Genomic DNA, 56703 nt, shown 5'->3' on the forward strand with positions numbered 1-56703 from the left:
CGGTGCGGTCGTAGCCGTCTTCGGCGAAGCGCTGTGCACCGGTGCGGTCGTAGCCATCTTCTGCGTAAGTTGCCGATTGGGTCTGGGCGGCGGCGAAGCTGTGGGCAGTGGTACGGTCGAAACCGTCTTCGGCGAACGCACCGGTAGCCAGTGCCGACAGAGCCAGGGTCAGGATCAGTTTGCTTTTCATGGTCGTTGCTCCAGTGAGATTCGCGGGTTGTTTGTTTCTATGGGTCCAATGCTACGCCGATTAATTTGATTAAAAAGCGCAAAAAATCACGCATAAAAATCGATTTAATCGATGTATTTGGGCGCACGTTCGCCTTTTAAAACGACTGAGAGGCCCGTGAGACAGGCGCTAGGGGCGGTGGCCTATCCACGGTTCAAGGATGCGGGAGGGGAATTAATCCCGAGTTAAATGAAACCTTCGATGAACGAACGCTTTTTTCATACATCCCCAACCGTTTTTTCAAAGACGCTCGCTCAGCATCGCGCCCACTCAACCCTGGAGCGGCAAACAATGAACAAACTTCCGCAAATCACCTTGGCCTTCTGGGTCATGAAGATCTGCGCCACCACTTTGGGCGAGACGGCGGGCGACCTGCTGTCGATGACCCTCAACATCGGCTATGCCATGAGCTCGCTGCTGTTGATCAGTGTGTTTCTGGTGACATTGCTCACCCAGCTTTACTCCCGTTCTTACAACCCCTGGCTCTACTGGCTGGTCATCCTATCCACCAGTACCGCGGGCACCACGATGTCCGACTTCATGGACCGTACCCTGGGCCTGGGCTATGCCGCGGGGTCGGCCATCCTGATCGGCATCCTGCTGCTGACGTTTGCCCTTTGGCGCCTGAGCGGAAACCCGCTGGACGTCACCCGCATCAAGAACCGAGGCGGCGAGCTGTTCTACTGGGTGGCAATCCTGTTTTCCAACACCCTCGGCACCGCACTGGGCGACTTCCTGGCGGACGACTCAGGCCTCGGTTTCGCCGGTGGCGCACTGTTGATCGGCAGCACTATCGGCCTGGTGGTGCTGGCCCGCTACTGGACCCGTATCCCAGGCGTGGTGCTGTTCTGGGTCGCATTCGTCCTGACCCGCCCATTCGGCGCGACCTTGGGCGACTTCCTGACCAAACCGCACGAAAAAGGTGGGATGGACTTCGGCACGGTGGGCTCTTCGGCAGTGCTCGGCGGTATCTTGCTGGTGCTGATCCTGATGGCGTCGTTCTACAACCGTGAACCGCGTCGGGAGTTGGAGGCTTCCTGACGGCTGGTACTGTCAGGGGCGTATGCGGCTCACCGCTCATCCGAACCATGAAAAAGGGGCGCTCCGTCAGCCGGAGCGCCCCTTTTCAATTACTGCGTGAGCAGGATCAGTCGGTGGTGATCCGCGAATGCTTGGCGGTGTCTTTCATGGTCGCGTAGACCAGCAGCGAGCAGGCGATGCAGCCGGTGACGTACCAGTAGAAGCCGGTTTCCATGCCATTGCTCTTGAACCACAGGGCCACGTACTCGGCAGTGCCACCGAAGATCGAGACGGTCAGGGCGTAGGGCAGGCCGACGCCCAGGGCGCGGATCTCGGTGGGGAACAGCTCGGCTTTGACCACGGCGTTGATGGAGGTGTAGCCACTGACGATGATCAGTGCCGCCATGATCAGGAAGAAGGCGCCCCACCAAGTCTGCACGGTGTGCAGGGTGCTGAGGATCGGTACGGTGAACAGGGTTCCGAGCACGCCGAAGGCGATCAGGATCGGACGACGACCGATCTTGTCGGAGAGTCCACCGATCACCGGTTGCAGGCACATGAACAGGAACAGAGTGGCCGCCGAGATGGTGGTCGAGTCGCTGATGCTCATGCCTACGGTGTTGACCAGGTACTTCTGCATGTAGGTGGTGTAGGTATAGAAGGCCAGGGTGCCGCCCATGGTCAGGCCGACCACGGTGAGCAGTTCCTTGGGATGGCGCAGCAGGGTGCGCATCAGGCTTTCCTTGGACTTTTCCTTCTTGGTGAAGGAGCTGGTCTCCTCCATGCCGCGACGCAGGTACAGGGCGACCACCGCGCACAGCGCGCCGATCACGAAGGGTACGCGCCAACCCCAGGCATACAGCTGTTCGGTGGTGAGCGTCTGTTGCAGGATGATCAGCACCGCCAGGGCGATGAGCTGGCCGGAGATCAGGGTCACGTACTGGAAGCTGGAGAAGAAGCCGCGGCGGTCCTTGCTGGCCATCTCGCTGAGGTAGGTGGCCGAGGTACCGTACTCACCGCCGACCGACAGGCCCTGCATCAGGCGCGCCAGGACCAGCAGGATCGGCGCGGCGACGCCGATGGTATCGTAGCCAGGGGTCAGGGCGATGACCAGGGAGCCTGCGCACATCAGCAGGACCGAGGCCATCAGTGCGGCCTTGCGGCCCTTGCGGTCGGCATACAGGCCCATCAGCCAGCCGCCGATAGGACGCATCAGAAAGCCCACGGCGAAGATGGCGGCGGTGTTGAGCAGTTGTGCGGTGGTGTCGCCGGCCGGGAAGAAGGCCTTGGCGAAGTACAGCGAGAATGCCGCATAGACGTACCAGTCGTACCATTCGACCATGTTGCCGATGGAGCCACTGAAGATCGATTTGAGACGGCTTGCGGTGGTTTTTTCCGCGGCGGGCGCAATGGCCGCCCCGGTGGGCAGGGTGCTGGCGTTATCCATCAGGGGATACCTTCTCGTTGTTTTTGTGGAGCGCGCAGGTCAGCGCTTGAGAAGGGTTTTGCAGAAGCTATGCCAAAGGAGTGCACCGCCAGGCCTGAATGCCCCATCGCGGCGCACGACTACCCCACAACCCGCGAATCCAAAGGCGCCTTTAGGCGCAACGTCGCCCGGCGATGGGCTGCGTAGCAGCGTCCTTCAATACACTCGATAAGCGGATTATTGCTCATCGGCCAAAATAGCTAGGCAAAAATCCGCTCACTCGCGCTCGAGAAAATCTTCCCGCACCAGCCCATGACGCTGCATCTTTTCATTGAGTGTCCGCCGAGGCAGTTGCAAGGCCTCCATCACGGCCTTGATCTCGCCTTTGTACTGTCGCAGCGCGGCGCGCAGGCACTGGGCCTCGAACGCCTCCATCTGGCCGGCGAGGGATTGTCCTTCGGCGCTGGCCTCGACGCTCGGCGCGCCCAGTCCCAGGGCGTGGCGCTCGGCAGCATTGGCCAGTTCGCGCACATTGCCTGGCCAGTCATGGGCCAGCAGTTGCGCCAACTGCCCACCGTTCACGGGCGGGGCCTTACGGCCTAGGCGCTCGGCGGCGGTGCGGACAAAGTGATCGAACAACAGGGGGATGTCCTCGCGCCGCTCGCGCAGTGGCGCCAGGCGCAGCTCGGCGACGTTCAGGCGGTACGCCAGGTCTTCGCGAAAGCGTCCGGCTCGGGCTTCTTCGAGCAGATCGGGTTTGGTGGCGGCGATGATGCGCAGGTCGACACTGATGCTCTGGTTGGCGCCCAGGCGCTCCAGCTTCTGCTCCTGGATCACCCGCAGCAGCTTGGCTTGCTGGGCCAGGGGCATGCTCTCGATCTCGTCGAGAAACACCGTCCCCCCATTGGCGTATTCCAGCTTGCCGATACGCTTGCCCTGGGCGCCGGTGAAGGCGCCACTCTCGTGGCCGAACAGCTCGGCCTCGAACAGAGTTTCAGGAATCGCCGCGCAGTTGAGGGCGACGAAGGGCTTGTCGGCGCGCGGGCCGAAGTCGTGCAGGCAGCGCGCCACGCGCTCCTTGCCGCTGCCGGTCTCGCCGCGGATCAGTACGTTGACCGGCAGGCAGGCCAGGTCCAGGACCTGCCGGCGCAGGGTCTGCAAGCCCTGGGACATGCCCAGCAAGGTGCCTTCAAGGCGCGCCTTCAGATCGGCCTGCTGGTGCAGGCGACGGTTCTCCAGCACCAGCTGGCGTTTCTCCAGGGCGCGGCGCAGGCTGCCGAGCAGGGTCTGCGGCGTAAAGGGCTTCTCCAGAAAGTCATAGGCGCCGTTGCGCATGGCCTCGACGGCCATGGGCACGTCGCCATGGCCGGTGAGCAGGATCACCGGCAGGTCAGGGTCCAGTGCTTGCAGCCGTTCGAGCAGTTGCAAGCCATCGAGGCCGGGCATGCGCACATCGCTGACGATCACGCCGGGGAAGTGTTCCGGCAACTGGGCCAGGCACTCTTCGGCGCGGGCGAACAGTTGCACGCTGAAGCCCGAAAGGCTCAGCCACTGCTGCACCGCAGTGCGGATGCTGGCTTCATCGTCGACGACGATTACCGAATTCAACATACAGGCTCCAGGTCGCGGGGCAGGGTAAGGCTCAGGCGGGCACCACCGGGCAGGTTCTCGGCCTGCAACTGGCCGCCGGCCTCGTGGACGATGCCATAGGAGATCGCCAGGCCCAGGCCGAGCCCTTCGCCAACCGGTTTGGTGGTGAAGAACGGATCGAAGATTCTGGCCAGGTCCGCCGGGGGGATACCGCCGCCGGAGTCGAGCACGCTCAGGCGCCAGTGGCCATCATCGGCCTCGATTCGGATCTCCAGGCGTTTGTAACGCTTGTCGGCCATGGCGTCGAGGGCATTGCGCAACAGGTTGATCAACACTTGCTCGAGGCGGATCGCATCGCCCCGGACCCACGCGGGACGTGCCAGGTACAACGCCACTTCGACGCCCTCGCCACGGATGCGGGCATCGAGCAGGTGTAACGCCTGGTCGACCACGGTGGCCAGGTCCAGGCGCTCGCGCAGCCCGCCGGGGCTGTTGCGGGCAAACGTCTTCAGATGGCCGGTCAGCGCCGCCATGCGCGTGAGCATCTGCTCCAGTGGTTCCAGGGCCTGGCGGGCTTCGTCGTAGCGGCCGTGGTCGAGCAGCAGGCGCAGGGTCTCGAGCTGCATGCGCTGGGTGGTCAGGGGCTGGTTGATTTCATGGGCCAGGGCCGCTGACATCTGCCCCAGGGCCGCAAGCTTGGCCGACTGCACCAGGCCCTCCTGGGCGGTGCGCAGCTCGCGGGTGCGCTCTTCGACCAGGCGCTTGAGTTCGTCGCGGCTGCGCTGACGCAGGCGTGCCAGGCGCAGACGCTGGCTGACGAACAGTGCGGCGAACACCAGGCTCAGCCAGATCGCCGCCGCGGTCAGCGCGGCGTTGCGTCCTTCGGCGCTGACCTGAGGCTTACGCAGCAGATGCAAAGTCCAGCCTTCTGCCTCCAGCGGCAGGCTTTCCCACAGGTATTCGGCGCTGCCGTCCGGGCCTTGCACACGGCTCAAGCGGCTGTTGGCGCCGAAGTCGGTCAGCACCTGATGCTGCAGGGGCACCAAGGGTTGCTTGTCGTACTGGCGGGTTTCGGCAAGCTCGGCACGGTCGGCGGAAGAAATCGGCTGTAGCTCGCGGTAGCGCCAGCCGTCCTGATTGGCGATGAAGGTGATGCCACGGGCATCGCTGACCAGCAGGATGTCGCTGCCCTGGCGCCATTCGCGCTCGAGTTCGGGGAACTCCAGCTTGACCACCATGGCGCCGAGGAAGCGTCCCTGTTCGTCGGTGACTGCGTTGGCCAGGAAGTAGCCTGGTACGCCACTGGTGACACCCACCGCGTAGAAGCGGCCGCTGCCGTGGCTGCGGGTCTGCTTGAAATAGGGGCGAAAGCCGTAGTTGGAGCCGACATAGGTGGTCGGCAGGCGCCAGTTGCTGGCCGCGATGGCCAGGCCCGTGCGATCGAGCAACTCCAGGGTGGAGGAGTTGGCGGCGCCGTTGATGCGTTCGAGCTTGCGGTTCAGGGCGTCCTGCACCGGTTCGGTGACCGGGCCACGCAAGGCCGCGATCAGCTCCGGGTCCAGCGCCAGTACGGCTGGCAGGGCACGGTAGCGCTCGATCAGGGTGTGCAGGGCATTGGCGTAGAGGGTCAGTTGCTGGCTGGCCCGGCGCGCGTCGGTCTCCATCGACTGGCGCTTGGCCTGGTGCATCGCCCAGCCAGCGCTGAGCGCGGTGCCGATGACAATCACCAGGACAATCAGCGCCAGGCGCAAGGTTCGGAAGGAAAATAGCATGCGGCTGATCCTTGGCCTGTGCTGTGTGTACGCAACGTTCGGGTTGGCCTTCGCACAGAGCAACACCAAACGAGCTGATTTGCAGGGAACCTGTGGGAGCGGATTTACCCGCGAATACGGCAGTCAGTTCACCTACGTATTTGCGGGGCAACCCGCGCCCACAGGGCTGCGCTCAGAGCGCAGCCCTGTGGGCGAACGTTGTCACAGCAACTCGAAGCTCTGCTGCTGCACGGCCTCGGAGTCGAGGCCGACCTGGACGTTGAACTGCCCAGGCTCTGCGACCCGTTGCAGTTGGCCATTGTAGAACTTCAGATCATCCTCGCTGATGCGGAAGGTCAAGGTGCGCGATTCGCCGGCCTTGAGCATCAGTTTCTGGAAGTTCTTCAGTTCCTTGACCGGGCGGCTCATGGACGCGCTGACATCCTGTACGTAGAGCTGGACCACGGTCTCGCCGTCGCGCTTGCCGGTGTTCTTCACCGTCACCTTGGCCTCCAGCGTGCCGCCACGCTTGAGCTGCTGGCTGCCCAGCGACAGGCCGGACAGTTCGAAGCTGCTGTAGCTCAGGCCATAGCCGAACGGGTAGAGCGGGCCGTTGGGCTCCTCGAAGTACTGCGAGGTGTAGTTGCCTGGCTTGCCCGGTGTGTATGGCCGGCCGATGCGCATGTGGTTGTAGTACATCGGAATCTGCCCGACCGAACGGGGGAAGGTGATGGCCAGTTTGCCGGACGGGTTGTAGTCGCCGAACAGCACATCGGCGATCGCGTTGCCGCCTTCGGTGCCGCTGAACCAGGTTTCCAGCAATGCGTCGGCCTGCTCACGCTCCCAGGCCAGCGACAGTGGGCGGCCGTTCATCAGCACCAGCACCAGCGGCTTGCCGGTGGCTTTCAGCGCCTTGATCAGGTCGCGCTGCACCGCCGGGATTTCCAGGGTGGTACGGCTGGAGGATTCGTGGGACATGCCGCGAGACTCGCCGACCACCGCCACCACCACGTCCGATTGTTTGGCGGCCTTGACCGCTTCGTCGATCAGCACGGCGGCCGGGCGCGGGTCGTCGACGATCTCGGGGGCTGCGAAGTTGAGGAAGTTCAGGTAGTCGAAGATGGCCTTGTCGCCGGTCACGTTCGAGCCTTTGGCGTAAAGCAGCTTGGCCTTGCCCTCCAAGGCGCGGCGCAGGCCTTCGCGCACGGTCACCGAGTGCTCCGGTTTGCCGTCGGCGGCCCAGCTGCCCATCATGTCGATCGGCGCGTCGGCCAGGGGGCCGATCAGGGCGATGGTGCCGGTTTTCTTAAGCGGCAGGGTCTGGTTGCGGTTTTCCAGCAGGACCAGGCTGCGGCGTGCCACGTCACGGGCGGCCTCGCGGTGCAGGCGGCTGTCGGCGTAGTAGTCCTTGACGTCGTTCTCGGCCTTGCCGATACGCACGTAGGGGTCCTTGAACAGGCCCATGTCGTACTTGGCGCCGAGCACTTCGCGCACAGCCTGGTTCAGCTCGGCCTGGGTCACTTCGCCGGACTTGAGCAGGCCGGGCAACTCTTCGCCGTAGAGCGTGTCGTTCATGCTCATGTCGATACCGGCCTTGATCGCCAGCTTGGCGGCCTCGCGGCCGTCCTGGGCCACGCCATGGCGGATCAGTTCCTGGATGGCGCCATGGTCGCTGATGGTCACACCCTTGAAGCCCCACTCTTTGCGCAGCAGGTCGTTCATCAGCCAAGTGTTGGAGGTCGCGGGCACGCCATTGATCGAGTTCAATGCCACCATCACGCCACCGGCGCCGGCCTCCAGGCTGGCGCGGTAGGGCGGCAGGTAGTCGTTGTACATCTTCGGCAGGCTCATATCGACCGTGTTGTAGTCGCGCCCGCCTTCCACCGCGCCGTAAAGGGCGAAGTGCTTGACGATGGCCATGATGCTGTCGGGCTCGGCCGGGCTGGTGCCCTGGAATGCCTTGACCATCACCTGGCCGATCTTCGAGGTGAGGTAGGTGTCCTCACCGAAGCCTTCGCTGGTGCGGCCCCAGCGTGGGTCGCGGGCGATATCGACCATCGGCCCGAAGGTCATGTCCAGGGAGTCGGCGGCCGCTTCGATCGCCGAGGTGCGGCCGACCTTGGCAACGGCGTCCATGTCCCAGGTCGCCGCCAGGCCCAGGCCGATCGGGAAAATGGTGCGCTCGCCATGGATGGTGTCGTAGGCGAAGAACATCGGGATCTTCAGGCGGCTGCGCATGGCGGCGTCCTGCATCGGCCGGTTCTCAGGGGCGGTGCGCGAGTTGAAGGTGCCGCCGATGCGTCCGGCGGCGATTTCTTCACGGATTTTCTCGCGGGGCATTTCCGGGCCGATGCTGATCAGGCGCAGCTGGCCGATCTTCTCGGCCTCGGTCATCTGGCCGATCAGGTGTTCGATGAACGCCTGCTTGTCCTGCAGTGGCGGTGCGGAGGTGGCGGCCAGGGCCGCCTGACTGGCAAGGCCCATGGCCAGGCCCAGCAAAGACAGTTTCATCATGAATTCCAGTGTCGTGGCCCCTGCCGTATCCAGGGGGATACGTGCACGGCCGGAGTTTTCTTGGCGGCTATTGTTGTACAGTTCGCCGGGCTTCACTTGGCTGATCGGCCCTGCCTGGTCCAATGCAGCGGCGGATTATGCCTTATATGGCGGGCATCATGAGATACACTTCCCGCCGACCGGCTGTCGGGACAACAACAATAAGAACGATCGAGAGACCCATGGCATGACTGTCTTCAACGAATACGAGCAGCGCCAGATTGCCGAGGCCATTGCCCGGGCCGAGCAACGTACCGATGCGGAGCTGGTGACCGTGCTGGCGCGCCGCGCGGATGATTACGCCTACCTGCCCCTGCTATGGGCCGCGCTGCTGGCTTTGGCCATACCGGGCCTGGCGCACATGGCCTTGGGGTGGCCGGATTTGCGCAGCCTGTTGGTGGTCCAGGTGTTGACGTTCGTCGGCCTGTGCCTGCTGCTGCGCAACCCGCGTCTGGCCAGCCGCCTGGTTCCCCGCCTGTTGCGTCAGCGCCGCGCCTCGGGCCTGGCGCGGCAACAGTTTCTCGAACTTAACCTGCAACACACTGCCGGTGCTACCGGTGTGCTGATCTTCGTCAGCGAGGCCGAGCGCCATGTGGAGATCCTGGTCGATGAGGGCATTGCCCGGCATCTGCCCGAGCAGCCGTGGGATGCCATCATCGCCCGCTTTACCGAGCAGGTGTGTCAGGGTCAGACCCTGCAGGGCTTCGTCGACTGCATCGAAGCCTGTGGCGAGCTGCTCAGCGAACACGTACCGCCGACCTTCGCGCGCAACGAGCTGCCCAATCGCCTGGTGATCCTGGACTGAGCCGCGTCCATCGATAAAGGCTTCGCGCAGGCCGGGCATCGACGTAAAATGCCGGCCATTGCGCGCTATGCGCCCCCCGCGATTCGAGGCACCCACTCCCCATGTCCGCCACTCCCTCCGCTACCCCCGCGCCGGATGCGCGTGCCCAGTTCCTGGCTTTGCTGGCCGATGCCTTGCAGGCCGGTACCCTGGCCAAGCTGGTGCTGGCGCGCCATGTCGGCGCCGACCAGACCCTTCAGCGGATCATCGCCAAGCCCTTGGTGGTCAAGGGTCAGCCCTGCCTGTCGCTGGTCTATCGCCACCAGACCCGTGACATCACCCGCAACCTGCCGCTGGAGCAAGCCCAGGCACTGGTGGCCGAGCTGTTGCCCGAGAGTTTTCGCAATGCCCACCTGTTCACCGCCGAGGGCGAGGTGCAGCTGGGTTTCAGCAAGAAAGGCAAGCCGATGCTTCAGCGTCATGTCGCCCAGCCTGCCCGTGAACAGGCGGCGGTTGCCCATGATCGGGAGAAGAAGCGCTACCTGGAGCTGTCGCGGCCGTTCTTGCGCGATCTGGGGGTGACCGATGCCCAGGGCGCGTTGATTCCGTCCATGTCGCGCAAGTGGAAGCAGATCAACAAGTTCATCGAAGTCTTCGACCATGCCTTGGCCAGCGCACCCTTGACCCCGGACCAGCCGCTACGGGTGGCGGATTTCGGTTCGGGCAAGGGCTACCTGACCTTCGCGATGCACGACTACCTGCGCAACAGCCTGGCGCGTGAAGCCCTAGTGACCGGTGTCGAGCTGCGCCAGGACATGGTCGACCTGTGCAACGCCGCTGCCACGCGGCTGGAGCACCCTGGCCTTGAGTTCCAGTGCGGCGACGTGCGCAGCGTGGTGCCCGAGGCCATCGAGGTGATGATCGCACTGCACGCCTGCGACATTGCCACCGACTACGCCATCCATACCGGCATCCGCTGCAACGCCGCGATCATCATGTGCTCGCCGTGCTGCCACAAGCAGATTCGCCCGCAACTGCACAGCCCAGGCCTACTCCAGCCGATGTTGCAGTACGGCCTGCACCTCGGCCAGCAGGCCGAGATGCTCACCGACAGCCTGCGCGCCCTGTACCTGGAGGCGTGCGGCTACGAGACCAAGGTGTTCGAGTTCATTTCGCTGGAGCACACCAACAAGAACAAGATGATCCTGGCTGTCAAGCGTCGGCAAGCGGGGGACAACACCGCATTGCTGGAGAAGATCGAGCAGCTCAAGGCGTTCTATGGCGTGAAGGAGCATTGCCTGGAGACGCTGTTGCGTCAGGATGGGTTGATCGCCGCTTGACCTGTTTTGGGCCGTGCAGCAGCCCAAGAACAGGTGGAGCATTCATCTGGGCCGGGCGTGCTCTGCCGGCCCCACGACCGCCAACGTCGGATTACCCAGCGGGTGGCTGGCGGCATCGAAGAAGTGCACGGCCGTTCCTGGCAGGTCGGCGAAGCGCTGCATGAAATGCTGCTTCTGATTGATGATCGACGCCTCGCTCAAGGGGCGGATGGCGATCGACAGGTGCGCGGGGCGGGCCTGGCGAATGGCCTCGAGCAGGTGCTGATCGCTGGCGTCCAGGTGCTGGCCGAACAGGCATAGGCCCTCACGTTCCCCGGCCAGTTGGCCCAACCCCCACGACAGGTAGTCCGAGGCGCGGATGGCGCGCAGTTTTTCTTCGCTGCGGCTCTCGTTGACGAACAGCGGCACTTCCCCCGGAATGTTCACGGCAAAGCCGTCGAGCAGCTCGGCGCATTCGGCGCTGCGCTGGCGGGTGGTGCCGTCGGGAAGTTTGAGCAGGTGCAGCCCGCCGTGCAGGTGAACGACGCGGGTGCCTTCGGTCGCGGTGCGGCGCACATCGAAGAAGCCTTGCTCGTCGAACAGCGGGGCGAAGCCTTCCGGCGCCTGATTGACAGCCCAAGGCAGGAGCAGGTCGTAATTGCTGGTGTAGACGTTGCGGTAGCTGCGCAGAGCCTGGTTGATCGTCGCCAAGGTGTCGCTCGGCACGCGCGTCCAGGGCAGGTGCACGGCGCGCGTGGCGTGGATCAGGGCTTCCTTGATCGAGTAGTAGCGGTTCAGTGGCGCGGTGGAGTTGATGGCCAGCGCGGCATTGGCACGTACCGTGGTGTTCAGGGTGCTGAGCACCGGCTCGAACAGCTCGGTACCCAGGGACTTGAACAGCGCCTGGTCGCTCACGCCCAAGGCTTTGTGACGAACCCGCTGGGCTTCCTCGAACAGCGAGAAATAGCCGAACGGCTTCCACACGGCACGGCTGGCGCCGTTGCCCACCAGCAGGGCGGTGCAAGGATGGCGGTCGTTGAGCGCCTGCCAGGAAGGCAGATGGGCATCGAGAGAGGGCATGGCAGGTCCGTTGGGCAAGGCGAGGAACGCGGGGGACTTTAGCATGCCGCAGCCTTGATGCGGGACGCGCGCCGCTCTTGCCTAGGCCAGACCTCCCAATTGCGCACCTGCACGTGACTGGGCCACGGACTGCTTACGGTTCGAGTGCAGGCTGTCGGTGTGTACGGTTGCGCCACACCCGATACGCCCGAATCCCTGCACGCACCGAGCCGAACAGCAGCTTTTCTTCCATTTCCCGCGCCATGCCTGAGCGCACCAGCATGCGCAGGAAGTTGCCACGGGCGCGGGCGATGGCGAAGTAGATACCTTGGGCTGCGAGGGTGTCGCGCACTTCGCGTAGGGCAGCGACGCCGCTGACGTCGATGCTGGTCACCGCCTCGGCGTCGAACAGTACGGCCTGGGGCTTGCTCTCACCTTGGACGGCGTCGAGCAGGCGCATCTTGAAGTAGTCGGCGTTGAAAAACAGGATCGCGTCGTCGAAGCGATACACCACAAGGCCCGGCACCGTCCGCGCTTCCGGGTGATGGCGAACGTCGACCTGGCCCTCGACGCCGGGCAGCCAGCCAAGGACGGCGTCGGTGGGCTGATAGATGCTGTACAGCAGGCGCAGGATGGCCAGGGTCACGGCGAAGATGATTCCCGGCAACACGCCCAGGCTGAGGACGCCGGCGGTGGTGAGCAGGCATAGCCAGAACTCGAAGCGGCTGAGCTTGTAGATCTTGCCCAGGGACTTCACATCGATCAGCCCCCAGCCGGCCATCAACAACACGGCGCCCAGGGCCGCCTGGGGAATCCACGCCATGGGAGCGGTGAAGAACAGCAGAATCAAGGCGATCACCAGCGCGGCGATGATGCCGACCAGTTGGCTCTTGCCTCCGACCATGTCGTTGACCGCCGTGCGCGAGTCGGCGCCGCTGATGGCAAAGCCCTGGGACATCCCCGCCGCCAGGTTGCTCACGCCGAGGGCGACGAACTCGTGGTTGGCATTGATCGCATAGCCGTGGCGGGCGGCAAAGCTGCGAGCGGTGAGCATCGCGCTGCAGAAACTGACGGTGGCGATGCCCAGGGCGTCGCGCAGCAGGCTCTTGGTTTCCGCCAAGGTGCTTTGCGGCCAGGCCAGCTCCGGAATGCCCGCCGGCACCGGCCCGAGAATGGCGACGCCGTAGCGGTCCAGGCCGAACAGGCCGGCCAGCAATGTAAACACCGCCACGGTCACCAGCGCTGCCGGCAGGCGGGGGTAGCGTTGCGGCAGCCAGACCAGCAGGCCCAGGCCGACCAGGCCGATGGTCAGGGTCAGCCAGTGGATCTCGCCCAGGCGCTGGAGGAAGTTGGCCAGGCTGAGGATGAAACCGTCGCCTTCGATCTTGAACCCCACCACCTTGCTCATCTGCCCGGCGATCAGGCTCAGGCCGATACCGTTGAGGTAGCCGATCAGGATGGGCCGCGAGAAGAAGCTGGCGATAAAGCCCGCCCGCGCAACGCCGGCGGCGATCAGCATTACACCGACCAGCACCGTGACGATCACCGAAAGCTCGGCGATGCGGTGCGGATCGCCCATGGCCAGTGGGGCGACGGCGCCGGCGATCATGGCACAGGTGGCGGCGTCCGGGCCGACCATGAGTTGGCGGGAGCTGCCGACCAGGGCATAGACGATCATCGGCAGCACGCAGGCGTATAGGCCGTACTGGGGTGGCAGGCCGACGATCTGGGCGTAGGCGATGGCAATGGGGATCTGGATCGCGGCCACCGAAAGGCCGGCCTGAAGGTCAGCGTGGAACCACTCACGGCGGTAGTGCAGGAGGTTGGCCAGGCCCGGTAGCCAGCGGGAGAGAAACATGCACGCGTCCTTGGAAATGTTTCGGGGTGCTGATCAGCATAAGTGTCCTGAGGCCGCTTCGCTTGCGAGCGGATTCCCACGGGCAGTATTCAAGCCGATCGGGCCGATGATGGCTATGGGCTAGGTCAAGGAAAGCGGGGGATTGGACAGCGCACGGAATCCCAGGAAGCTTGCGGAACCTGCGATGGGCCGCGTAGCAGTTTCTGGGTTGTCCAGGGGCAACGTAGATACGGACAGGCCAGCCTCGCGATTGGCGATGGGTGCTTGTGCATTGGATAAGGGCTGGATCGGCGCGGGCTGCGCCTGGAGGAAGGTGGAGCGGGTAGAGGGAATCGAACCCTCCTCAATAGCTTGGGAAGCTATAGTTTTACCAATAAACTATACCCGCTTCAGAGGCCGACATTTTTACCAGAACACGCCCGTCATGAGAAGCCCGGCCGTGCAAAAAGGCCTGTCGGCGACGTGTAGCCCGGGGCGCTACAAGGGCTAGACGTCGCCGAACCACTCAGATAGCCAGTGCATGCTGCCCCTGTACGTAGTGACTGCGTTGACGGGGCTGGCGCAGCGTCGGGTTGAGGAAGCCAAGCATCGCGGCCCGGGTGTCCTCGCACGCGCTCTTGTGCTCGATATCCAGGAAGTGACCGGCATCGCGGATCACGCTGAAATGGCTCTGGCCCACGTGCTGGCTGAAATGCCGCGCATCCTCGACGGTGGTGTACTCGTCACGGTCGCCGTTGATGAACAGCACCGGGATGTCGATGTTGCGCGCCGATTTCAGGGCTCGCTCCAGGTCGTGATCCAGCACCTGGTTGATGTGGAAGTGCATCTGCGCGTACTCATGGCTGTCCAGGCTGCTCACATGGCGGTAGTTAAAGCGCTTGAACAACGACGGCAGGTACTTGCCGATGGTGTCGTTGACCAGGTTGCCCACCTGGTAGCGGTCGCAGGCGGCCAGGTACTGGCAACCGCGCGCCAGGTAGTCGCGCATTGGCTCGTTGATGATCGGCGAGAACGAACTGACCACGGCCTTCTTCACCCGGCTCGGCTGGTGCGCCAGCGCCAGCAGGGCACAGGCACCGCCCCAGGAGAACGACATCACATGGTCGGCCTGGAAGTGCTCGATCAGCTCCAGGAGGATGTGCGCCTCGGTCTCCTTGGTGATCAGCCGTTCCTGATGGTTGTGCGGCTTGGACTTGCCGGCATAGGGCTGGTCGTACAGCACAACGTTGAAATGCGGGTGCAAGCTGCGCACCGTCTGGGCGAAAGAGGCCGTGGTGGCCAGCGATCCGTTGATCAGGATGATCGTCTTCTCTGCTGCTTCCGCGCGATAGAACTCCGTGTAAACCCGATACTGACCTTGGATATCAAGCACAGCGATTTCTGGCCTCATGTCATCGACTCCTGGCGCAAAAAGGGTATTCGCGTGACCTAGGGTGCACGTTGTTTATGACAGGTAGGCATACGCCTGGAAGAGAAACCGGGAGCCCTTGTGTCGATCCATGGCACGGTCGTCGACGGTATTTGTTCTAGGTGGGCGGTTTGCCGTGCCCCGGGGCATCGAGACCCTGGGTGACCGGCAAAAGGCGTCTTGGACTGCAATCGTGACTGGTAAGTCACATGCGGACCGACGAGTTTGATTCAAGCAGCAGGGTGGCGATCCCGCAAGTGCCTTTCAGGGGATGTCACGAGAAAAACAACGAGGTGAACCTGTCTATACCGCTCTATGCAGGGCCCCACCTATCGTGACGCTTCGAGGTTCAGACCGAGGCGATTTCTTCGGCCGTCAGTTCACGAAACTCACCCGGTGCCAAAGCAGGATCCAGGCCAATGCAGCCCATCCGCTCCCGGTGCAGCCCCACCACCTTGTTGTCGAAGTGCCCGAACATGCGCTTGACCTGGTGATAGCGGCCTTCGACGATTGCCAGCCGCGCCTGGCGCGGTCCGAGAATGTCCAGTTGCGCGGGGAGGGTGGTGAGGTCTTCGAAGGCGAAGTAGAAGCCTTCGCGGAACTTGGCCACGTAATGCTCGCCGATCTCGTCTTCAGTCTGGACGTGGTAGATCTTCGGCAGTTTGGTCTTGGGCTGGGTCAGACGACGCGACCATTGGCCGTCGTTGGTCAGGATCATCAGCCCGGTGGTGTTGTAGTCCAGGCGGCCGGCGATGTGTAGGTCTTCACGCAGTTCGGCCGGCAGCAGGTCGAGCACGGTAGGGTGTTGCGGATCCTGGGTGGCGCTGACGCAGCCGCTGGGCTTGTGCAACATGAGGTAGCGCGCCGGGCGACCGGCCTGGAGTATCTGCTCGTCCACTTCGACCCGGCTGAATTCGCGGACCTCCTGGCGAGGGTCGGTGGCAACCACGCCATCCACGCGCACGCGCCGTTGCACCAGCAGCAGGCGGACCTGCTGGCGGTTGTAGCAGGGCAGGTTGGCGAGAAAACGATCAAGACGCATGGCGGTGAGCGGTTCGAAAAAGTGGGCTAGCGGTTGGGCGCGGAGTGCGCGGCCTTGAGCTGCTCATCGACCTCGGCGCATCGAGGACACAGGCAAGCCTTGTTGCGCAATTCGTCGGGCAGCGCCTGGAGCACCGCCGGATCGATGGTGACGGTGAAACACCAGCAGGGCTGCGTGGCGAGGCGTGGGTCAGCCAGGCTGCACTGATTCAGGGCGCCACAGGCGGGGCAGCGCTGTTTGTCGTTCATGTCGGGTCCAGGCGTCTACGTGGAGGCATTCTACCGGTTATGGCGTCAGGGTGTTTCCGGCTGTCGGCAACCTGTTTCAATTTATTGCGAAAATGGCACTGCACCCGGGCGCAACTGTCTTATTCGGTGTCGATGAACGCATTGCCATCGATGCTCGCCAGCGCCGCTGTGTCGGGCACTCCCGCGGTCCAGGAGGCCGCCATGTACCCACGAATTCTGCTGATCGCCTTGTTGGCACTCCTTACCAGCGCCTGCGTCCCCTACTACGAGGACGGCGGCTACTACCGCTCGGACTACTACTCGCGCGACCGCGACTACTATCCGGGCTACTACCGTCAGGATCGTTACTACATCACCCAGCCGCGCTACTACCAGAGCGCGCCTCGCTACTATCAACCCGCACCTCGTTACTACCGCCCGGCGCCCACGCCCCACTACCGGCCTTACCCGGGGCATCAGGTGAACCAATGGCATGGCAATCCGCGCAACGACTATGGCAACCGTCATCGCTATGACTATGGGCGGGACCGGGACCGTCATGACTATCGCAACGACAATCGCCGGCCGCAGAACGACCGTTGGCATTCCAATGGTCGAGGCGACAACAATCGTCGTCATGACGGCAGGCAGGGGGATGACGGTCGTAACTGGCGACGTTGATCGCCGGGCCTGAGCCCGGTCTGCCTGTCGGAGCGGCGCTCACTCCAGATCAGCCAGGGGATGGCGCCCCTCCCAGACCTTGGCGAAATGCGCCTCGACCACCGCCGCTGGCACTTGGGCGATGTCCGGCCAGTGCCAGCGCGGCTGGTTGTCCTTTTCCAGCAAACGGGCACGCACCCCTTCACTGAACTCCGGGTGACGGCAGCAGTTCAGGCTCATGGTGAATTCCATTTGGAACACCTGGGCCAGCGACAGGTGCCTGGCCCGGCGGATCTGCTCCCACACCAGGTGCGCGGTCAGCGGACAGCCCTCGTGCAAGCGTCGGCCGGCTTCGGCCAGCAGCGGGTCGGCATGGCGGCTAAGATCGGATAACGCCCGCCAGGCGGCAGCAGGGTCGGCTACATCGAGCAGTTCATCGATCACTGCCCGGCGCGGTAACCACTGGGCTTCGGGCAGGTCGGCGCAGGCCCGGTGCTGTTCGGCCTTGAGCAGGCTGTTCAGTTGCAGGGCGGTCTGCTCCTGCCAGTTCAGTTGCAGCAGCTCCTCGATCAGGGCTTCTTGCTGATGCTCGCCCAGCAGGCGATCAGCCAGGCCAAGGTCCAAGGCATCGCGGGCGTTGATCGGCGCGCCAGTCAGCCCAAGGAACAGGCCGAGCTTGCCGGGCAGGCGGGCAAGGAACCAGCTGGCGCCGACGTCCGGATACAGCCCGATGCTGATTTCCGGCATGGCCAGCCGGCTGCTGGGGGTGACGATGCGGATGCCCGCGCCCTGCAGCAGGCCCATACCCCCGCCGAGCACGTGGCCATGCCCCCAGCACAGCAAGGGCTTGGGATAGGTGTGCAGGCGATAATCAAGCCGGTACTCCGCGGCGAAGAACGTGGCGGCCAGGGGCGGGACGCTGCCGGGGTGGTCGCGGCAGGCCTGGACCAGCGCCCGCACATCGCCGCCGGCACAGAACGCCTTGGGCCCGTTGCCGCGCAGCAGCACGCAGACGATGCCCGGGTCGCTGGCCCAGGCGCGCAGGCGCTCGTCGAGGACCTCGATCATAGGCAGGTTCAGGGCATTGAGCGCCTTGGGCGCATCCAGGGTGGCGATACCGATGCGTGCGCCATCGGCGCCGGTGAATACCTCGCATTGAATGGACATGGGCGACCTCGTGTAGTCATCGCACAAGTATGGACCCCACAGGCGATCATGACGGTCGTCGGTCGGATCGATTGACAAGGCCGGACGGCTTACCTAGTGTCGCGCCATTGTTTACGGATGGCCCCATGACTGACGACGATCGCATCAAACTCGAACCCGGCTGGAAGGCTGCGTTGCGCGCCGAGTTCGACCAACCCTACATGCACAAGCTGCGCGAGTTCCTGCGCGAGGAATATGCGGCTGGCAAAGAGATCTACCCGCCGGGGCCGCTGATCTTCAATGCGCTCAATTCCACGCCGTTGGACAAGGTGAAGGTGGTGATCCTCGGCCAGGACCCTTACCACGGGCCAGGCCAGGCCCATGGCCTGTGCTTCTCGGTGCAACCCGGCGTGCCGACGCCGCCGTCGTTGGTGAACATCTACAAAGAGCTGCACCGCGACCTCAACTTGCCCATCCCCAACCATGGCTACTTGCAAAGCTGGGCAGAGCAGGGTGTGTTGCTGCTCAACACCACCATGACCGTGCAGCGTGGTAACGCGGCCTCCCACGCCAACGCCGGCTGGCAGCCATTCACCGATCGGGTCATCCAGGTGGTCAGCGAGCAGTGCGAAAACGTGGTGTTCCTGTTGTGGGGCTCGCATGCTCAGAGCAAACAGAAGCTGATCGACGGCACTCGGCACCTGGTGCTCAAGTCGGTGCACCCGTCGCCGTTGTCGGCGTATCGGGGCTTCTTCGGATGCGGGCATTTCAGCCGAACCAACAGCTTCCTCGAGCAGCGTGGGCTGGCGCCGATCAACTGGGCGTTGCCGCCGCTCTGAAAAAACGTGTTGCCTTCTTCGCGGGAACCCTCCCACAGGGGCGGCGATAAGCCTTGTGGGAAGGGGTTTGCCCGCGAAGAAAACTGCACGCCGTCACGGTCGGTTCGTGTTCCAGCGCCGGAACAACGGCTCGGCCAGAAACAGCACGAACAGCAACCTCATCACCTGCAGCGCCGTCACCAGCGGTACCGACAGTTGCAAGGTCTCGGCCGTCAGGCTCATCTCGGCGATACCGCCGGGCATCATTCCCAGGGTCAGTGAGCGCAGGTCCAGCTGGGTCATCACACTCAACACCCAGGCCGCGCTGGCGGCGATCAACATGCACAGGAAGGTCGCCAGCAAGGTCCGCCCCAGGAAGGACGGAGCCCGGCGAAAGAACGCCCGGTTGAAGTGGCAGGCCAGGCCACTGCCGATCAGCCACTGTCCGATCTGGCTGGCGCCGGGCGGCAGGGTGATCTGCAGGTTGCCCGCCAGGCTCACGCAGGCGGTAATCAACAAGGGACCGAACAACCACGGGTTGGGCTGGCGCAGGCGCTGCCAGATCAACGCGGCCAACACGCCAAGCGGCGCGATCAGGGCTAGCCAGCCCCAACTGACGCTGCCTGCGTGGCTCAGCGGCAGACCATCGCCGAGCAAGAACTTGAACAGCGCCGGCACGCACAGCACCACTGCCAACACCCGCAGGCTCTGGGCCGCGGCCACCTGGCTGAGCACCGCGCCATTGCGCGCGCCCAGGTTGACCATCTCACCCGAGCCTCCCGGCATGCTGGCGAAGAACGCCGTGGCGCGGTCTTCGCCGGTGCGCCTGAGCAGCCAGACGCTGATCACCGCGGACAAGGTGGTGAACAGCGCCCCGAAGAAGATCAGACCAAAGTGGCTGGCCACCTGCTCGATGACCGCCGGGGTGAAGTGCAAACCGATGCCGATGCCAATGATCCACTGCCCGCACTTGCGGCCATTGGGAATTTCCGACAACTGCCAGGGTGTCAGGCAGCGCACCAGGATGATTGCCAGCAGCGAGCCGACCATCCACGGCAAAGGCCAGCCGACCTTGCTGGCGAGAAACCCGCCAGCAAGACCGACCAGCCCGGTAGCCCAGAACGGCGGCGACCGATCAGGCATCGGCCATCGCCCGACGCTGCAGGCTGCGTTTACGCCAACTGCGCAGCAGCGGCAGGGTCAGCATGCAGAGGGTCAGCACCCACACGGACATGCTGATCGGGCTCGACCAGAGGATGCCCAGCTCACCGTTGGAGATCGACAGTGCGCGGCGCAGGTTCTGCTCCATCAGCCCGCCCAGGATGAAGCCGAGCAGAATCGGCGACAGCGGGAAGTCCAGCTTGCGCAGGATGTAGCCCATGATGCCGATGCCGACCATCAGGAACAGATCGAAGGTGGTCGCATGCACGGCGTACACGCCGATCCCGGTGATGATGGCGATCACCGGTACCAGGGCCCAGTTCGGCACGGCGAGGATGCGGGTGAAGATGCGGATCATCGGAATGTTCAGGATCACCAGCATGATGTTGGCGATGAACAGCGAGGCGATCAGCCCCCAGACGATGTCAGGTTGCTGTTCGAACAGCAGCGGGCCTGGGGTGATGTTGTACAGGGTCAGTGCACCGATCATCACGGCGGTGGTGCCTGAGCCCGGCACGCCCAGGGTCAGCATGGGCACCAGGGCGCCGCAGCAGGAGGCGCCGATGGCGGTTTCCGGGGCGGCCAGGCCGCGGGCATCGCCCTTGCCGAACTTGCCCTTGTCGCCGGCGATGCGTTTCTCGGTCATGTAGGCCACGGCGCTGGCCAGGGTCGCGCCGGCGCCGGGCAGTACGCCCATGACAAAGCCCAGCAGGCCGCAGCGCAGGTTGACGATGAACACCGAGGCGGCTTCCTTGAGGTTGAACAGCATGCGCCCGGTGGCCTTGACCGCTTCGTGGCCGTGGTGGGTCTTTTCCAGCAGCAGCAAGATCTCGCTGATGGAGAACAGGCCCAGTACCAGCACCACGAATTGGATGCCATCGGCCAGGTGTACGCTGTCACCGGTAAAGCGGTACACGCCGCTGTTGGCGTCGATGCCGACGCTGGACAGGAACAGGCCGATCAGCGCGGCGATGAAGGTCTTCAGCGGTTTGTCGCCGGCCATGCCGCCCAAGGCGACGATGGCGAACACCATCAGCACGAAGTACTCCGCGGGCCCGAAGGCGATCGCCCATTTCGCCAGCAGCGGGGCGAACAGCACCATGCCGCAGGTGGCGATGAACGCGCCGATGAACGAGCTCCACGCCGACAGCGACAAGGCTACGCCGGCCAGGCCCTGGCGGGCCATGGGGTAGCCGTCGAGGGTGGTCATCACAGTGGAGGCTTCGCCGGGAATGTTCAGCAGGATCGAGCTGATCCGCCCGCCATACTCGCAGCCCAGGTAGACCGCGGCCAGCAGGATCAGCGCCGACTCAGGCGGCAGGCCCAGGGCGAAGGCGATGGGGATCAGCAGTGCCACGCCGTTGATCGGCCCAAGGCCCGGCAGCAGGCCGACCACGGTGCCGATGAGGGTGCCAGTCAGGGCGGTGACCAGGTTGTACGGGCTCAGGGCGACGCCGAAGCCCTGGCCCAGGTAGCTCAAGGTATCCATGTGTCAGTTCTCCAGTACATCCAGCAGGCCGAGGGGCAGAGGTACATCCATCACGCGGTCGAACAGCCAGTAGAGCAGCAGGCTCATGGCGCCCACCACGACCAGGCTGTGCAGCCAACGCCCGCCATACAGGCGTGCCATAGGCACGCCGACGAGCACGGCGCTGAGGATGAAGCCGAGCGACTCGAACGTGCTGGCGAACACGATCAGCAGGCCGATGCAGGCGCCGATCTTGACCAGGGTTTCGCGGTCCAGCGGTGGCTCGTCGTCCTTGTGCACGATGGGTGTTGGGCGAAAGGCCAGATAGAGCAGTGCCACGCCCATCAGGCCGAGCATCAGCAGGGGGTAGGCGCGTGGGCCTACAGGTTCGTAGGAAAACGCGGCCTGATACGGCCAGGCCATCACAGCCAGGACCGCGCACACCGCCAGCAGTGCCAGGGCGAAAATGCGTTGCAGGATCATGAAGGAATCCTCGGTAATGTTCGGGACGACGCGCACCCTGTGGGAGCGGGTTTACCCGCGAAAGCGCCAGTCGTCACAGCAGCGACGTCTGATCTGACGCATTCGCGGGTGAACCCGCTCCCACAAGGACGTGCAGCGTTCTTGTTACTGAATCAGGCCGAATTCCCGGGCCAGGGCCTTGTAGTCGGCGACCTGCTTCTTCACGTAGGTGTCCAGCTCCTGCCCGGTCATGGCGAACGGGAACAGCTCGCGCTGGTCACGCAGCTTGGCGAAGTCCTCGGAGGCCAGCAGCTTGTCGAACGAGGCTTTCCACCAGGCGTAGTCCTCGTCGCTGACCTTTGGCCCCAGGTAGAAGCCACGTACCACCGGCCAGACGATGTCGTAGCCTTGTTCCTTGGCGGTGGGGATGTCTTTCATTTCCGGCTCGTCCAGGCGGTTTTCGGAGAACACCGCGAGGATGCGCATGTTGCCGCTCTGGATGTGCGGCATGGAGTCCGAGATGTCGGTGGAGCCGACCTGGATATGCCCGCCGAGCAGGGCCGTGGCGATTTCACCGCCGCCTTCCAGGGCCACGTAGCGAAGGTCGCGCGGGTTGATGCCGGCAGCCTTGGCGATCAGGGCGGTCTGCATCCAGTCCTGGCTACCGACGGTGCCGCCGGAGCCGATGACCACTTTGCTCGGGTCTTTCTTCAGCGCTGCGACCAGATCATCGAGGGTCTTGTAGGGCGAATCGCTCTTCACGGCAATGGCGCCATAGCTGGTGCCGACGGCTGCCAGCCATTTCACGGCGTTCTCGTCGAAGCGCCCGAACTTGCCCTGGGCCAAGTTGAGCAGGGAGCCGCTGGACCAGGCCACCAAGGTACCGGCATCGGCCGGGCGCTGGGCGACCACGGCGTTGTAGGCCACCGCGCCGACGCCGCCGGGCATGTAGGTCACGCGCATGGGCTTGGAGAGGATCTTCTCGTTGACCAGGGCGCTTTGCACCAGTTTGCAGGTCAGGTCGAAGCCGCCACCGGGCGAGGCGGGGGCGATGCATTCGGGGCGTTTCGGTTCAGCGGCCAGGGCGTTGCCAGCCAGCAGCAGGCAACCGGTAGCCAGGACGAGGCGGCGCAGTGAAAAGGTCATCGTCTATCTCCGTGAGCGTTGTTGTTATGGGTTACCACAGAGCCACGCTGTAGCTCACCAGCAGCCTGACTTCGTCGGCGTCGCGGGCGAAGTTGGAGCGGAAGGTGGCGTTGCGCAGGCGAACGGCGACGTCCTTCAACGGGCCGCTTTGTACCACGTACTTGAACTCGGTGTTGCGTTCCCACTCCTTGCCCTCGCCACCGTCGGCACGGCTGACGTTGTCACCGCTGATGTAGCGGGTCATGAAGGTCAGACCGGGGATGCCCAGGGCAGCGAAGTTGTAGTCGTAGCGTGCTTGCCAGGAGCGCTCGTCGGCGCCGGCGAAGTCGTTGATCTGGACGAAGTTGACCAGGTACGGGTCGGCGCCATCGACATAGGGGAAGGCGCTGTCGCCGGACAGGTGCTGGTAGGCAGCGCTGACCTTGTGGCCGCCCAAGGCATAGCTGAGCATGCCGTTGACGGTGGTGTTGTCGATGTTGCCGGCCTTGGCCTGGCCCGCATCGTCACTCACTGCCAGGCGCAGGTCGGCACCGAAGGTGCCCGGGCCCCACGGCTGGGTGGCGACCATGCCGATGAAATGCTGACGGTAGATGTCGTCGAGTTCGGCGAAGTGGTAGCTGCCGGTGATGCGGTCGGTGAACTGGTAATCCAGCCCGGCCAGGTCGAAGTTGTCGGCGCTGAAGGTGCCGCCGAAACGGCCGTTCTTGTTGTTGAGGGCGAGGTCTTCCCAGTTGGTGTCGTTGCGGTCCTTGGCTTTTTCCAGGCGCCCGCCGGTGAACGTCAGGCCCTTGAGCTCCTTGGAGGTGAGCAGGCCGCCCTCGAAGGTCTGCGGCAGGATACGCCCGTCGTTGGGCTGCAGGGTCGGCAGTTCCGGGATCAGGGTACCGACCTTGAGCTCTGTGTTGGAGACCTTGATCTTGCCGGTCAGGCCGAGCTTGGAGTATTCGTCGGCGGCCTTGCCGTCATCATGGGTCGGCAGCAGGCCGGTGTCGGTGCGGTCTGGGCTGGAGTCGAGCTTGATGCCGAGCATGCCCAGCGCGTCCAGGCCGAACCCTACGGTGCCGTCGGTGTAGCCGGACTCGAAGTTGAGCATGAAGCCCTGGGCCCATTCGTCGCGCTTGGACTGCTGGTCGCTGGTGCCATCGCGAAAGTCACGGTTGAAGTACATGTTGCGGGTTTCGAAGGTGGCCGTGCTGTCTTCGAAGAAGGCGGCCTGGCTCAGCGGGGCGACACCGGCTAGCGCAAGGGCGCTGGCGATGGCGGACGGGCGTGCGGACAGGGAACGGGTAGGCGCGAACGCCTGCGGCTGCGTGGACAGCATCGTCGGGAGACTCCGTTTATTGTTCTTATCGGGCGCACCTTGCTGGTGCTTTTTTTCGGCGCGCGGGGCGACCGTGGTGCGATGCTAGGTAATGAACCTTTCGCTAACCTTTCAGAGTGAAAGGTTTGCCGCGAGGGCTTCACAGGCCCCCCGACGGCGGTACACTCCGCGCCAAAGCCCCACCCGAGCAGGGAGAATCCGATGCGAGTGTTGCTGGTCGAAGACCACCTGCAACTGGCCGAAAGCGTGGCCCTGGCCCTCAAAAGCCAAGGTCTGACCGTGGATGTGCTGCACGATGGCGTGGCCGCCGACCTGGCCCTGGCCAGCGAGGACTATGCGGTGGCAGTGCTCGATGTCGGCCTGCCGCGCATGGACGGCTTCGAAGTGCTGGCGCGCCTGCGTGGCCGTGGCAAGACGCTGCCGGTGCTGATGCTCACCGCGCGCAGCGACGTCAAGGATCGGGTCCATGGCCTGAACCTGGGCGCCGATGACTACCTGGCCAAACCCTTCGAGCTGACCGAGCTGGAAGCGCGGGTCAAGGCACTGCTGCGCCGCAGCGTGCTCGGCGGCGAGCGCCAGCAGCGGTGCGGGCCGCTGGTCTATGATCTGGACACCCGCCGCTTCACCCTGGGTGACGACGCCCTGACTCTGACCCAGCGCGAGCAAAGCGTGCTCGAAGCCCTGATCGCCCGCCCGGGCCGAGTGATGAGCAAGGAGCAACTGGCGGCCCAGGTATTTGGCCTGGACGAAGAGGCCAGCCCCGATGCCATCGAGATCTACATCCATCGGCTACGCAAGAAGCTCGATGGCCATCCAGTGGCTATCGTCACGTTCCGCGGCCTGGGTTATTTGCTCGAGCACCGCGATGCGTGACAACGGCAGCCTGCGTGGGCGTTTGCTGGGCAATTTGGCGCTGCTGTTGGTGGTGCTGATGCTCGCCAGCGGCCTGAGCGCCTACTGGAACGGCCGCGAGGCCGCCGACACCGCCTACGATCGCACGCTGTTGGCCTCGGCACGGACCATCGCTGCGGGCCTGTCGCAGCGCGACGGGACCCTGAGCGCGGATGTGCCCTACGTGGCCCTGGATACCTTTGCCTACGACAGCGCCGGGCGTATCTACTACCAAGTGCTGGATATTCATCAGCGGCTGATTTCCGGCTACGAGAACCTCCCGCCTCCGCCGCCGGGCACCCCGCGCACCGACGACTATCCGGCCTTGGCGCGTTTCTACAACGCCACCTACCAGGGCCAGGATGTGCGCGTGGTCAGCTTGCTCAAGCCGGTCAGCGAACCGAACATGAACGGCATGGCCGAAATCCGCGTGGCCGAGACCGAGGAGGCGCGGGTGCGCATGGCCCGGGGTCTGATGACCGATACCTTGCTGCGCCTGGGCATGCTGGCGCTGGGGGCGCTCATGATGGTCTGGTTCGCCGTGAGCGCAGCCCTGCGACCGCTGGAGCGGCTGCGCACGGCGGTCGAAGAGCGCCAGCCTGATGACTTGCGTTCCCTGCCGGTGGTTCAGGTACAGCGAGAACTCGGGCCCTTGGTGCGCGCCTTGAACCACTTCACCGAGCGGCTGCGCGGACAGTTCGAGCGCCAGGCGCAGTTCATCGCCGACGCCGCCCATGAGTTGCGCACGCCGTTGGCCGCGCTCAAGGCGCGGCTCGAGCTGGGCTTGCGCTCCCAGGAGCCGGAGCAGTGGCGACAAACCCTCGAAGCCGCTACTCAAGGGACCGACCGTCTGACTCACCTGGCCAACCAGTTGTTGTCCCTGGCGCGGGTGGAAAATGGAGCCCGGGCGATTGCCGAAGGGGGGGCCCAGCGCTTGGACCTGTGCCAACTGACGCGTGAGCTCGGCATGGCCATGGCGCCCCTGGCCCATGCCCGGGGCGTGGCCCTGGCGCTGGAGGCCGAGGCGCCGGTATGGCTCAAAGGCGAGCCGACCCTGCTCAACGAGCTGCTCAGCAACCTGGTGGACAATGCCCTGGCCCATACGCCCAAGGGCGGCAACGTGATCCTGCGCGTGATGGCCCCGGCCATGCTCGAAGTGGAGGATGACGGGCCGGGTATTCCCGAGTCTGAGCGCGAGCGCGTGTTCGAGCGCTTCTATCGACGCAGCGCCCAGGGCACAGGCCTGGGGCTGGCGATCGTCGGCGAAATCTGCCGCGCGCACCTGGCGCAGATCAGTCTGCATGATGGCGAGAAGGGTGGGTTGCGCGTGCGGGTGAGTTTTATCGCCGATTGAGTGCGCCTCTCAGGGCTGGCACATCGCTGTTCTAGAGGGGGCTGTGGGAACACCTGTCCTGTGTTGCCTGCGCCGGCCTATTCGCGGGTAAACCCGCTCCCACGGGGTTGGCGGTGATCCTTTTGGGGCGGGTGTTTTGCTTAGCGCAGCATGCTGCGGGCATCGAGCAGGTCGGCGACATCCAGCTCGGTCCCGTAGGGCAGCCCGAGGTGCTGGTAGGCCGGCAAGGCCGCCAGGGGGCGGCTGCGGGTCCGGTGGCTGAGGTGGCGGGCGACCTGCACGATGTCGATGTAGTCGATGCTGTCGGTGCGTCGATCCAGGTCCTGCACTTGGCTGGGCAGGTTGACCAGTTGCTCGGGAAACTCCCAGGCCTTGAGAATCTTGTCGCCCAGCACCGGCTGGATCTGCTCGATCACATAGTGCAAGCACACCGGGTCCGAAAGCAGTTCGTTGTGCTCTTCGGCGTAGATCAGCACCGGCAGTGCACCGATCTGGTAGACCAGGCCCCCCAGGGTGGCCTGGTCCGGCTTGAGCTGGGTGTAGCGGCGGCACAATTCATAGCTGATTCCCGCCACTTCAAGGCTGTTGGCCCAGATATCACGCAGTTTTTGTTCAACGGCCGGTGAGCGGGCGTGGAAGATCTGCTCGATTACCAGACCGATCGCCAAGTTGCAGCTGTAGTTGATACCCAGGCGGGTGATGGCGGTGTGCAGGTCGGTGACCTCCACTGCCGCACGCAACAACGGGCTGTTGACCACTTTGATCAGGCGCGCCGAGAGGGCGGCGTCGCGGCCGATCACCTTGCTCAAGGCGGCGACGCTGATCTCGCTATCTTCCGCGGCCTCGCGGATGCTCAAGGCAACTTCCGGAAGGGTCGGCAGGACCAGGTCGTCCTTGTCGATGGCTGCGAGCAATTGTGCTTGAACCGTCTCGGCCAGCTTGTTCATCTAACTTCTCTACCGCAGTGGTGGTGCGGCCCCGCAGGGCGGCGGGGCAGGCTGGTCAGCGCAGGATTTCCCGGTCGCGGTCCAGTTCGTAGGGCAGGTCCAGCAGTGTCAGGTGCGGGCCTTCGAGGCTACCCAGGTGCAGGTTGTCGTCTGCCACGGCTTCGGCACTGAGCACTGCGAGCAGTTCGCAGCCGTCACCTGTACTGGCGGCGATGACCACTTCGCCCACCGACGAGCCGTGGGTGGGCGAGAAGACCTCGGCGCCAGGGGCGGGCACGTCCTGCTGGGCCAGGGCCAGTCGGTACTGACGGCGCTTGAGCTTACCCAGGTATTGCATGCGCGCGACGATCTCTTGGCCGGTGTAGCAGCCTTTCTTGAAGCTCACGCCATCGACCGCCTGCAGATTGATCATCTGCGGGATGAACAGCTCACGGGTAGGGCCCATGACCTGGCCGATGCCGGCACGGATCTGGCCCAGCAGCCAGTCGTTGAGGCTGCCTTCGGCCAGATGGGCGGCCAGGGTCTGGCGTACGGTGTCTGCCTGCGCGGCAGGAGCCCAGAGCTCCACGCGGCCGGTGCTGACGCCAATCGCGATCAGGCCGTCGTGGCGTACCGTGGCGCCGGCTTCGGCCGGCGTGGTCAAGCCCAGCGCTTTAAGCGCGGCATCGCCTTGCGTCAGGCCGAAGCGGACCCAGGCGGCGCTCTCATCGGTCAAGGTGGCCTTGGAGAAGACCGCGTACTTCTTGAGGTCGGCCAGTTGCGCGTCGAGCAGCTCACTGGCCATGGCCAGCAGGTAGCCGTTGCCTTCCGGGAGAATGCGGAAGCTCGACTGCATGCGGCCCTTGACCATGCACCGGGCGCCGAGGCTCGCGTGCTCCTGGCTGAGGTAGTTGATGTTGCAGGTCAGCTGGCCTTGCAGGAACTTGCCGGCATCGGAGCCGCGGACGGCGAGGATGCCCTCGTGGGACAGGGGACAGAAGAAAGCGGAATCGGCCATGGGTCATCGCGGTTGCTTGAGACTGGCGGCCATCATAGAACGCCGGTAACAAAATAGGTAGGTGACTAGACCAACGCCTTGTGCCCCCGCGAGCGCCCCGCTGTATACTGGCGGCCCATTCGAGGAGGGCCCCATGGTCGAACAAACTGAACTCAACCGGCTTTTCTGGCACAGCCGCCGCGGCATGCTGGAACTGGACGTACTGCTGGTGCCATTCACCCAGGAGGTCTATCCCACCCTGAGCGAAGCGGACCGCGAGCTGTACCGTCGCCTGCTGACCTGCGAAGACCAGGACATGTTCGGCTGGTTCATGGAGCGCACCGAGTCCGAGGACCCTGAGCTGCAACGCATGGTTCGCATCATCCTGGACCGTGTCCAGCCCAAGTGAGCATTTCGAGTGCCGCTGGCAAGGCTCGCGCCTGCTGCTGGCGGCATACCTGACCTGCCAGGTGCTTGCGCTCTGGGCCATGATCGTGAGCACGCAGCCCTGGTGGTTGAGCGTTCCCCTCGTCCTTGCTTGCCTTGCCCACGCTTGCTGGGCCATTCCCCGTCGTATCCTGCTGACCCATCCCGAGGCCATCACCGGTCTGCGTCGTGATGCGACCGGCTGGCGGCTGTTCAGCCGTGCCAGAGGGTGGCAGCAGGTGAGGTTGTGTCGGGATAGCGTGGCGTTGCCAAGTCTGGTTGTGCTGCGCTTCGTCAGGCCAGGGCGCTGGTTTGGCGAGAGCCAGTGCGTACCGCGGGATGCCCTGGATGCCGATCAGCATCGGCGCCTGCGCGTGAGATTGAAGTTCAGCCGCAGGCGCTGGGCAGAGGTTTCGGCGCAATAGCCCGCTCCCACAGGCGTCGCATGGTTCTGTGGGAGCGGGTTTACCCGCGAACAGGACACCGCGTCAGTTCAGACCGGGCTGAGGATGGTGTCCTTGGCCTCGGGCAGCATTCCCGGGTAATCCAGGGTGTAATGCAGTCCGCGGCTTTCCTTGCGCTGCATCGCCGAGCGGATCATCAGTTCCGCGACCTGGGCCAGGTTGCGAAGTTCGATCAGGTCGCGGCTGACCTTGTAGTTGCTGTAGAACTCGTCGATCTCGTCGAGCAGCAGGCGCACGCGATGCTCGGCTCGCTGCAGGCGTTTGCTGGTGCGCACGATACCGACGTAGTCCCACATGAAGCGCCGCAGTTCGTCCCAGTTGTGCGCAATGATCACATCCTCGTCCGAGTCGGTGACCTGGCTTGCGTCCCAGCAGGGCAGGGCGGTCGGAGCCTGCACTTCGTCCAGGTGCGCCTCGATGTCGGCGGCAGCGGCACGGCCATAGACGAAGCATTCGAGCAACGAATTGCTGGCCATGCGGTTGGCGCCGTGCAGGCCGGTGAAGCTGGTCTCGCCGATGGCGTACAGGCCGGGCACATCGGTATGGCCGCGATCATCGACCATCACGCCGCCGCAGGTGTAATGGGCGGCCGGGACCACCGGAATCGCCTGGCGGGTGATGTCGATACCGAAGGCCAGGCAGCGCTCGTAGACGGTGGGGAAGTGGTTCTTGATGAAATCGGCTGGCTTGTGGCTGATGTCCAGATAGACACAGTCCACGCCCAGACGCTTCATTTCGTGGTCGATGGCGCGGGCGACGATATCCCGGGGCGCGAGCTCCTCGCGGGGGTCGAAGCGCGGCATGAAGCGTTCGCCATTGGGCAGGCGCAGTAGGGCGCCTTCGCCGCGCAGGGCCTCGGTGATCAGGAAACTCTTGGCCTGTGGGTGGTACAGGCACGTGGGATGGAACTGGTTGAATTCCAGGTTGGCCACTCGACAGCCGGCGCGCCAGGCCATGGCGATACCATCGCCGCAGGCTCCGTCGGGGTTGCTGGTATAGAGGTAGACCTTGGCCGCGCCGCCGGTGGCCAGCACGGTGAAGCGCGCACCGAAGGTGTCGACTTCGCCGGTATTGCGATCCAGCACATAGGCGCCCAGGCAACGCTCGCCCGACAGGCCCAGGCGACGCTCGGTGATCAGGTCGACCGCCACGCGCTGCTCCAGCAGCTCGATGTTCGGCCGCTGGCGTGCTTGGTTCAGCAAGGCGGTGAAGATCGCCGCGCCCGTTGCATCGGCGGCGTGGATGATGCGTCGGTGGCTGTGACCACCTTCACGGGTCAGGTGGAACTCGAAGCCGCCGTCATCGACGCTGTAATGCTCGTCGCGGGTGAAGGGCACCCCTTGTTCGATCAACCACTCGATGGCTTCGCGGCTGTGCTCGACGGTGAAGCGTACGGCATCTTCATGGCACAGGCCGCCGCCGGCATTGAGCGTGTCCTCGACATGGGACTGGACGGTATCGGTGTTGTCCAGGACCGCGGCAACGCCGCCCTGGGCCCAGAAGGTCGAACCATTGGCCAGGTCGCCCTTGCTCAGCACGGCGATGCGCAAGTGACTTGGAAGGTTCAGTGCCAGGCTGAGGCCAGCGGCGCCGCTGCCGATCACCAGGACATCGTGTTGGAATTGTTGGCTCATGTCTTGACACTAGTAATCTTGGGAAGGGGAGCGGCACAATAGTCATGCGCAGATGGCATTGTGAAACTATCGTTAAGCCTGTCCGGCTGCCTTTATAGCAGCCACAGGTGTCTGATTTCCAATGGCATCTGCACCGGTGTGGTGATCTTTATGGGAACTTTCCGATACTCGTGGAAATCCTAAGAAGGCTGCCCGCACGCCACCAAATGCCACGGCGACGTATGGCGGTAGCTCTTTCGGGCTGACACCTGCGTATTCGAGATCAGATTATCGACGCAGCCGGCCGTGACCGCGCTGCGTCTTTCGTGCGAGCCGACCAAGGGCCGCAGGAAACTTGCTTGGAGGGGAGAACTTTTGCGCAAAGGCCGAGTCTATGGTTGCAAGCCTGAACGATGGCTGTTGCAACGCTCCTTCGAGACCACTGAGGAGTGTTCATGCTAACCCAGGAAGAGGATCAGCAGCTTGTCGAGCGCGTGCAGCGCGGTGACAGGCGAGCGTTCGATCTGTTGGTGCTGAAGTATCAGCACAAGATTCTCGGGTTGATCGTGCGGTTCGTACACGACACCCACGAGGCCCAGGATGTGGCGCAGGAGGCTTTCATCAAGGCCTACCGGGCGCTGGGAAATTTTCGCGGTGACAGTGCTTTCTATACCTGGCTGTACCGCATCGCCATCAATACGGCGAAGAACTACCTGGTGTCCCGCGGAAGACGGCCACCAGACAGTGATGTGAGCTCCGAGGATGCGGAGTTTTACGACGGCGATCATGGCCTCAAGGATCTCGAGTCTCCAGAGCGCGCGTTGTTGCGGGATGAAATCGAAGGCACCGTCCATCGCACCATCCAGCAACTGCCCGAGGACCTGCGCACGGCATTGACCCTACGTGAGTTCGACGGACTGAGTTACGAAGACATTGCCAGTGTCATGCAATGTCCGGTAGGTACCGTGCGCTCTCGAATTTTCCGCGCTCGGGAGGCCATTGATAAAGCCCTGCAGCCTTTGTTGCAGGAAACCTGAGACAGCGGCGACAGCCAAGAGAGGAACCGCCATGAGTCGTGAAGCTTTGCAGGAATCGCTGTCCGCGGTGATGGATAACGAAGCGGACGAACTTGAACTGCGTCGCGTGTTGAACGCCGTCGACGATCCTGAAACCCGTGCCACCTGGTCCCGCTATCAGGTAGCGCGTGCAGCGATGCACAACGAACTGGTACTGCCCAAGCTCGATATCGCCTCGGCGGTTTCCGCAGCGCTGGCCGACGAAGCCGTACCTGCCAAGGTCAAGCAAGGCCCATGGCGCACCATTGGTCGCCTGGCTGTAGCCGCCTCGGTGACCGTTGCCGTGCTGGCTGGCGTGCGCCTGTACAACCAGGACGAAATCACCGGTGCCGAACTCGCTGCCCAGCAACCTGTTCAGCAAGGCCTGAGCGTGCCACAAGCACAGGGCCCCGCCGTTTTGGCAGGCTATAGTGAGAGCAGTGAACAACCGACCGGGCCGATGGCCAACGGCGTGCTGCAGAACCAAGCCGGCTGGGATCAGCGTCTGCCAGGGTATCTGCGCCAGCATGCCCAGGAATCTGCGCTCAAGGGTACTGAGACCGCTCTGCCCTATGCACGCGCCGCCAGCCTGGAAAACCGTTAAGTAAGGAGGATCATGCGCGCGCTACCTCTCCTGACGCTTCTGCTTGGCAGTTGCATGATGGTGCCGGCATTGGCGGCTAACTCCTCGCCTGAGGCGAGCGAGTGGCTGAACAAGCTGGCACAGGCCGAGCGAGAACAGAGTTACCAGGGTTCCTTCGTCTACGAACGCAATGGCAGCTTCTCCTCACACGATATCTGGCACCGCGTCCAGGACGGCAAGGTCAGCGAGCGTTTGTTGCAGCTCGATGGGGCGACCCAGGAAATCGTGCGGGTCGATGGCAAGGTCCAATGCGTCAGTGGCTCCCTGGTCAGCCGCGTAGGCGCCCCGCCGGACTCCGCGCCCCGTGTGCTCGATCCTCTCAAACTGATGAGCTGGTACGATCTGAGCGTTGCAGGCAAGTCTCGGGTTGCCGGGCGCGATGCCGTGATCGTGACGCTCACGCCGCGAGACCAGCACCGCTACGCCTTCGAACTGCACTTGGATCGCCGCACTGGCCTGCCCCTGCGCTCGTTGATGATCAACGACAAGGGCCAGTTGCTCGAGCGCTTCCAGATGACCCGCCTGGATACCGACGATCTACCCAGCGATGAAGATCTGCTCGCCAGTGCTTCGTGCAAGCCGGTCGAGCGTGTCGCCGCCGCGCATTCCGACGCCGCCTCTGCCTGGCGTTCGGACTGGTTGCCGCCAGGCTTCGAACTGATCAACAGCTCCGTGCGCCGTGACCCGGTGCGTGACAGCATGGTCAGCAGCCTCATGTACGATGATGGCCTGGCACGCTTCTCGGTGTTCCTCGAGCCAGTCAGCGACGATGCCGGGCCGGATACCCGTGCGCAGTTGGGGCCTACCGTCGCCGTGTCGCGTCGTCTCAACACGCCCAAGGGCAAGGTCATGGTCACCGTGGTTGGCGAGATTCCACTGGGAACCGCCGAGCGTGTCGCCCTGTCCATGCGGGCCCAGGACGCCCAGGCGCGTCAGTGATAGCGCGCCTTCCTACGTCTCGTAGGGCATGTGTCTGACATGAAATTAAAGCATTGTCATTTGCAATCCCTTCGTAAATTTTCTATAGGTCAGGCTTCTCGGGGTCTGGCCTTTCTTGCTTGTGCAAAGGCCTCACTTTGTTAACTACGCTCGTTGTGACGGGAGCCGTATGTCAATACCACGCTTGAAATCCTACCTATCGATGTTCGCCGCCGTGCTGATGCTTGGCCAGGTGCTCACCGCCCAGGCCGAGGAAGCCCTGCCGGACTTCACCACCCTGGTCGAGCAGGCCTCGCCTGCCGTGGTGAACATCAGCACCAAGCAGAAGCTGCCGGACCGCCGTGTCGCCGCCGGGCAGATGCCGGACCTGGAAGGCCTGCCGCCGATGTTCCGCGAGTTCTTCGAGCGCAACATGCCGCAAGCGCCGCGCTCGCCCCGTGGCGACCGTCAACGGGAAGCCCAGTCACTCGGTTCTGGCTTCATCATCTCCAGCGATGGTTATGTACTGACCAACAACCATGTGGTCGCCGACGCCGATGAGATCATCGTGCGTCTGTCCGACCGCAGCGAGCTGCAGGCCAAGCTGGTCGGTACCGATCCGCGTACAGACGTGGCCTTGCTCAAGGTCGAAGGCAAGAACCTGCCGACCGTCAAGCTCGGCGACTCCGAAAAGCTCAAGGTCGGCGAATGGGTGCTGGCAATCGGATCGCCGTTCGGCTTCGACCATTCGGTGACCAAGGGCATTGTCAGCGCCAAGGGGCGGACCCTGCCCAACGACACCTATGTGCCGTTCATCCAGACCGACGTGGCGATCAACCCGGGTAACTCCGGAGGCCCGCTGTTCAACATGAAAGGCGAGGTGGTAGGCATTAACTCGCAGATCTTCACCCGTTCCGGTGGCTTCATGGGCCTGTCGTTCGCCATCCCGATCGATGTGGCGCTGGATGTTTCCAACCAGTTGAAGAAGGACGGCAAGGTCAGCCGCGGCTGGCTTGGCGTGGTGATCCAGGAGGTCAACAAGGACCTGGCTGAATCCTTCGGCCTGGACAAACCAGCCGGTGCCCTGGTCGCCCAGGTGCTCGAGGACGGCCCGGCAGCCAAGGGCGGCCTGCAGGTGGGTGACGTGATCCTGAGCATGAACGGCCAGCCGATCATCATGTCGGCCGACCTGCCGCACCTGGTCGGCAGCCTCAAGGATGGCGACAAGGCCCGTCTGGAGATCATCCGCAACGGCAAGCGCCAAAACCTGGACATCACCATCGGCGCGCTGCCCGAGGATGATGCGGACATCGGTACCGGCGGTGGGTCTGGCGCGGAGCGCAACAGCAATCGCCTGGGCGTTTCCGTGGCTGACCTGACCGCCGAGCAGAAAAAGTCCCTGGAGCTCAAGGGCGGCGTGGTCATCAAGGAGGTCCAGGATGGTCCGGCGGCATTGATCGGCCTGCGTCCGGGCGATGTCATCAGTCACCTGAACAACCAGGCGATCGCTTCGGCTAAGCAGTTCACCGAAATTGCCAAGGATTTGCCGAAGAATCGTTCGGTGTCCATGCGTGTGCTGCGTCAGGGCCGAGCCAGCTTCATTACCTTCAAGTTGGCGGAATAATCTGCGCATTGCATAGGAAAGGGCAGCTTCGGCTGCCCTTTTTCATGAAATATTCCTCCGTCGACACTTGCCCAGGGGGGCGGGCAGCCCGGATGCGCGCAATTCGGGGCTCCCAAAGGGCCGCGCCCGTTACCATGTCGCTTGATCTGGAATCTCCCATATCCCTGCGGCTTAAGGTACAATTCCCGGCTATTTTTCGGCGGGCGTCCGGCTCGCAGCCTTTTCGAGTGTTGACCCGTGAGTGATTTGAGTCATATCCGCAATTTCTCCATCATCGCCCACATCGACCATGGCAAGTCGACGCTGGCCGACCGTTTCATCCAGATGTGCGGTGGCCTGTCGGCACGCGAAATGGAAGCCCAGGTCCTCGACTCCATGGACCTGGAGCGTGAGCGCGGGATCACCATCAAGGCCCACAGCGTCACGCTGAGCTACAAGGCCCAGGACGGCAAGGTCTACCAGCTGAACTTCATCGATACCCCCGGCCACGTCGACTTCACCTATGAAGTCAGCCGTTCCCTGGCCGCGTGCGAAGGCGCGCTGCTGGTCGTGGACGCCGGTCAAGGTGTCGAAGCCCAGTCCGTGGCCAACTGCTACACCGCCATCGAGCAGGGCCTGGAGGTCATGCCGGTCCTGAACAAGATGGACCTGCCCCAGGCCGACCCGGACCGCGTCAAGGACGAGATCGAGAAAATCATCGGCATCGACGCCACCGACGCCGTGGCGTGCAGCGCCAAGAGCGGCATGGGCGTCGATGAGGTCCTCGAGCGTCTGGTGCAGACCATCCCAGCCCCGGAAGGCGAGCTCGATGCGCCTTTGCAGGCACTGATCATCGACTCCTGGTTCGACAACTACCTGGGCGTCGTCTCCTTGGTCCGCGTGCGTCACGGCCGGGTCAAGAAGGGTGACAAGATCCTGGTCAAGTCGACTGGCAAGGTGCACCTGGTCGACAGCGTCGGTGTCTTTACCCCGAAACACACCCAGACCGCCGACCTCAAGGCGGGCGAGGTGGGCTTCATCATCGCCAGCATCAAAGACATTCACGGTGCACCGGTCGGTGACACCCTGACCCTGTCCTCGACCCCTGAGGTCGAAGTGCTGCCAGGCTTCAAGAAGATCCAGCCGCAGGTTTATGCCGGCCTGTTCCCCGTCAGTTCCGACGATTTCGAAGATTTCCGCGACGCGCTGTCGAAGTTGACCCTGAACGACTCCTCTCTGCAATACCTGCCGGAAAGCTCCGACGCCCTGGGCTTCGGCTTCCGTTGCGGCTTCCTCGGCATGTTGCACATGGAGATCATCCAGGAGCGCCTGGAGCGCGAATACGACCTGGACCTGATCACCACCGCGCCGAGCGTGATCTACGAGCTCGTGCTCAAGACCGGCGAGACCATCTACGTCGACAACCCATCCAAGCTACCGGATGTTTCGGCGGTTCAGGACTTCCGTGAGCCGATCGTCACCGCGACCATCCTCGTGCCTCAGGAGCACCTGGGTAACGTCATCACCCTGTGCATCGAGAAGCGTGGCGTGCAGCGCGACATGCAGTTCCTCGGCAGCCAGGTGCAGGTGCGCTACGACCTGCCGATGAACGAAGTGGTGCTGGACTTCTTCGATAAACTCAAGTCCACCAGCCGCGGTTACGCTTCGCTGGACTATCATTTCGATCGCTACCAGTCGGCCAACCTGGTCAAGCTGGACGTGCTGATCAACGGCGACAAGGTAGACGCCCTGGCGCTGATCGTTCACCGCGACAATGCCCACTACAAGGGTCGTGCGCTGACTGAGAAGATGAAGGAACTGATCCCTCGGCAGATGTTCGATGTGGCGATCCAGGCAGCCATCGGTGGCCAGATCGTCGCTCGTACTACCGTCAAGGCGCTCAGAAAGAACGTACTGGCCAAGTGCTACGGCGGTGACGTAAGCCGTAAGAAGAAGCTGCTGGAGAAGCAGAAGGCCGGTAAGAAACGCATGAAGCAGGTCGGCAACGTGGAGATCCCACAGGAAGCCTTCCTCGCCGTGCTCAGGTTGGATAGCTAGGTCCTATGTCGCTAAATTTCCCGCTGTTGCTAGTCATCGCCGTAGCTGTCTGCGGCCTGTTGGGCTTGATCGACCTGCTGTTCCTGGCTCCGCGCCGGCGAGCGGCGGTCGCCAACTACCAGGGCAGCGTCAGCCAGCCCGAGATGGCAGTGCTCGAGCGCCTGAACAAGGAGCCGTTGCTCGTCGAGTACGGCAAGTCGTTCTTCCCGGTGCTGTTCATCGTGCTGGTGTTGCGTTCGTTCCTGGTCGAGCCGTTCCAGATCCCATCGGGATCGATGAAACCGACTCTGGAAGTGGGCGATTTCATCTTGGTGAACAAGTTCTCCTACGGTATTCGCCTGCCGGTGATCGACAAGAAAGTCATCGAGGTGGGTGACCCGCAGCGCGGCGACGTGATGGTGTTCCGCTACCCAAGCGACCCGAATGTCAACTACATCAAGCGTGTGGTCGGTCTGCCGGGCGATCAGGTGCGCTACACCAGCGACAAGCGTCTGTACGTCAACGGTCAGTTGGTCGCCGAGCAGTTGGTCGGTACCGAGCCAGGCACCCTGGGCAGTGCCCAGCTGTACAAGGAAAAACTCGGCGAGGCCGAGCACCTGATCCGCAAGGAAATGAGCCGCTATCGCATGCCGCCGGACCAGCAATGGACCGTTCCGGCTGGCCATTACTTCATGATGGGTGACAACCGCGACAACTCCAACGACAGCCGCTACTGGGACGATCCGAACATTCCGAAGGAACTGCACGGTATGGTTCCGGATCGCAACATTGTCGGCAAGGCCTTCGCGGTCTGGATGAGCTGGCCGGAGCCCAAGCTCAGCCACTTCCCCAACCTGTCGCGGGTTGGCCTGATCCATTGATACCCAACGGCGCTGTCTGACAGACAGCGCCGAATGCATTTCTGACATAGGCTGTGTTCTCAGGGATCGAGAGATTCCGCCGCCCACAAGGTGGTGGGCCACAGCCAAACAGTCTTTCAGGATGTTGATTTGAACAACGCGTTGAACAATCCACGGGTGGCCCCATGAGTGCTTCCCTCGCGCGCCTGGAGCGCAAGCTCGGCTATACCTTCAAGAACCAGGACCAGATGCTCCTGGCCCTGACCCATCGCAGCTATGCCGGGCGCAACAACGAGCGCCTGGAGTTTCTGGGCGATGCCATCCTCAACTTCGTGGCCGGCGAAGCGCTGTTCGAGCGTTTTCCGCAGGCCCGCGAAGGCCAGCTCTCGCGCCTGCGCGCCCGGCTGGTCAAAGGCGAGACCCTGGCCCGCCTGGCCCGGGGCTTCGATCTGGGCGAATACCTGCGCTTGGGCTCGGGTGAGCTCAAGAGCGGCGGCTTCCGGCGGGAGTCGATCCTGGCCGATGCCCTCGAAGCGCTGATCGGGGCGATCTACCTGGACGCCGACATGGAGACCGCACGCGAGCGCATCCTGGCCTGGCTGGCCGGTGAGTTCGATGGGCTGACCCTGGTCGACACCAACAAAGACCCCAAGACCCGTCTGCAGGAGTTCCTGCAGTCGCGTGCCTGCGAACTGCCACGCTATGAAGTGGTGGACATCCAGGGCGAACCGCACTGCCGTACCTTCTTCGTCGAATGCGAGGTGGTGCTGCTGAACAACAAGAGCCGTGGCCAGGGCGTGAGCCGGCGTATCGCCGAGCAGGTCGCCGCTGCCGCTGCATTGATCGCCCTTGGCGTGGAGAATGGCAATGACTGAGAACACTTCGACCCGTTGCGGCTATGTCGCGATCGTCGGTCGTCCCAACGTGGGCAAGTCCACGCTGCTCAACCACATCCTCGGCCAAAAGCTGGCGATCACCTCGCGCAAGCCGCAGACCACCCGGCACAACATGCTCGGTATCAAGACCGAGGGCGACGTGCAGGCGATCTACGTCGACACGCCCGGTATGCACAAGGCCAACGACAAGGCCTTGAACCGCTACATGAACCGCAACGCATCGGCCGCCCTGAAGGACGTCGATGTGGTCATCTTCGTGGTCGACCGGACCCGCTGGACCGACGAGGACCAACTGGTGCTCGAGCGTGTGCAGTACGTGAGCGGCCCGGTGATCCTGGCGGTCAACAAGACCGACCGCATGGACGAGAAAGCCGAGCTGATTCCGCACTTGCAGTGGCTGCAGCAGCAGTTGCCCAATGCCGAGATCGTGCCGATTTCCGCCCAGCAAGGACACAACCTCGAAGCCCTCGAGGCGTTGATCGCCAAGCACCTGCCCGAGAACGAGCATTTCTTCCCGGAAGACCAGATCACCGACCGCAGCAGCCGCTTCCTGGCCGCGGAGCTGGTGCGCGAAAAGATCATGCGCCAGCTCGGTGCGGAGCTTCCATACCAGATCACCGTGGAGATCGAGGAGTTCAAGCAGCAGGGCCATGTACTGCATATCCATGCGTTGATCCTGGTCGAGCGTGACGGTCAGAAGAAGATCATCATTGGCGACAAGGGCGAGCGCATCAAGCGCATCGGCTCGGACGCGCGCAAGGATATGGAAGTGCTGTTCGACGCCAAGGTCATGCTCAACCTGTGGGTCAAGGTCAAAGGCGGCTGGTCCGACGATGAGCGCGCCCTGCGCTCGCTGGGCTACGGCGACCTGTAACCTCTCCAGCCAACAGACAGCTGGCTCGTACCCTGTGGGAGCGGGTTCATCTTCGACTGTGACAGTGGATTCACTGATGCATTCGAAGGTGAGCCTGCTCCCACAGGCACATTCAACCCCCAGAGATTGCTGATGGAACAACCCGCCGGCCAGCCGGCCTACGTGCTTCACAGCCGTGCCTACAAGGAAACCAGCGCGCTGGTGGACTTCCTTACGCCCCAAGGCCGTGTACGTGCGGTGCTGCGCCGTGCCCGGGGCAAGGGCGGCAGTCTGGTCCGGCCGTTCGTGGAGCTGGAGGTGGAACTGCGTGGGCGAGGGGAGCTGAAGAACGTGGGTCGCCTGGACGGTGTCGGCATCGGCGGCTGGCTGCATGGCGATGCCTTGTTCAGCGGGCTGTACCTCAATGAGCTGCTGATGCGCCTGCTGCCTGCGGAGGCGCCGCATCCTGCGTTGTTCGAGCACTACACCTTGACGCTGCAGGCCCTGGCCGCCGGTCGGCCCCTGGAGCCGCTGCTGCGTGCCTTCGAGTGGCGCCTGTTGGACGAGTTGGGTTATGCCTTTGCCCTGACCCACGATATCAACGACGAGCCCATCGACACCCAAGGCCTGTATCGCCTGCAGGTCGATGCGGGCCTGGAGCGGGTTTACCTGGCGCAGCCTGGGTTGTTCACCGGGGCAGAGCTGCTGGCGCTGGCCGAGGCCGATTGGCAAGCCCCGGGTGCGTTGCTCGCTGCCAAGCGCCTGATGCGCCAGGCCCTGGCGGTGCACCTGGGGCCGAAGCCGCTGGTGAGTCGGGAACTGTTTCGCAAGCGTTGAGCACATCGTATGCTGTTGGGCTCAACTTTCAGGAGAGCCCTTTCGTGACTCACAGCAACCGCATGCTTCTTGGCGTCAACATCGACCACGTGGCGACCCTTCGCCAGGCCCGGGGCACCCGTTACCCAGACCCGGTCAAGGCCGCGCTGGATGCCGAGGAAGCGGGCGCCGACGGTATCACCGTGCACCTGCGCGAAGACCGCCGGCATATCCAGGAGCGCGACGTGCTGCTGCTCAAGGACGTGCTGCAGACCCGCATGAACTTCGAAATGGGCATCACCGAAGAAATGATGGCCTTCGCCGAGAAGATCCGCCCGGCGCATATCTGCCTGGTGCCTGAAACCCGCCAGGAACTGACGACCGAGGGTGGCCTGGACGTCGCCGGCCAGGAGGAGCGGATCAAGGCTGCGGTGGAGCGTCTGTCGCGCACAGGGGCTGAAGTGTCGCTGTTCATCGATCCGGACGCACGTCAGATCGAAGCCTCGCGCCGTGTCGGTGCCCCGGCGATCGAACTGCACACCGGCCGCTATGCCGATGCCGAAACCCCGACCGAGGTGGCCGAAGAGCTGCAGCGGATCATTGACGGCGTGGCCGTGGGGGTTGGGCAGGGGCTGATCGTCAATGCCGGCCATGGCCTGCACTACCACAACGTCGAGGCGGTGGCGGCGATCAAGGGTATCAACGAACTGAATATCGGCCATGCACTGGTGGCCCATGCGCTGTTCGTCGGTTTCAAGGCGGCGGTGGCCGAGATGAAGGCGCTGATCGTAGCGGCTTCTCGCTGATTTTCGCGCGGTTGGAGCGGCTTCTTCGCGGGTAAACCCGCACCCACAGGTGCTGCAGAACTCCCAATGGCAGCGCTATCGCTGTGGGAGTCGGTTCACCCGCGAAGATCCGATTCATGCACCCGTTATTCCGCTCGGAATACCAAGGTGAAGCGGGTAGGGCCAGCAGGCGTACTGCTGGCCTCGACCCGTCCCCCATGCAATTGCATGATCGACTTCACGATCGCCAGTCCCAACCCTGTCCCACCCTCCAGCCGCGAACGTCCGCATCCTGCGCGGTAAAAGCGTTCGAACAGATGCGGCAAATGGCTCTCGGCTATGCCAGGTCCTGGGTTCCTCACTCCTAGGTGTATCTCATCGCCCTGGCGCTCGATCAGGACCGTCACCACCTGGTTCTCCGGGCTGTGGCGGATGGCATTGCTCAACAGGTTGGACAGCGCCCGCTGGAACATCAGGCGATCGGCCATGGCCGTTCCCCAACCCTGCAGATGCAGTTCGATCCCCTTGAGCTCGGCGCTGACGGCGAACAGTTCGCAGACCCGCTGCGCTTCCTGGGCCAGGGCCAGTGGCCCGAACAGGACCTGGGCCTGGGGTTGGCTGACCTGGGCGAGAAACAACATGTCGTTGATGATGCGGTTGAGGCGGGTCAACTCCTCGACACTGTCTTCCAGTGCTTCCCGATAGTGGGTGCCGTCTCGGTCTCGGGCCAGGGTGACCTGGGCCTTGCCCATCAGATTACCGATGGGCGTGCGCAGCTCATGGGCCAGATCATCGGAGAATTGCGAGAGTTGGCGTACACCCTGGTCCAGGCGATCGAGCATGACATTGATGGCCTTGGCCAGCTCGGCCAGTTCCAACGGCAAGCCTGTGTCGGGAAGGCGGTGCTCAAGATCCTGGGCCGAGACGCGCCCGGCGATCCGGCGAAAGTGGCGTAAAGGGCGCAATCCCATTTGCATCAGCTTCCAGGCACTGAGGCCGATCAGTACCAGCAACAGAGGTAGGGCCAGCAAGGTCGAGTTCAGGTAGGCCTGGAGCAGGGCGTTATCGTCGGCGCGATTGAGCGACATCATCACCCGAACGGTGGTGTCGTCGCGCAGGCGCATCAGGCGGGTGGCGGTGAGGATCTGGTTATCGGCACTGTCGCGCCACTCGTGGAAGCTCAGCCGGTCGCCGACCGGCAGCGCGTTCAGGCGGGCCTCCAGTGCAGGGCCCAGGCTCAGCAGCGAGGGGTGACGACCGTCGAGTGCCAGGATGCTCAGGCTCAGGTTGTCATGGCCCATGATCACATCGAGCAAGGGATGGGCGCGGCGGGCCAGATCCTCGTTGCGTAGATCGACGCGCAGGTTGTGTTCGATCTGCAGCATCTTACGGTCCAGGTCCTTGCGGGCCCGACTGTCCAGCTCGTGCTGCAGAGCGAACACGGCCAGGCAAGCCAGCAGCAGCACCAGCGCGGCGCCCATCAGGGTCACCGACAGCCCGAGACGCAGGGACAGGCTGGCAGGTTTCATGGCCTGGCCTCGAGCACGTAGCCCACGCCGCGCAGGGTGTGGATCAGTTTGTCGTCGAACGGGTCGTCGATCTTGGCCCGCAGGCGGCGGATCGACACCTCCACCACATTGGTGTCGCAATCGAAATTCATGTCCCAGACCCGCGAGATGATCTGCGTGCGCGACAGCACTTCGCCGCTCTGGCGCATCAACAGGTGCAGCAGGGCGAACTCCTTGGCGGTCAGGTCGATGCGCCGGCCTGCGCGGTAGGCGCGGTGGCGGCCAGGGTCCAGTTCCAGGTCGGCGACGCGTAGGGTGCTTGGTTGCAAATGCTGGTCGTTACGCCGCAGAAGGCTGCGGATTCGGGCCAGCAATTCCGGGAACTCGAAGGGCTTGAGCAGATAGTCGTCGGCGCCCAAGTCCAGGCCTTTGACCCGGTCGTCCAGGCGGCCATGGGCCGTAAGCATCATGATCCGCGTGGCCGATTCGCTGCGCAGGCGTTGCAGTACGCCCCAGCCGTCCAGGCCGGGCAGGTTGACGTCGAGGATCACCAGGTCATAGGCCTGCTGGCGGGCCAAGTGCAGCCCATCGATACCGGTAGGGGCGCAGTCGACCACGTAGCCGTTCTCGCGCAGGCCCTGTTGCAGGTAATCAGCGGTACGCAGTTCGTCTTCGATGATCAGTAGGCGCATGGGAAAGCTCGGTGTAATGAAAGGCGGCGATTCTCGACCCTGTAGCAAGATCAGGGTCAAGGCTGCCGATGTTACGGGATGCAACCGAGCGGAAACCTTGAATAACGGATTTGTAATGGGCGGGAAATGTGGCTGAAAGGCGTTGTGCAGGCCTGTGCCGAAGCGGCGCCCAAGTCTTGCAACACTGTAATGTCCGGCTCACCTTGGCGTTAGCTACGCCTCGCTACGATGGCCTCGAATGACTGGTTATCACGAGGCAAACACGATGAACCTGACCCAATACCTGTTGTTGGCCGTACTCGCCCTGGGCAGTTCCGGGGCTATGGCCGAAGGCGGCGCCGAGCGTTCCAGGCAGTTCTGGGAGGCGTTCCGGCAAGACCAGCAGCGCCTGCATGGCGACAAAGAGCAAGCCGTGGTAGCGCGTGAGCGCAAGGCGGACGAGAAGGCCCGCGAATTGGCCAAGGATTGACGTGTAGCCGCCTTCGCAGTCGCTCCTCTGACGAAGGCGAGTCTGGCGCCCCTGCTGGGGCGCCTTTTTTATTTGCGTGCCAGCAAGGTGGCGCGACGTGGAGCTGGGAGGCCCTCGATGGTGCGGCTGTGATCGTTCGGGTCGAGGAAGTCTGCCAGCGACTGGTAGCGCATCCAGTCGGTACTGCGCTGCTCGTCCACAGTGGTGACACTGACATCGACGCAACGCACGTCGCTGAACCCGGCACGGCACAGCCAGCGCTCCAGGGCCGGTACCGACGGCAGGAACCATACGTTGCGCATCTGCGCGTAGCGATCCTCGGGCACCAGCACCTGGTGTTCGTCCCCCTCGATGACCAGGGTCTCCAGCACCAGCTCGCCACCTTTGACCAGGCAGTCCTTGAGCGCCAGCAGGTGCTCGATGGGAGAGCGGCGGTGGTAGAACACGCCCATGGAGAACACGGTGTCGAAGCCTTCGAGGTTCGCTGGCAGCTCCTCCAGGGCGAAGGGCAGGTGCCAGGCGGGAAGCTCGGGCAGGTATTTCTGCACGGCCTGGAACTGGCAGAAGAACAGCCAGTTGGGGTCCACGCCGATGACCATGTCGGCGCCGGCACCGAGCATTCGCCACTGGTAGTAGCCATTGCCGCAGCCCACGTCGAGCACGCGTTTGCCTTTCAGATCAAGGTGCGGGCTTACCCGCGACCATTTCCAGTCAGAGCGCCATTCGGTGTCCACGTGGACGCCGAACAGGTCGAACGGCCCCTTGCGCCAGGGCGAGAGCCCCATCAACGCCTGGTGCATCCGGGCGCGGGTGGCATCGTCACAATTGCTGTCCAGGCGCAGGCCGTTTTGCAAGTCGATCTCGCTGGGCAGCAGATCCGGCAGGGCATCCAGCGCGCCGCGCCAACGATCGAGATCGCCATGGCCTTTCTCCAGCTTGGTGTGTAGTTGTGCTTGCAGGCCCTGGGACCACGTGGCAAGGGGCGTGCCCGCCAGGCGGCGGACGAGGGGGGAGAGGTCGATCATGGCAGGGCAATCAGTGAGGCGAAATTGAGGCATTGGAACCAAGGCACGACCTTGGAGAAGCCGGCGGCGTGCAGGCGGTCTTTGTGGGTCTGCAGGGTGTCGGGTTTCATCACGTTCTCGATGGCGCTGCGCTTCTGGGCGATTTCCAGTTCGCTGTAGCCATTGGCACGCTTGAAGTCCAGGTGCAACTCGTTGAGCAGGTCCTGCTCCTGGTCATCGGCAAAGCGCAGTTTCTCGGAGAGGATCAGCGCGCCGCCGGGCAGCAGCGCCTGTCGGATGCGACCGAGTAGTGCCAGGCGTTGGTCCGGGGCGATGAACTGCAGGGTGAAGTTCATCGCCACCACCGAGGCCGGCTCGAAGGGCAAGGCCAGGATATCGGCCTCCAGCACCTGAACTGGCAGCAGTTCCTGGAACATCGAGTCCTGGGCGGTGAGGTACTGGCGGCAACGCTCGACCATGGCGGCGGAGTTGTCCACCGCGATCACCCGGCAGCCGTCGGCACGCACGTGGCGGCGCAGGGACTGGGTCACCGCGCCCAGCGACGCGCCCAGGTCGTACAGCGCGGTGTGCGGCTGGGCGAAGCGGGCGGCGAGCACGCCGAGGTTCTCGACGATGGTCGGGTAACCTGGCACCGAACGCTTGATCATGTCCGGGAACACCCGCACCACGTCCTCGTTGAAGGCAAAGTCGGGCACCTGCTCCAAGGGCTGGGCGAAGAGGCGGTCGGGTTGTTGGCTCACGGAAGTACCAGGTGGGGGTGGTAAAGAGCGTGCATTTTAGCCAACCCTGACCGTTTGCGCATCGCCTCTGGGCAGGTTCAGTCGACCGTCACGGCGCAGTCGAAGGTCTGTGCAGGGCGCACTTCGGGTGCCCAGGGTTGCTGATACACCAGAATGAGATGGCTCACGCCTTGGCCCTGGGCCTGGAAGCGCCACAAGGACTGGCCTGCACTGCCCACCACACCGATGTCCTCTGGATCGCTATACACCTCAGGGCCCAGGCTGCGCAGGATGTTGGCCGCCGGGTGCTGAACCAGCCAGCGATAGCCGGTGCTGGGATTGCTGGGCAAGCGCAAGGTCAATGTTTGCCCGGGCACCAGGGTGATTGGGCACTCACTGGCTTTTTCCAGAACGATCGGCTCAGGAGATGAGGGGTTTTGGCTGCAGGCGCTCAATAGCCCGAAGGCCAGGGGAAACAGTGCAAGGCGAGATCTCATGAAGTCTCCTGTCTGAATATACCAATAGATCTTGTAGGAGGAACGATTGCCATCTGATGACTCATCGGGGCGAGTCATAGCTTTGTACCACCAAACCCGCCCGGTTTGGGTACAAGGAGAAATGTATGAGTTTCCAAAGAGCCAGCTATGAAACGCTGGCAAATGAGGCGGCCAGTCAACCTGTAGCAATGGTTACAGCCATGGCCGAGCGCGACGGTAGTAATGAGGGTGGCCTGACACTCAGCCGCGAGCACATCGTCACCATCAACCAATATGCCAACTTTGTTTTTGGTCTACCCAAGACCCCGCAAACCGTTGAGCAATGGCTGGGCTACAAGACCATCGATGAGCCTGAGCTGAAGCCCTCGGCCATGTCCAGCCTGTTTGAGGGGCTGCGTCGTCATGCCAACGCCTGGACAACACTGTCAGATCGCAGCAAGCGGCTCTCGAGCGAACTGGCAACCACCGCCAACTTGATCGATGTCGTTGGCGAGGAAATTGTTGAAGAGTGCAGTCGCCTGAGATTTCTGAAACCGCAAATGACCTGGGAGCAGGTGGCGCTCGCGAGGCCGGTCAAGCTGGGCGCCGAGGACCAGAAAGTCGTCACGCAACTGGTCGAGTACATGCAAATCCTCAACGACGATGTCAGGAACTATGCCAAGCGTGTAGACGGTGTAAAGAAAGACAGCGAAGCCTTCAGGGACACCGTTAAAAAGGAGTTGCTGCCTGCAGTCGGCAACAAGGACAAGGCGCTAAAACGCAAGAAACAAGACGGGCTGGTTGAAGCGTTGCGCACGGAACTCAAAGCCCTCGACGTCGAGATCGGCGAACTTAAAAAAGAATACGACAGGTACCTCTCCAACGGACTGAGCAGCCTCACTGGGGGGCCGCTGGGGGCTATTGTCGGCGGTGCGATCTATGGCGCCAAAGCAGAATCTGCGCGCAAGCAACGTAAAAAGTTAGAACAACAGCGCAAGGTGGTCGCAGCGAAACTGAAGGCCCGTGTGAATCTGGAAGGCCGGCTCAAGGAGATGATCCAGTTTGTGGATGACCTGGACGTGCGTCTTAACGATGTCCTGACCTCGGCCTCCCATTTGCAGACGGTCTGGGAGCGTGTCGAGGTCTACATCACCAGCTCCATCGAGGAACTCGGAAAGATCACCGATGGCCAGCGGCTGGCGATCTTCCTGATCTTTTTCAAACGATTCCTCCGGCAGTGGAAGGAGATCGAGCGCACTTCGCTGCAACTGACAGCGGTTTTCGACGATGCCGCATCGGCACGCTAATTCATTAAAGGACTATCACCATGAATGCCAAGGTTTCTTATCTGTCGCCTGCCAGCCAGCAACCCGCGCTGGACGACATTCTCTCGACGACCCGTGTTTTCCTGCTTGAGTGGCAGCAGGGCAACCTGAAGCCCTTGCCGACGTTGTATGAATCGATTGAGCGGCATGCCAAGTTTCTGGACAGCATGACCAAGCGAATGGCAACTCAAGCCCTGCGAATGGAGGCAGAGCTGCATGCAAGCGGGTTAGAGGATATCGTCGATGCGCTTGAGGACATCGGCGAAGACCCTGAGCTTCTGTTCATTGCCCAGGAAACAATCAATAAAGTGCTATCGAATCTGACGATCCAGATCAGTGGTGTGAAGAATGCCTCGACGGAGTTGTCGGCTTTGTCTGCCCCCAGTGCCTTCCGCGACGAAGCCCGTTTATTCCGGCAGCAGATGGAACTGGAAACGACCAGTGTCGCCTTGAAAGCCGAAATAAACGCCGAGTCGTCCAAGATCGAGGCGCTGCATACCGCCCTCAAAGCGCTGGAAGCCATCGATATCGAGGTCAAGTTCGACGGCCTGATTCCCGCGCCCGAGCAATTGGCTGCGCTGGCAGTGCCCGGTGGGCAGATCGCCTTACTGAGTGAGGCCGCAGCCCAGGCCCTGAAAAACCTGGAGAAAACGCTTGGGCAGTTGTCTGCCGACCTCAATTACAGCCGACTGCAGGCAGAGCGTCGGCAATTGACGCTCGGACTCAGAACGCTGCAGCGGGACCTTGCCGCCAATAGCCGAAACCTGGCGGCATGCCGTCAGCAGCTCAAGGCGCTGGAAAATGTCCCTGGGCTCGTTGCGCAACGTAAGGCCTGCCTGATTGCCTTGAATGCGCTGGGCATGGCGTTGGGGAGTTTCTACAACCTGCTGAAGAATGCCAAGTACAAGGGAATCGAAGACCTGCGTGCTATCGATGCGTGTTTGAAGACGCTCCTGGCTTATCAGCGCAGCATGATCAAGCAGATCAGCAACGCATTTTGATTCGTGATCAATAGCCTGACTGCCATTCATCAGAGCGGCGGTCAGGCTTACGGAGTTACTGCTCATGGAACAAAGGATGCTGATGCCTATGGGGAGCGCTGCACGGGCGATGGAAGTGCGAGTGGCAGCGCTCTTCAAACAGGCGCGCAGCGGCGGGGGTGATCTAAAAGCCTCCGTCGCGCAGCTGGATGCCTATGTCCGCAGGGTTCACGATTTACCTCAACGACGATTGTCGCTTTGGGTGAGCTATTCGTATGTCTCTGAGCCAGTCCTGAATATTGGTAATTTGGAACGGCTGATCGCTAGGCTGTCCTACAGGAGTGGTTTTTGGTGGTCCTTGCGTGAGCGTGGAAGTTCGCTGAGTCAGGCATTGGTCGGGCATACCCAAACGGTCACGCAGCGGAGTGCAGAAATACAGAACATTGCGTCTCGGCTCGAGATAGCGAACGGTCATGCAGATAGATGGGAGGCGTTGTCTCGCGAAAAGGATTTCGCACTCAGTCCCAGGGATTTGACGCGTGTGGAAACAATGGTTGCGTACGTGGTCAGTCTTCGGAGGGAGGTCGAGGCCTTTAACATTCATCTCACTGAATACATGTCAGGTATCGAGGATTTTCGCGAGACTCACCGGCGTGAATTACAGCCCGACCTGGATAGGGTGATCAAAGCGCTTGATACGGTTGAGGTGCGTAAGTGCACGCTGAGATTCGAGCCGTTTTGGACAAACTGTCGGAAAGCGACTTTTGAAGAAGAAGATCGCGAACAGCTTAGGGCTTTGTTTGGCGTGCGTGATCTACAGCTGGCTGGCGTGCATGGCAATATTGAAAAACTTCATACGGCTTGGCAAGCGATAGGCACGTATGTCGAAAGTGCACACAATCATTTGAGCAAAGTGAAGCGCCAGCGAGAGCTGGCGCTTTTCATGGTGTACTTCAAAATATTCTTGGGACAGTGGAAACAGGTTGCCGTGCACGCGCAGCGATTGCGTGAGGCTTTTGCCTGAAAATAGAGGGGCCGTGGCCCCTCTGACCAATCACGCGAACAACACTTTCGCCACGTCGGCATAGCGTTTGGCGAAATGCACGGTCATCCCTTCACGCAGGTAGTCCGGCAGCTCTTCGAAGTCGCCGCGGTTGGCCTCTGGCAGGATCAGTTCGAAGATCTTCTGTCGCCGCGCGGCAATCACCTTTTCACGGACTCCGCCAATCGGCAGCACCTGCCCGGTGAGGGTCAGTTCGCCGGTCATGGCCACGCCTTTCTTCGGCGCCTGGTCCCGGGCGAGCGACAGCAGGGCGCTGGCCATGGTAATACCAGCGCTGGGGCCGTCCTTGGGTGTGGCGCCTTCCGGCACGTGCAGGTGGATGAACGACTCGTTGAAATAGCCGGGTGTAGCGCCGTACTGCTTGAGGTTCGAGCTGACATAGCTGTAGGCGATTTCTGCAGACTCTTTCATCACATCGCCCAATTGGCCCGTCAGTTTGAGGCCGCGGTTGAGGGTGTGGATTCGCGTGGCTTCGATCGGCAAGGTGGCGCCGCCCATACTGGTCCAGGCAAGGCCGGTAATCACGCCCTTGCCAGCGAGTACCTGCTCGCTGCGGAACACTGGCATACCGAGTGCGGCTTCCAGATCCTTCGTGCCGATCTTGAGCTTGGCCTGCGGTGTCTCGAGCAGCTTGACCACTGCCTTGCGCACCAGTTTGCCCAGCTGTTTTTCCAGCTGGCGCACCCCGGCCTCGCGTGCATAACCCTCGATCACCATGCGCAGGGCGCTGTCGCTGATGCTCAGGCTGGATTTGGCGACCCCGGCCTTGGCCAGTTGCTTGGGCCACAGGTGGCGTTTGGCGATCGCCAGCTTCTCTTCGGTGATATAGCCGGAGAGGCGGATCACTTCCATTCGGTCGAGCAGCGGTCCGGGGATCGAGTCCAGGGTGTTGGCGGTGCAGACGAACAGTACTTTGGACAAGTCCAGGCGCAGGTCCAGGTAATGGTCGAGGAAGTCGACGTTCTGCTCGGGGTCGAGGGTTTCGAGCAGGGCTGAGGCCGGGTCGCCCTGGTAGCTCTGGCCCATCTTGTCGATCTCGTCGAGCATGATCACCGGGTTCATCACCTCGACGTCCTTCAGGGCTTGTACCAGCTTGCCCGGCTGGGCGCCGATGTAGGTGCGTCGGTGGCCTTTGATCTCCGCCTCGTCGCGCATGCCGCCTACGCTGAAGCGGAAGAACGGCCGGCCGAGGCTTTCGGCGATGGACTTGCCGATACTGGTCTTGCCCACCCCGGGCGGGCCGACCAGCAGGACGATGGAGCCGCTGATTTCGCCTTTCCAGGCCCCCACGGCGAGAAACTCCAGAATCCGGTCCTTGATATCGTCCAGCCCGGCATGATGTTGGTCGAGGACCTTGCGTGCATGGGTGAGGTCAAGCTTGTCTTCACCGTAAACGCCCCAGGGCAGCGCGGTCGCCCACTCCAGATAGTTGCGGGTGACGGCGTATTCCGGCGAACCGGTCTCGAGGATCGCCAGCTTGTTCATTTCCTCGTCGATGCGCTTTTTCGCCTGCTCCGGCAGGGTCTTGCCTTCCAGGCGCTGCTGGAACTGCTCCAGGTCGGCACTACGGTCGTCCTTGGTCAGGCCCAGTTCCTGCTGGATGACCTTGAGCTGTTCTTTGAGGAAGAACTCGCGCTGGTGTTCGCCAATCTGCCGGTTCACCTCGGCGGAGATCTCGTTCTGCAGACGCGCGACCTCGACCTCCTTGCGCAGCATCGGCAGGACTTTTTCCATGCGCTTGAGTATCGGCACACAGTCGAGCACTTCCTGCAGCTGCGCGCCGGTGGCCGAGGTCAGCGCGGCGGCGAAGTCGGTCAACGGCGACGGGTCGTTGGGGCTGAAGCGGTTGAGGTAGTTCTTCAGCTCTTCGCTGTACAACGGATTGAGTGGCAGCAGCTCCTTGATCGCATTGATCAGGGCCATGCCGTAGGCCTTTACCTCGTCGGTGGGCTCGGTGGGTTGATGCGGGTAGTCCACTTCCACCAAGTAGGGCGGGCGATGGTGCTTGAGCCAGGTGCGGATGCGCACCCGGGTCAGGCCCTGGGCGACGAACTGCAGCTTGCCGTTCTCGCGGCTGGCGTGGTGGACCTTGACCAAGGTGCCGTACTGCGGCAGGGACGAGGTGTCGAAATGACGATGGTCTTCTGGCGGCTCGTCCAGGAAGAACAGGGCCAGGGAGTGGTGTGGGGTCTTGGCGACCAGATCCAGGGTTTCTGCCCAAGGTTCTTCATTGACGATCACCGGCAGGACCTGGGCCGGGAAGAACGGGCGGTTGTGGATCGGGATCACGTAGACCTTGTCCGGCAGTTGTTGGCCGGGCAGGGCAAGGTGGTGGCCGGGGGTGGCCTTGGCGTGGAGGTGTTCGACTGTTTCGTGTTCGTCTGGATGGTCCGGTAGATCCTGCTGGTCGCTCATGGGGCACCTGCGCAAATGACTATGGTGCTTAGATGGGGCGGGGGGGGATGGGTTTCAAGCTTTAAGCTTCGAGCTTCAAGCTGCAAGAAAAAAGCGGGACCTCGTCGGCCCCGCTTTCTCTTGTCGCTTGCAGCTTGCAGCTTGCCGCTTGCCGCTTAGTCGGCGAGCTTGTAGGCGATGATGTAGTCGCCCATCTTGGTGCCCAGCGAGCCGTGGCCGCCGGCTGTGACCAGCACGTACTGCTTGCCATCCTTGCCGGTGTAGGTCATCGGCGTGGCTTGGCCACCTGCGGGCAGGCGGGCTTTCCACAGCTCCTTGCCGTTGTGCACGTCATAGGCGCGCAGGTATTGGTCCAGGGTGCCACTGAGGAAGCCTACGCCACCTGCGGTGACGATCGAGCCACCCATGCTCGGTACGCCGACCGGCAGGCCGATCGGTACCGGGGTGCTGTCACGGGTGGTGCCGTTCTTGTGCTTCCAGATCACCTTGTTGGTGAACAGGTCGATCGCCGCGACGTAACCCCAGGCCGGGGCCTGGCACGGTACGCCCAAAGGCGACATGAACGGGTGCATGATCACCGCGTAAGGCGCGCCGGTGTTCGGTTGCACGCCACTGGTCTCGCTCTCGCGCTTGCTGCCGGCGGCGACTTGCTCGCGTGGCACCATCTTCGAAACGAACGCCATATAGTTCGGCGAGGTGAACAGCACCTGGCGAACCGGGTCGACCGACACGCTACCCCAGTTGAACACGCCAACGTTGCCTGGGTAGACCAGCGAGCCCTGCTCGGACGGCGGGGTGTACTGGCCCTCATAGCGCAGGCTGCGGAACTGGATGCGGCAGAGCATCTGGTCGAACGGCGTTGCGCCCCACATGGCCTTTTCGGTCAGCTCGGGGCCGAGCAGGTTGAGGTCGGAGCGTGCCTGGGTCGGTGCGGTGTGATCGCCTTTGACGGCGCCTTGGGGGACCGGAATCTCACGGATCGGCACGATCGGCGTGCCGTCGCGACGGTCAAGCACGTACAGGCTGCCTTGCTTGGTCGGCACGATGACCGCAGGTTTGATGCCATCGTCGGTCTTCAGGTGTACCAGCGTCGGCTGGCTGCCCACATCCATGTCCCACAGGTCGTGGTGGGTGAACTGGTAGTTCCAGCGTACTTTGCCGGTGGCCAGGTCCAGGGCGACGATACCGGCGCTGTACTTCTCGGCGCCTGGAGTGCGGTCGGCGCCCCATTGGTCAGGGGTCTGGTTGCCCAGCGGCAGGTAGATCATCCCCAGGTCTTCGTCGACGCTGGCGATCGACCACATGTTGGCCGAGTTGCGGCTGTAGGTCTGGCCGGCGGCGAGTGGCTTGGTGTCCTCTGGATTGTTGCTGTCCCAGTTCCACACCAGGTGGCCGTCGTGCACGTCGTACGCGCGGATCACGCCGGACGGCTCATTGGTCGACTCGTTGTCGGTGACGTGGCCGCCGATGATCACCAGTTCGCGGGTGACCGCTGCTGGCGAGGTGGAGTAGTACCCGCCGGCGGTGAAGGGACCAAGGCCGATGGTCAGGTCGATCACGCCTTGGTTGGCGAAGCCTTCGCAGACCTTGCCATTGTCGGCGTTGATGGCGATCAGGCGCGCGTCGGCGGTCGGCAGGTACAGGCGGCGCGGGCAGGTCTGGGCCACGACTTGGCCTGCATCGGAGATCTTCGGCGCAGGCTTGCCGTCGCGGCTGACGTAGCGGTTTTCGTCATAGTAGGAAACGCCGCGGCAGGTCATGTGGGCAAAGCCCTTGAGCGAGCCGGTCGGGCTCTTGATCTGCGGGTCGAAGCGCCAGATCTCGGCACCGGTGTCCGGGTCCAGGGCCAGCAGCTTGCTGTGAGCGGTGCAGGCATAGAGCATGCCGTTGACCTTCAGCGGCGTATTCTGGTTGGTCAGCTCTACCGGGTCGTCATCGGTCGGCAGGTCACCGGTGCGGATGCGCCAGGCTTCTTCCAGGCGGTAGGCATTCTGCGGGGTGATCTGGCGCAGCGGCGAGTAGCGGTCGCCGTGTTCGGTGCGGCCATAGGCCTGCCATTCGCCGTCCGGCATGTCGGGCGCTGCGCTGCCCATTTCGCTGTTGTCGCGATTGAGCGTGCCGAAGGTCTCGCCCGGGTGAGTGAACTGGCTGCCCAGGGCGCTGGCGCCGGCGGCGACCACCGCGATACTGAGCAGCGCGGTGTTGATCTTCGGCGACGGACCGACCAGCGGACGACGTGCCCATGGCAGCAGCAGGGCGACACCAACGGCGAACCAGATCGCCAGACGCGGCACCAGTTGCCACCAGTCCAGGCCGACTTCCCACAGTGCCCAGATCGTGCTGCCCAACAGCACCAGGCCATACAGGCCCAGGGCGATGCGGCGCATGGCCAGAAGGAGGATGCCGGAAAGGGCAAAGCCAATGCCGGCGATAAGGTAGTACAGGGATCCTCCCAGCTGGCTCAGCTTAATGCCACCGGCCAGCAGGGCCAGGCCCATCAGCAACAGCAGCACGCCCAGAAGGCGCGGTAGCCAGCGGGTTCCATTCTTGGCACCGTCAGTGCTCATCGTATGTTCTCCGTAGGTCGAAGGGGTGGGTTAGAAACTGCTCTGGATCTTCAGGCCACCGATCAGGGCGGCGTCGACCTGCGACACACCGCCTGGATGGCGGATGTATTGCAGGTTGGGGCGGACGGTGAGCCAGTCGGCCAGGTGGATGCCGTAGTAGAGCTCGGCGCTGTACTCGGTGTCCTGGACGGGCAGGTAGCCAGGGTTGTCGTAGTCGTCCAGGCCGGCGGCCTGATTGATGAGGCGGGCGTTCTTGCGATAGCCGGGATTGACGTGCACGCGGGCGAGGGCGAAACCGATGTCGTCCTTGGCGCGGGCATCGAAGGGCCCTTTGTACACCACACCTGCCTGAACATAGTTGTCGATGGCATTGGTCTTCTTGTCGTGCATCGTGGCATTGGCGAACAGGCTCAGGCCGCGGGAGTGGTCCGAGGCCAGCGACGTCACTTGCTGCTGGGCACCGAGCCAGAAGCCATGCTTGCTCGAGCTGCTGCGATAGGCCTGGCCGCTCAAGGCCGCCAGCTGGCCGTTGCTGTCCTTCAGAACATCCTGTGCCTTGGCATTACTGTAGTAGTAGCCAGCGCGATATTCCCCTTCCAAGCCATTGACCCGGGGGCTCCACACCAGTTCGATCGGCATGACCGCGCCCTGGGTACCACTGCCGCTGAGCTTGAAGCCGTTGCCGGTTTCAAGGTTCGAAGGGTTCTGTTCGAAGACGCCGACCTGGGCGTACAGCGAGTCGTTGAGGTTGTAGCGAACGCGCAAAGCCCACTGGCTGACGGGCCAGTTGTACCAGATGCCCCCCACCCAGTTGCCCACCTGGGAGCCGCAGAAGGCGAGGTTCTGGAAGTCGCAGGGGAAGCTATTGAAGTCCTCGCCTTCGCCGAAACGGCCGAATTTCACGTCCAGGGCGCCATCGAAGTACTTCTGCTTGATCCACATCTGGGTCAGCCGCCAGGTCTGGCCGCGGCCCCAGACTTCCTGGGCCGAGGTAAAACCGCCGACCCGTGGGTCGTTGATCCGGTCGTTGCTGATGTTCTGGCCATGGCGCTCGGTGATCGCCAGCTTGAACTCGGCATCGTGCCAGCCAAGGACCTTTTCCAGATCAAGATGGCTGGCGAAGGTGAACTGGTCGCTGTAGCGCGCGGTACGGTCGTGGTCATAGCCGCCGTGCAGGTTGCTGCCCATCTCGCCGGTGTAGCCGAGGGTGAAGTCGTAGCCTTTTTCCAGCAATTCGGTGCGGGTGCCGCCCCAGTCGCCGAGCATCCAGGGGGAGTCGCTGGCGAACAGCTCATGGGCTGCGCTGGTGGACGACAACCCGCCCAGGACAGTGGCGAGGGCGAAGCTGGAAAAACGAGGTTTGGGCAGTTGGAGCATGAGATAGCGCTATCTTTTGATTATTGAAAAAACGGCAAGCGCATCGAAGGGCGGACCCTTCAATGGAGATGGCTGCAAAGTTAATGGGTGAAGCGTTTCAGCGTGCGGCGTGGAGGATATAGGGGAAGTTGTAAGAAAAAAAGACAAATTGTCGCAGCGGATTGTTGCTCAGGGAGTAATAGTTTGGGCTGATGGGCAGCTCTTTGCAGGCTTCGCCAGCTCCCACGTCACCGAGGGAACTGGCTTGTCCGGACACCGGAGCATCGAGATCGGGGTCCATGGCGCCGTCGAAAGGCTCAGAACGAGGTGCGCAACCCCACCTGCACGCTACGTCCAGGCGCTGGTGCTATGTCCCGCAGGATCGAGCTGGCATAGCGCACGGTCTGGTCGGTCAGGTTTTCCCCTCGCACGAATACCAACCAGTCGCTCTGACCGATGTCGAAGCGATAGCCCAGGCTGGCGCCGAGGGTGGTGTAGCCGTCGGTGCTGGTCTCGTTGGCGG

Annotated in this window: 51 protein-coding genes, 1 tRNA gene and 1 pseudogene (1 of these 53 only partly in view); 23 read left to right on the forward strand and 30 right to left on the reverse strand. The window is 63.0% G+C overall.

Annotated elements, in window-relative coordinates; translation table 11 throughout:
- A pseudogene (locus ABOA88_RS18325) lies at positions 1–190 on the reverse strand (hypothetical protein); the annotation flags it as partial.
- A 330-nt stretch (positions 191–520) separates the two neighbouring features.
- Here ABOA88_RS18325 and ABOA88_RS18330 point away from each other — a divergent pair.
- Positions 521–1270 (forward strand): COG4705 family protein, encoded by a 750-nt coding sequence (locus tag ABOA88_RS18330; protein ID WP_196169982.1) that lies wholly within the window; start codon positions 521–523, stop codon positions 1268–1270.
- 106 nt (positions 1271–1376) lie between these two features.
- Here ABOA88_RS18330 and ABOA88_RS18335 read toward each other — a convergent pair whose 3' ends face one another.
- From ABOA88_RS18335 to bglX, 4 genes are all read right to left on the reverse strand, one after another.
- The gene (locus ABOA88_RS18335; RefSeq protein ID WP_367851954.1) at positions 1377–2696 is read right to left on the reverse strand and encodes an MFS transporter; all 1320 of its coding nucleotides are present in this window, start codon (positions 2694–2696) and stop codon (positions 1377–1379) included.
- A gap of 255 nt (positions 2697–2951) precedes the next feature.
- Positions 2952–4286 (reverse strand): sigma-54-dependent transcriptional regulator, encoded by a 1335-nt coding sequence (locus ABOA88_RS18340; RefSeq protein ID WP_367851953.1) that lies wholly within the window; start codon positions 4284–4286, stop codon positions 2952–2954.
- The gene (locus ABOA88_RS18345; protein ID WP_196169984.1) at positions 4280–6037 is read right to left on the reverse strand and encodes an ATP-binding protein; all 1758 of its coding nucleotides are present in this window, start codon (positions 6035–6037) and stop codon (positions 4280–4282) included. The genes ABOA88_RS18340 and ABOA88_RS18345 overlap by 7 nt, the downstream gene beginning before the upstream one ends.
- 201 nt (positions 6038–6238) lie before the next feature.
- On the reverse strand, positions 6239–8530 hold the full coding sequence (gene bglX / locus ABOA88_RS18350; protein WP_367851952.1) for a beta-glucosidase BglX: 2292 nt from the start codon (positions 8528–8530) through the stop codon (positions 6239–6241).
- 226 nt (positions 8531–8756) lie between these two features.
- Here bglX and ABOA88_RS18355 point away from each other — a divergent pair, with 226 nt between their 5' ends.
- Together ABOA88_RS18355 and ABOA88_RS18360 are read left to right on the forward strand one after the other, a co-directional pair.
- Positions 8757–9374, forward strand: a complete 618-nt coding sequence (locus ABOA88_RS18355; RefSeq protein ID WP_196169986.1) for a TPM domain-containing protein — start codon at positions 8757–8759, stop codon at positions 9372–9374.
- Between the two features lie 101 nt (positions 9375–9475).
- On the forward strand, positions 9476–10693 hold the full coding sequence (locus ABOA88_RS18360) for a class I SAM-dependent methyltransferase (RefSeq protein WP_196169987.1): 1218 nt from the start codon (positions 9476–9478) through the stop codon (positions 10691–10693).
- A gap of 42 nt (positions 10694–10735) precedes the next feature.
- Here the strand turns inward: ABOA88_RS18360 and ABOA88_RS18365 are convergent, their stop codons facing one another.
- The 6 genes from ABOA88_RS18365 to ABOA88_RS18390 form a co-directional block, all read right to left on the reverse strand.
- Positions 10736–11752, reverse strand: a complete 1017-nt coding sequence (locus ABOA88_RS18365) for a DUF4917 family protein (protein ID WP_367851955.1) — start codon at positions 11750–11752, stop codon at positions 10736–10738.
- A gap of 133 nt (positions 11753–11885) precedes the next feature.
- A complete protein-coding gene (locus tag ABOA88_RS18370; RefSeq protein ID WP_367851951.1) occupies positions 11886–13589 on the reverse strand; it encodes a SulP family inorganic anion transporter in 1704 nt (567 codons plus the stop codon).
- A gap of 314 nt (positions 13590–13903) precedes the next feature.
- Positions 13904–13977 (reverse strand) — tRNA-Gly (locus ABOA88_RS18375).
- 117 nt (positions 13978–14094) lie between these two features.
- Positions 14095–14979, reverse strand: coding sequence for an alpha/beta fold hydrolase (locus ABOA88_RS18380; protein ID WP_070574855.1), 885 nt, complete (start codon positions 14977–14979; stop codon positions 14095–14097).
- A gap of 367 nt (positions 14980–15346) precedes the next feature.
- Positions 15347–16039 (reverse strand): pseudouridine synthase, encoded by a 693-nt coding sequence (locus tag ABOA88_RS18385; protein ID WP_196169989.1) that lies wholly within the window; start codon positions 16037–16039, stop codon positions 15347–15349.
- A gap of 26 nt (positions 16040–16065) precedes the next feature.
- Complete coding sequence (locus ABOA88_RS18390; RefSeq protein ID WP_196169990.1) at positions 16066–16287, reverse strand: cysteine-rich CWC family protein; 222 nt, start codon at positions 16285–16287, stop codon at positions 16066–16068.
- Between the two features lie 201 nt (positions 16288–16488).
- Here ABOA88_RS18390 and ABOA88_RS18395 point away from each other — a divergent pair, with 201 nt between their 5' ends.
- On the forward strand, positions 16489–16947 hold the full coding sequence (locus ABOA88_RS18395) for a hypothetical protein (protein WP_334281175.1): 459 nt from the start codon (positions 16489–16491) through the stop codon (positions 16945–16947).
- Positions 16948–16986: 39 nt separating this feature from the next.
- Here ABOA88_RS18395 and ABOA88_RS18400 read toward each other — a convergent pair whose 3' ends face one another.
- Positions 16987–18093 carry an enoyl-CoA hydratase/isomerase family protein gene (locus ABOA88_RS18400; protein WP_196169992.1) on the reverse strand — a complete coding sequence of 369 codons (1107 nt, stop codon included), beginning with the start codon at positions 18091–18093 and terminating at the stop codon, positions 16987–16989.
- Between the two features lie 125 nt (positions 18094–18218).
- Here ABOA88_RS18400 and ung point away from each other — a divergent pair, with 125 nt between their 5' ends.
- The gene (ung, locus tag ABOA88_RS18405; protein WP_274093071.1) at positions 18219–18911 is read left to right on the forward strand and encodes a uracil-DNA glycosylase; all 693 of its coding nucleotides are present in this window, start codon (positions 18219–18221) and stop codon (positions 18909–18911) included.
- A gap of 93 nt (positions 18912–19004) precedes the next feature.
- On the opposite strand, the gene ABOA88_RS18410 is transcribed toward ung, so the two are convergent.
- The 5 genes from ABOA88_RS18410 to ABOA88_RS18430 all read right to left on the reverse strand — a co-directional run bounded on the left by ABOA88_RS18410 (position 19005) and on the right by ABOA88_RS18430 (position 24448).
- The gene (locus ABOA88_RS18410; RefSeq protein WP_367851950.1) at positions 19005–20033 is read right to left on the reverse strand and encodes an AbrB family transcriptional regulator; all 1029 of its coding nucleotides are present in this window, start codon (positions 20031–20033) and stop codon (positions 19005–19007) included.
- Complete coding sequence (locus ABOA88_RS18415) at positions 20026–21540, reverse strand: tripartite tricarboxylate transporter permease (RefSeq protein ID WP_196169995.1); 1515 nt, start codon at positions 21538–21540, stop codon at positions 20026–20028. The genes ABOA88_RS18410 and ABOA88_RS18415 overlap by 8 nt, the downstream gene beginning before the upstream one ends.
- Positions 21541–21543: 3 nt before the next feature.
- Positions 21544–22002: a tripartite tricarboxylate transporter TctB family protein gene (locus ABOA88_RS18420; protein ID WP_196169996.1), complete on the reverse strand. Its 459-nt coding sequence runs from the start codon at positions 22000–22002 to the stop codon at positions 21544–21546.
- A 144-nt stretch (positions 22003–22146) separates the two neighbouring features.
- Positions 22147–23127 carry a Bug family tripartite tricarboxylate transporter substrate binding protein gene (locus tag ABOA88_RS18425; protein WP_196169997.1) on the reverse strand — a complete coding sequence of 327 codons (981 nt, stop codon included), beginning with the start codon at positions 23125–23127 and terminating at the stop codon, positions 22147–22149.
- Between the two features lie 31 nt (positions 23128–23158).
- Positions 23159–24448 carry an OprD family porin gene (locus ABOA88_RS18430; protein ID WP_196169998.1) on the reverse strand — a complete coding sequence of 430 codons (1290 nt, stop codon included), beginning with the start codon at positions 24446–24448 and terminating at the stop codon, positions 23159–23161.
- A 201-nt stretch (positions 24449–24649) separates the two neighbouring features.
- Between ABOA88_RS18430 and ABOA88_RS18435 the strand changes: the two genes are divergently transcribed.
- Together ABOA88_RS18435 and ABOA88_RS18440 are read left to right on the forward strand one after the other, a co-directional pair.
- Positions 24650–25321 carry a response regulator gene (locus ABOA88_RS18435; RefSeq protein WP_196169999.1) on the forward strand — a complete coding sequence of 224 codons (672 nt, stop codon included), beginning with the start codon at positions 24650–24652 and terminating at the stop codon, positions 25319–25321.
- Positions 25314–26693, forward strand: coding sequence for a sensor histidine kinase (locus ABOA88_RS18440; RefSeq protein WP_196170000.1), 1380 nt, complete (start codon positions 25314–25316; stop codon positions 26691–26693). Before ABOA88_RS18435 ends, ABOA88_RS18440 begins: the two co-directional genes overlap by 8 nt.
- Before the next feature lie 140 nt (positions 26694–26833).
- Here ABOA88_RS18440 and ABOA88_RS18445 read toward each other — a convergent pair whose 3' ends face one another.
- Positions 26834–27640 (reverse strand): HDOD domain-containing protein, encoded by an 807-nt coding sequence (locus ABOA88_RS18445; protein WP_196170001.1) that lies wholly within the window; start codon positions 27638–27640, stop codon positions 26834–26836.
- 55 nt (positions 27641–27695) lie between these two features.
- Positions 27696–28637, reverse strand: coding sequence for a CAF17-like 4Fe-4S cluster assembly/insertion protein YgfZ (gene ygfZ / locus ABOA88_RS18450; protein WP_196170002.1), 942 nt, complete (start codon positions 28635–28637; stop codon positions 27696–27698).
- 133 nt (positions 28638–28770) lie between these two features.
- Here ygfZ and ABOA88_RS18455 point away from each other — a divergent pair, with 133 nt between their 5' ends.
- Positions 28771–29025 carry an FAD assembly factor SdhE gene (locus ABOA88_RS18455; protein ID WP_196170003.1) on the forward strand — a complete coding sequence of 85 codons (255 nt, stop codon included), beginning with the start codon at positions 28771–28773 and terminating at the stop codon, positions 29023–29025.
- Positions 29009–29467, forward strand: coding sequence for a protein YgfX (locus ABOA88_RS18460; RefSeq protein ID WP_367851949.1), 459 nt, complete (start codon positions 29009–29011; stop codon positions 29465–29467). The genes ABOA88_RS18455 and ABOA88_RS18460 overlap by 17 nt, the downstream gene beginning before the upstream one ends.
- A 68-nt stretch (positions 29468–29535) precedes the next feature.
- On the opposite strand, the gene nadB is transcribed toward ABOA88_RS18460, so the two are convergent.
- The gene (gene nadB, locus ABOA88_RS18465) at positions 29536–31140 is read right to left on the reverse strand and encodes an L-aspartate oxidase (protein ID WP_196170005.1); all 1605 of its coding nucleotides are present in this window, start codon (positions 31138–31140) and stop codon (positions 29536–29538) included.
- A 434-nt stretch (positions 31141–31574) separates the two neighbouring features.
- On the opposite strand from nadB, the gene rpoE reads away from it, so the two are divergent.
- From rpoE to pdxJ, 10 genes are all read left to right on the forward strand, one after another.
- The gene (gene rpoE, locus ABOA88_RS18470) at positions 31575–32156 is read left to right on the forward strand and encodes an RNA polymerase sigma factor RpoE (RefSeq protein WP_010220971.1); all 582 of its coding nucleotides are present in this window, start codon (positions 31575–31577) and stop codon (positions 32154–32156) included.
- 31 nt (positions 32157–32187) lie between these two features.
- Positions 32188–32778: a sigma-E factor negative regulatory protein gene (locus ABOA88_RS18475; protein WP_043206465.1), complete on the forward strand. Its 591-nt coding sequence runs from the start codon at positions 32188–32190 to the stop codon at positions 32776–32778.
- Positions 32779–32790: 12 nt separating this feature from the next.
- Complete coding sequence (locus ABOA88_RS18480; protein ID WP_367851948.1) at positions 32791–33756, forward strand: MucB/RseB C-terminal domain-containing protein; 966 nt, start codon at positions 32791–32793, stop codon at positions 33754–33756.
- A 202-nt stretch (positions 33757–33958) separates the two neighbouring features.
- Positions 33959–35359: a DegQ family serine endoprotease gene (locus tag ABOA88_RS18485; protein WP_419183388.1), complete on the forward strand. Its 1401-nt coding sequence runs from the start codon at positions 33959–33961 to the stop codon at positions 35357–35359.
- A gap of 237 nt (positions 35360–35596) precedes the next feature.
- Positions 35597–37396, forward strand: a complete 1800-nt coding sequence (lepA, locus tag ABOA88_RS18490; RefSeq protein ID WP_196170008.1) for a translation elongation factor 4 — start codon at positions 35597–35599, stop codon at positions 37394–37396.
- A gap of 5 nt (positions 37397–37401) precedes the next feature.
- Positions 37402–38256: a signal peptidase I gene (gene lepB / locus ABOA88_RS18495; RefSeq protein WP_196170009.1), complete on the forward strand. Its 855-nt coding sequence runs from the start codon at positions 37402–37404 to the stop codon at positions 38254–38256.
- Positions 38257–38420: 164 nt separating this feature from the next.
- Positions 38421–39110, forward strand: a complete 690-nt coding sequence (rnc, locus tag ABOA88_RS18500; protein WP_043206471.1) for a ribonuclease III — start codon at positions 38421–38423, stop codon at positions 39108–39110.
- Positions 39103–40005, forward strand: coding sequence for a GTPase Era (gene era, locus ABOA88_RS18505; protein WP_043206472.1), 903 nt, complete (start codon positions 39103–39105; stop codon positions 40003–40005). The genes rnc and era overlap by 8 nt, the downstream gene beginning before the upstream one ends.
- Before the next feature lie 132 nt (positions 40006–40137).
- Complete coding sequence (gene recO, locus ABOA88_RS18510; protein ID WP_070574906.1) at positions 40138–40821, forward strand: DNA repair protein RecO; 684 nt, start codon at positions 40138–40140, stop codon at positions 40819–40821.
- A gap of 62 nt (positions 40822–40883) precedes the next feature.
- Positions 40884–41606: a pyridoxine 5'-phosphate synthase gene (pdxJ, locus tag ABOA88_RS18515; protein WP_437437104.1), complete on the forward strand. Its 723-nt coding sequence runs from the start codon at positions 40884–40886 to the stop codon at positions 41604–41606.
- A gap of 125 nt (positions 41607–41731) precedes the next feature.
- On the opposite strand, the gene ABOA88_RS18520 is transcribed toward pdxJ, so the two are convergent.
- Both ABOA88_RS18520 and ABOA88_RS18525 read right to left on the reverse strand, forming a co-directional pair.
- Positions 41732–43114: a heavy metal sensor histidine kinase gene (locus ABOA88_RS18520; RefSeq protein WP_196170011.1), complete on the reverse strand. Its 1383-nt coding sequence runs from the start codon at positions 43112–43114 to the stop codon at positions 41732–41734.
- Positions 43111–43785 (reverse strand): heavy metal response regulator transcription factor, encoded by a 675-nt coding sequence (locus ABOA88_RS18525; protein ID WP_196170012.1) that lies wholly within the window; start codon positions 43783–43785, stop codon positions 43111–43113. The genes ABOA88_RS18520 and ABOA88_RS18525 overlap by 4 nt, the downstream gene beginning before the upstream one ends.
- Positions 43786–44050: 265 nt before the next feature.
- Here ABOA88_RS18525 and ABOA88_RS18530 point away from each other — a divergent pair, with 265 nt between their 5' ends.
- Positions 44051–44254 carry a hypothetical protein gene (locus ABOA88_RS18530; RefSeq protein ID WP_196170013.1) on the forward strand — a complete coding sequence of 68 codons (204 nt, stop codon included), beginning with the start codon at positions 44051–44053 and terminating at the stop codon, positions 44252–44254.
- A 68-nt stretch (positions 44255–44322) separates the two neighbouring features.
- Here ABOA88_RS18530 and cmoB read toward each other — a convergent pair whose 3' ends face one another.
- The 3 genes from cmoB to ABOA88_RS18545 form a co-directional block, all read right to left on the reverse strand.
- On the reverse strand, positions 44323–45279 hold the full coding sequence (cmoB, locus tag ABOA88_RS18535; RefSeq protein ID WP_196170014.1) for a tRNA 5-methoxyuridine(34)/uridine 5-oxyacetic acid(34) synthase CmoB: 957 nt from the start codon (positions 45277–45279) through the stop codon (positions 44323–44325).
- Positions 45276–46019, reverse strand: a complete 744-nt coding sequence (cmoA, locus tag ABOA88_RS18540) for a carboxy-S-adenosyl-L-methionine synthase CmoA (RefSeq protein ID WP_196170015.1) — start codon at positions 46017–46019, stop codon at positions 45276–45278. The genes cmoB and cmoA overlap by 4 nt, the downstream gene beginning before the upstream one ends.
- 77 nt (positions 46020–46096) lie before the next feature.
- Positions 46097–46495 carry a protease inhibitor I42 family protein gene (locus tag ABOA88_RS18545; protein ID WP_337157786.1) on the reverse strand — a complete coding sequence of 133 codons (399 nt, stop codon included), beginning with the start codon at positions 46493–46495 and terminating at the stop codon, positions 46097–46099.
- 125 nt (positions 46496–46620) lie between these two features.
- Between ABOA88_RS18545 and ABOA88_RS18550 the strand changes: the two genes are divergently transcribed.
- The 3 genes from ABOA88_RS18550 (at position 46621) to ABOA88_RS18560 (ending at position 49803) form a co-directional block, all read left to right on the forward strand.
- Positions 46621–47781 carry an alpha-xenorhabdolysin family binary toxin subunit A gene (locus ABOA88_RS18550; RefSeq protein WP_196170017.1) on the forward strand — a complete coding sequence of 387 codons (1161 nt, stop codon included), beginning with the start codon at positions 46621–46623 and terminating at the stop codon, positions 47779–47781.
- A gap of 20 nt (positions 47782–47801) precedes the next feature.
- Positions 47802–48800 (forward strand): alpha-xenorhabdolysin family binary toxin subunit B, encoded by a 999-nt coding sequence (locus tag ABOA88_RS18555; RefSeq protein WP_196170018.1) that lies wholly within the window; start codon positions 47802–47804, stop codon positions 48798–48800.
- 64 nt (positions 48801–48864) lie between these two features.
- Positions 48865–49803, forward strand: a complete 939-nt coding sequence (locus ABOA88_RS18560) for a hypothetical protein (protein WP_367851946.1) — start codon at positions 48865–48867, stop codon at positions 49801–49803.
- A 30-nt stretch (positions 49804–49833) separates the two neighbouring features.
- Here the strand turns inward: ABOA88_RS18560 and lon are convergent, their stop codons facing one another.
- From lon to ABOA88_RS18585, 5 genes are all read right to left on the reverse strand, one after another.
- Positions 49834–52257: an endopeptidase La gene (gene lon, locus ABOA88_RS18565; protein WP_196170020.1), complete on the reverse strand. Its 2424-nt coding sequence runs from the start codon at positions 52255–52257 to the stop codon at positions 49834–49836.
- A gap of 155 nt (positions 52258–52412) precedes the next feature.
- The gene (locus tag ABOA88_RS18570) at positions 52413–54824 is read right to left on the reverse strand and encodes a glucose/quinate/shikimate family membrane-bound PQQ-dependent dehydrogenase (protein ID WP_196170021.1); all 2412 of its coding nucleotides are present in this window, start codon (positions 54822–54824) and stop codon (positions 52413–52415) included.
- A 30-nt stretch (positions 54825–54854) separates the two neighbouring features.
- A complete protein-coding gene (locus tag ABOA88_RS18575; RefSeq protein ID WP_196170022.1) occupies positions 54855–56201 on the reverse strand; it encodes a carbohydrate porin in 1347 nt (448 codons plus the stop codon).
- A gap of 97 nt (positions 56202–56298) precedes the next feature.
- A complete protein-coding gene (locus tag ABOA88_RS18580) occupies positions 56299–56481 on the reverse strand; it encodes a hypothetical protein (protein WP_196170023.1) in 183 nt (60 codons plus the stop codon).
- Positions 56482–56497: 16 nt separating this feature from the next.
- Positions 56498–56703, reverse strand: the end of a protein-coding gene (locus tag ABOA88_RS18585) for a TonB-dependent receptor (protein ID WP_367851945.1). The gene runs 1822 nt beyond the window's last position; 206 of the gene's 2028 nt are visible here — the last part of the coding sequence; its start codon lies off the right edge, out of view; the stop codon is at positions 56498–56500.

The organism is Pseudomonas sp. PKS (genome assembly GCF_051913525.1).
Lineage (GTDB): Bacteria > Pseudomonadota > Gammaproteobacteria > Pseudomonadales > Pseudomonadaceae > Aquipseudomonas > Aquipseudomonas guariconensis_D.

Coding starts and splice junctions, on each gene's coding strand:
- ABOA88_RS18330 (WP_196169982.1), top strand. CDS start 521: ATGAACAAACTTCCGCAAATCACCTTGGCCTTCTGGGTCATGAAGATC.
- ABOA88_RS18335 (WP_367851954.1), bottom strand. CDS start 2,696: ATGGATAACGCCAGCACCCTGCCCACCGGGGCGGCCATTGCGCCCGCC.
- ABOA88_RS18340 (WP_367851953.1), bottom strand. CDS start 4,286: ATGTTGAATTCGGTAATCGTCGTCGACGATGAAGCCAGCATCCGCACT.
- ABOA88_RS18345 (WP_196169984.1), bottom strand. CDS start 6,037: ATGCTATTTTCCTTCCGAACCTTGCGCCTGGCGCTGATTGTCCTGGTG.
- bglX (WP_367851952.1), bottom strand. CDS start 8,530: ATGATGAAACTGTCTTTGCTGGGCCTGGCCATGGGCCTTGCCAGTCAG.
- ABOA88_RS18355 (WP_196169986.1), top strand. CDS start 8,757: ATGACTGTCTTCAACGAATACGAGCAGCGCCAGATTGCCGAGGCCATT.
- ABOA88_RS18360 (WP_196169987.1), top strand. CDS start 9,476: ATGTCCGCCACTCCCTCCGCTACCCCCGCGCCGGATGCGCGTGCCCAG.
- ABOA88_RS18365 (WP_367851955.1), bottom strand. CDS start 11,752: ATGCCCTCTCTCGATGCCCATCTGCCTTCCTGGCAGGCGCTCAACGAC.
- ABOA88_RS18370 (WP_367851951.1), bottom strand. CDS start 13,589: ATGTTTCTCTCCCGCTGGCTACCGGGCCTGGCCAACCTCCTGCACTAC.
- ABOA88_RS18380 (WP_070574855.1), bottom strand. CDS start 14,979: ATGAGGCCAGAAATCGCTGTGCTTGATATCCAAGGTCAGTATCGGGTT.
- ABOA88_RS18385 (WP_196169989.1), bottom strand. CDS start 16,039: ATGCGTCTTGATCGTTTTCTCGCCAACCTGCCCTGCTACAACCGCCAG.
- ABOA88_RS18390 (WP_196169990.1), bottom strand. CDS start 16,287: ATGAACGACAAACAGCGCTGCCCCGCCTGTGGCGCCCTGAATCAGTGC.
- ABOA88_RS18395 (WP_334281175.1), top strand. CDS start 16,489: ATGTACCCACGAATTCTGCTGATCGCCTTGTTGGCACTCCTTACCAGC.
- ABOA88_RS18400 (WP_196169992.1), bottom strand. CDS start 18,093: ATGTCCATTCAATGCGAGGTATTCACCGGCGCCGATGGCGCACGCATC.
- ung (WP_274093071.1), top strand. CDS start 18,219: ATGACTGACGACGATCGCATCAAACTCGAACCCGGCTGGAAGGCTGCG.
- ABOA88_RS18410 (WP_367851950.1), bottom strand. CDS start 20,033: ATGCCTGATCGGTCGCCGCCGTTCTGGGCTACCGGGCTGGTCGGTCTT.
- ABOA88_RS18415 (WP_196169995.1), bottom strand. CDS start 21,540: ATGGATACCTTGAGCTACCTGGGCCAGGGCTTCGGCGTCGCCCTGAGC.
- ABOA88_RS18420 (WP_196169996.1), bottom strand. CDS start 22,002: ATGATCCTGCAACGCATTTTCGCCCTGGCACTGCTGGCGGTGTGCGCG.
- ABOA88_RS18425 (WP_196169997.1), bottom strand. CDS start 23,127: ATGACCTTTTCACTGCGCCGCCTCGTCCTGGCTACCGGTTGCCTGCTG.
- ABOA88_RS18430 (WP_196169998.1), bottom strand. CDS start 24,448: ATGCTGTCCACGCAGCCGCAGGCGTTCGCGCCTACCCGTTCCCTGTCC.
- ABOA88_RS18435 (WP_196169999.1), top strand. CDS start 24,650: ATGCGAGTGTTGCTGGTCGAAGACCACCTGCAACTGGCCGAAAGCGTG.
- ABOA88_RS18440 (WP_196170000.1), top strand. CDS start 25,314: ATGCGTGACAACGGCAGCCTGCGTGGGCGTTTGCTGGGCAATTTGGCG.
- ABOA88_RS18445 (WP_196170001.1), bottom strand. CDS start 27,640: ATGAACAAGCTGGCCGAGACGGTTCAAGCACAATTGCTCGCAGCCATC.
- ygfZ (WP_196170002.1), bottom strand. CDS start 28,637: ATGGCCGATTCCGCTTTCTTCTGTCCCCTGTCCCACGAGGGCATCCTC.
- ABOA88_RS18455 (WP_196170003.1), top strand. CDS start 28,771: ATGGTCGAACAAACTGAACTCAACCGGCTTTTCTGGCACAGCCGCCGC.
- nadB (WP_196170005.1), bottom strand. CDS start 31,140: ATGAGCCAACAATTCCAACACGATGTCCTGGTGATCGGCAGCGGCGCC.
- rpoE (WP_010220971.1), top strand. CDS start 31,575: ATGCTAACCCAGGAAGAGGATCAGCAGCTTGTCGAGCGCGTGCAGCGC.
- ABOA88_RS18475 (WP_043206465.1), top strand. CDS start 32,188: ATGAGTCGTGAAGCTTTGCAGGAATCGCTGTCCGCGGTGATGGATAAC.
- ABOA88_RS18480 (WP_367851948.1), top strand. CDS start 32,791: ATGCGCGCGCTACCTCTCCTGACGCTTCTGCTTGGCAGTTGCATGATG.
- ABOA88_RS18485 (WP_419183388.1), top strand. CDS start 33,959: ATGTTCGCCGCCGTGCTGATGCTTGGCCAGGTGCTCACCGCCCAGGCC.
- lepB (WP_196170009.1), top strand. CDS start 37,402: ATGTCGCTAAATTTCCCGCTGTTGCTAGTCATCGCCGTAGCTGTCTGC.
- rnc (WP_043206471.1), top strand. CDS start 38,421: ATGAGTGCTTCCCTCGCGCGCCTGGAGCGCAAGCTCGGCTATACCTTC.
- era (WP_043206472.1), top strand. CDS start 39,103: ATGACTGAGAACACTTCGACCCGTTGCGGCTATGTCGCGATCGTCGGT.
- recO (WP_070574906.1), top strand. CDS start 40,138: ATGGAACAACCCGCCGGCCAGCCGGCCTACGTGCTTCACAGCCGTGCC.
- pdxJ (WP_437437104.1), top strand. CDS start 40,884: ATGCTTCTTGGCGTCAACATCGACCACGTGGCGACCCTTCGCCAGGCC.
- ABOA88_RS18520 (WP_196170011.1), bottom strand. CDS start 43,114: ATGAAACCTGCCAGCCTGTCCCTGCGTCTCGGGCTGTCGGTGACCCTG.
- ABOA88_RS18525 (WP_196170012.1), bottom strand. CDS start 43,785: ATGCGCCTACTGATCATCGAAGACGAACTGCGTACCGCTGATTACCTG.
- ABOA88_RS18530 (WP_196170013.1), top strand. CDS start 44,051: ATGAACCTGACCCAATACCTGTTGTTGGCCGTACTCGCCCTGGGCAGT.
- cmoB (WP_196170014.1), bottom strand. CDS start 45,279: ATGATCGACCTCTCCCCCCTCGTCCGCCGCCTGGCGGGCACGCCCCTT.
- ABOA88_RS18545 (WP_337157786.1), bottom strand. CDS start 46,495: ATGAGATCTCGCCTTGCACTGTTTCCCCTGGCCTTCGGGCTATTGAGC.
- ABOA88_RS18550 (WP_196170017.1), top strand. CDS start 46,621: ATGAGTTTCCAAAGAGCCAGCTATGAAACGCTGGCAAATGAGGCGGCC.
- ABOA88_RS18555 (WP_196170018.1), top strand. CDS start 47,802: ATGAATGCCAAGGTTTCTTATCTGTCGCCTGCCAGCCAGCAACCCGCG.
- ABOA88_RS18560 (WP_367851946.1), top strand. CDS start 48,865: ATGGAACAAAGGATGCTGATGCCTATGGGGAGCGCTGCACGGGCGATG.
- lon (WP_196170020.1), bottom strand. CDS start 52,257: ATGAGCGACCAGCAGGATCTACCGGACCATCCAGACGAACACGAAACA.
- ABOA88_RS18570 (WP_196170021.1), bottom strand. CDS start 54,824: ATGAGCACTGACGGTGCCAAGAATGGAACCCGCTGGCTACCGCGCCTT.
- ABOA88_RS18575 (WP_196170022.1), bottom strand. CDS start 56,201: ATGCTCCAACTGCCCAAACCTCGTTTTTCCAGCTTCGCCCTCGCCACT.
- ABOA88_RS18580 (WP_196170023.1), bottom strand. CDS start 56,481: ATGGACCCCGATCTCGATGCTCCGGTGTCCGGACAAGCCAGTTCCCTC.